We start from the raw sequence: 57,671 nt of genomic DNA, 5'->3' as shown, positions 1-57,671 counted from the left end.
ATGGAGCGGGCCCTCGGTGTAGTGGGGATGAAGCACATAGCAGGACTTCATGTCGCGCCCTCCGAAAACCGGGATATTGTGACCGAAGGCCTGGGTGTCGAAGTAGCGAAACCGGTCTTTCGTGAAGAAGCCGGCAGGGTAGGTCGTGGTGGGCGTTCCCCAATCGACAATCAGGGGCAGCCCCTCGCCGTCGATCACCACCTGGCCCGGATCGTTGTGCTCGTGGTTGTCCTCCCGCCGCGCCTTGCTTCCGACGACCGAGGCGGTCCGCCTCCAATCCCAGGAGCTCCGACTGGAAATACAGGCGCCCTGGCCGTGATAGGCCCGGCCCAGCGGCAGCCGGCCGGCGGGAGATACCGGCTGGAGACCGGGATCGAGGAAGAGCAGCTGCAGGGGATCGGCCTGGACGGATCGGTGGGCCAGGTGGTAGTCCTGGATGACCGGGTCCTGCGTGGCGGCGGCGAGGGCTGCCATCCAGTCTGCCTTGAGCGGGGCGCGGGCGTGTCCGTCGCCGAAGGCGAAGAGGTGACCCGGCGGCACGGTCATGTAGATGAAGAAGCGGGCGATCGCCGGAAAGGGAGGCTGGGCGAGACGGTTGGGACGCGAGGTCGACCAGCCAAGCCGGGCGGCAAAGTAATCGATGACGAGCCCGATGGCGCCGGCGTAACCGAGTCCCTCGTTGAACTCTCCTTCGGGACCGAAGTCTTCGAGATGGCGTTCCATCAACGGGTCGGCGAGGTCGACCAGGTTGCGTGCTTCCGGATGGATCCCCTCCAGGGCCATCCCGCAGATGCCGAGGCCACCCACAATGCAGGTCAGCCAGTTGTTGTTCACTTCGATCCACCAGGGATCGCCCGCGACCGCTTCGAGGAACGGGTTGATCGCCCGCTTTTCGAGTCCGGCCACAAGGCTCCGGGTTTGAGTGGGATCCAGATGCGGTCGCAGCCAGTTGAGCATCAGGCCGACGTCCTTGGCCAGCATGCCGGTCCTCAGATGCACATCGAACCGGGGTTCGGCCATCCGGGCAAAATGGTTCCAGGCCGGATACTCGCGATCGTCGAAAAGGACGTCGCTTTGACGGAGGGCGGCCTCGATCCAGCGCGAGTCTTCCTCAATCAGGAAGAGAAGGGCGTGCCGGAGGATGCGGCGACCGATGGCCCGGCAGAGCGTGTAGTCCATCCCTCTGAGTTCCGCGCTGTAGGCGTCGCGATCTGGAAAGACGGAGTCGACGAGGTAGGGAGGCTTGTCGCGTTCGTCTTCGGCCGCCGCCCGGATCTCTGCCCAGATCCCGGCCCCGGTCGGTGACGCGATGATCCGATGGATCTCGGCGAGGCGCTGCCTGCGTTGCCCTGGATCAAGCGGGAACAGGATGGAAGGATTCATCAAAGAAAGGGTTGTTCAGGGGGAATCAAGAGATGTAGCCGCGGCAGTCTCGTGCCGCGAGTCCACGTTGGTGCGCCCCAAGAGACTGGGGCGGCTACACTTGACAAATGAACGGGCAGGAAACGGACGGTCGTAGCCGGGTTAGTGCCATCCGCAGCATCAACCGGCCCCCAGGATGATCGGCTCCTTGCGCGGGGTGTAGACGGTCAGTCCGAGGAGTGATTGCTGGGGGGCGGGGAAGAACAGACTGGCAAGATATCCGATGACAATCGTGGTCAGGTTGGCGATGAGAATGTAGAAGACCGGATGGACGGCGTTGTAGGACCACGCGGTGAGGGTGATCACGATGCTTGCAGCCACGCCGATCATGGCCCCCTGCCAGTTGGCCCTCTTGGTGAACATGCCGAGCGCATAACATCCCGCGAACCCGCCACCAAGCAGGCCGCCCAGAGCAAAGGATGTTTCGAGGGCCGACTGAATGTTGGCGGTGGCGAGAAGCAGGGCGGTGCCGATGCCGATGCAGCCGCCGACCACCGTGGTCACCTCGGCCAGGGCGAGGCTTTTGATGGCGGTCGCGTGTTTCGCGTAGCGTTCGTAGAAATCAACCGAAACGAGGGTGGCCACGCTGTTGATGCAACTGGAGAGGGTGGACATGGATGCGGCGAATATGCCGGCGATGATGAGCCCGGTCACCCCCGCGGGCAGCTCGGCCGCAATGAACTGCGGGAAGGTCGAATCCACGCTGAGCATCGGGTTCAGATGGGAGGGATGTTGCTTGTAGAACACGTAGAGCGCGGTGCCGATGCTGAAGAAGGCCAGGTTACCCGGCACCACGATGGCGGCGAGAGTCCAGACCGACCGACCCGCCGCCTTGTCCGACTTGGTCGAAAGCACCCGCTGCATCATCACCTGATCCTGCGGATATACGAGGACCCCGAGGATATTCAGCATGAGGAAGCCCCAGACGGTGGCCTGGGTCAGGTTGAAGTCCCAATTGAAGGTCCGCATCTTGCCATCCTCAATGGCGATGTGAAACATCTGGCCTATCCCGCCGTCGACGTGGGTGGCGATGTAGCCGAAGGCGACAAAGGCGCCGCCCAACATCACCACCACCTGGATGAAATCGGTCCAGATGACGGCCTTCATGCCGCCCAGTGCCGTGTAGAGAATGGTCACGACGCCCATGATGAGAATGGCCTGCGTAACGTTGATGCCGGTCACGGCCGACATGGCGAGCGAGGGAAGGTAGAGCACGATGCTCATGCGGCCGCCGAGCTGCAGCACGATGGCGAGGGCCGAGGCCAGCACGCGGATATGGGGATGGAACCGCATCTCGAGGTAGTGATACACCGACATGAGACTGAGCCGACGGATGAGCGGAACGATCCAGATGGCGACAAAGATGGTGCCGACCATGCCGACCACATTGTTGGCAAGGAGAAGCCAGTCTTTACCGAACGAATACGCGGGAGTCGCGATGTAGCTGATTGCACTCGTGCCGGTGGCATAAAGACTGACACCGGCGGCCCACCAGGGGATGTTGCGGCCACCGAGAAAGAAGTCGGCGTTGTCTTTGCTTTTCTTGTCCTTGCGGTAGTAGTAAAAGCCGATGACGGCGGTGAAACACAGATAGAAGGTGATCAACGCCCAATCAATGGGCTTCAGCAGACGCTTGTTCAGGGCTACCGCGCAATGGGTGTGGAATTCCGTTCCGGCATCATCGCGGGAGGTGATGAGGAAGCCGTCCCTGGCATTGCGCACGTCCTGCAAGGTCCCCTTGAAATCCACACGTCCGATATTCGCCCAGGTATTCGTGACGGTATGATAGGTGTAGAACGAGGCGTTGCCGCTTTCATCGACGGCAAGCGCGAGCACGTGGGCCTGCCCTCCCGGTTGCAGATGGCTCAGTCGGGCGGGCGGGCTCGATCTGCGCTGCCAGCCGTCCTCGTTGTGCCGCAGCCAGAGCTGGTCGCCTCCGGGGGTTTCGGCGAGCAACCAGAGGGAACCAAAGTGTTCAAGCTGGCTGAACGGTTTCAATCCGGCTGCATCACCGGTGAGTTCCGGCAGAAGCGCCTTGGGAGGAGCCACGGCGAGTTCCTGCGCTTCTCCGGCGGTCACCGGTAGGCTGCTCAGGGCGACCTGGCCGTTGGCATGGGTGAGAAAGCCAAGAACAATGAATAACAGCGGCAGGGCGCAGGCTCGGGATAGGGGTGTGGCCATGAGTTGGGAATTGAGGGTCGAACGGCCCGGAATTTCAAGGCACATTGATGGGATCGCACGTTTTCGGCGAATCCCGAATTCTTGGGGATTGTCAGATCGGGGGCTGCGCTCATCCAATTCGAGGATCTCCGGGGTCGGTTCCCCCCTCTTTCATCATGTCAAAATTGAAGTGTGTTCTGGTCGGTACCGGCTCGATCGCGAATTCCCATGTGAATGCGGCGCGGAGCGAGGCGGATCGGCTGGATCTGGTGGCGGCGATGGACGTTGATCGGGAGAAGGGAAAGGCCTTTTGTGAACGCTTCGACATCGGGCGCTGCCACGACGATTTCGACGCGATGCTGGCGGCGGAAAAGCCCGACCTCGTGCAGATCGCCGTTCCACCGAAATTCCATTGCGAGCTGGCCATCCGCAGCCTTGAAGCCGGCGCCTGGGTCCTGTGCGAGAAGCCGCTCTGCGCCTCGCTCGCAGAGCTGGACCGGATCGAGGACGCCGAGCGACGGACCGGGCGTTATTGCGCGTCGGTTTTTCAGATGCGTTACGCACCCTCGAACCGCCACATCAAGGCGGTCATCGACTCCGGTCTTCTCGGGCGCCCCCTGGTCGGCATCTGCAATACCGTCTGGTATCGGGATCACGGCTACTACGAAGTGCCCTGGCGTGGAACCTGGAAGTCGGAATTGGGTGGTCCGACCATGGGTCACGGTATCCACGCAATGGATCAGTTTCTCGAACTGATGGGTGAGTGGACCGAGGTTCACGCCATGGCCGGCACGCTTGACCGGAGGATCGAGGTCGAGGACACCTCGATGGCGATCGTCCGTTTTTCCAACGGCGCGATGGGTTCGATCATCAACAGCATCCTCTGCCCGCGGGAGGAATCCTACCTGCGTCTTGATCTGCAGAAGGCGACGATCGAATTGAGTCATCTTTATGCTTTCTCCAAGTCGAACTGGCGGATTACTCCGGCACCGGGGCAGGCCGAGTCCGAGGGGATGACCGCATTGAACCGGTGGCCGGAGGATGCGCCGGTCAGTCATGGCATCCAGTTGGGGGCCATCCTTGATGACCGGGAAGCGGGAAGGCGTCCCTTGACGAGCGGACCGGGTGCGCGCGAGTTGATCGACTTCATCAGTTCTCTCTACAAATCCGTCTTTACCGGCGGGTCGGTCGGGCGACGGTCGATCGTTCCGGGCGATCCGTTTTACGATGGCATGAACGGTGGCCGGACCCGGTTGCCGGGCGCAACGGCCTGAAGAGGGTGATTCGTGGACCCGGCGCAGCAGGGTGAGGTCGGTCGGGAGGTGGGCCTCGCTCATCCGGAGATACCCTATCATCCGGTCTGCTTCGCTCAGATCCGGGTAGGGGAGACATGGAAGGCTTATCAGGGTAGGTTGACCTGGGGAAAGGGCCAATGCCTGGCGATTCTCGATGACGGATGTGACCTGGGGGATCCAGCCTGGTGTGTCCGTTTCCCCTGGGGTCCCAAGGTCGTCGCCGGCTACGACAGCATTGAGGGCAGCGATGATCCTTCTCCGGTTCCGCCGGGTTATCACGGCACCTCGGTCGGTTATCCGTCGTCGTTGAACCTCGACGGAGTCTGCGGGATCGCCTGCAACAATCATGTTGCCCAGGTGAGATGCGTTTCGGTCGTTCACCTGCAGGGGCGGAGTGAATCCCCCTCGATTGGCGCGGCGTTGCGCTGGGTGCTCGATCACCGGGAGCGGCTCAGGATCACAGCGGTGAATCTGTCGGTGCTCGACGATGAGGCCCATGATCGGCTGGTGCCCACGGAAATTGACGAGGTGCTGGCATCATTGCGGACGGCCGGTGTCTGGGTCGGCGCCCCGTGCGGCAATCATGATTTCGCCCGGGGGGTTTCCTGGCCGGCCTGCCAGCCGGACTGCTTCGGGATCGGCGCGACGGTTCCCGGCCAGCCGGGCACCGTCCACCTCGATCGTGGCCCGGGGACCGATCTCCTGGTCGCCGCCGAGGCGACCTCATCCGCCAACGCATTCGCGGCCGCGAGTTCGATGGTCCTTCGGGAGGCGATCGAAACGGTGAATTTCGATTGGCGAAGTCTTGGCCCGACCCTTCCGGAAGCCATCCTCGAGGTCTTCTGCCGGACCGGAAGGAATGTCTCCGACCCGGTGACCGGACGGAGCTATCGTGAGCTGGACCTGAAGGCCGCAGTCGATCACATTCTCGACGAGCCCCGTTGATGGAGTCGGCATCTCAACCTCATCGTCTCTAAAAACCGTATCCATCACTCGATGATAGATTACCTGAGATGCGACAAATCAGAAATTCGTAGACCATAAGTAGAGGAAAGATTCCAGATTAGAGCTCCCCCTGGAAGATGAAGGTAACAAGCGATTGTTTTTTCTGCCCACGAATCTGCACGAATCGACGCGAATCGACGATTGCATCCGCATTCATTCGTGATGATTGGTGCAGATTCGTGGGCAAATTCCCAAGATTTATGAAACGTCAAGGTCAAGGATGGGCACCCGATCGACCCGCAAACCTCCATAACTACGAAAATGAAAGCTCTCCTTTATCCCGATTTTGAGTCACTCGTACTGGCGGATCTGCCAAGACCGGCTCCCGGGGCCGGAGAGGTCCTTGTCCGGGTGGCGGCCTGCGGTCTCTGCGGAAGCGAGCTCGAGTCCTACAAGACCCGCAGCACCCGAAGGAAGCCGCCGTTGGTTTTTGGCCACGAATTCTGCGGAACGGTAGATTCCTGCGGCGATGGAGTCGACGCATCGTGGACCGGACGTCGGGTGGTGGTGAACGCCCTTGTTCCCTGTGGCGCGTGTGTGCGCTGCCGCCGGGGCGACGACCATCTCTGTGCCGGTCGGCAGATCTTCGGGATGCACCGGCCCGGGGCCTTTGCGGAATTCGTGGCGGCTCCGGTCGGAGTGCTCCTTGATTGGCCCGAGGAGCTGCCCGCGGAAGCGGCCTGCCTGGCGGAACCCCTTGGAAACGGAGTCCATATGGTGAAGCTGACCCGGGGACGACCCCGCGAGAATGTCCTGGTGATCGGGGCCGGGCCGATCGGCCTGATGGCGCAGCAGGCTTTCCGCGCCCTGGCCGGTTCCCGGGTGTGGGTGGCTGATCTCGATCCGGGCCGTCTCGAGGTGGCCCGAAGACTCGGCGCGGCCGGCGTCATTCGAAGCCGGGACGAGGATCCCGTGGAGGCCATCCGCCGGGCGACCTCGGGAGAAGGTGCGGACATTGTCATCGATGCGGTCGGGGCGGGCGTGACCAAGCGTCAGTCGGTCGAGGCCTGCCGGCCGGGAGGGGCCACCGTCTGGATCGGCCTTCATGAAGACAGTCTCCAGCTCGACAGTTACCGGGTGACCCTGCCGGAAGTATCCGTTCTGGGCACTTACGGCGCCCAGATGGAGGATCTGGCGGGGGCCATCGCCCTGATGAAGGACAGCCGGGTCGATGTGACCTCGTGGACGAGCCGCTACCCGCTGGACAACTCCGTGAATGCCTTTCACACCATGCTCAGGCCGGGACCCGGCGATACCAAGGCCGTCATCGTGCCGTGATCCGTTCCGCAGCCAGGTCGTTCCGGTTCCCGGGAGACAACACACTCTGACAAGACAACCCCCATAAACCCATGCCCATCATCGACCTCACCCACCCGCTCGCCCACGGGCAGCTCAACTTCCCCTTCGATCCGAAGATCAGCATCCTCGTGCACAACACGGTCGCTTCGATCGGGTACAACATGACCGAGATGAGCATGGCCACCCACCAGGGGACCCATCTCGATGCGCCCTTTCACTTCTATGACGACGGCAAGACAATCGAGCAGATGGACCTCGAACACTTTGTGGGCGAGGCGCACCTGGTCGACCTGGCTCCAGGGGGCTACCTCGAGGCCTCGACGCCCCTGACGGTCGAGATGTTCGAGGCACATGCCGATGTTTTCCGACCGGGGGCCCGCATCATCTACCGGACGGGTTGGGACCGGGCCTTTGGGACGCCGGAGTTTTTCAGCGGCTTTCCCACCCTCACCCTGGAGGCGGCCCGCTGGATTGCCGGACGCGGGATTCGTATGCTAGGAATGGATACGCCGACCCCGAGTGTCGACTGGAAGGAGTGCCACCTGATTCTCCTGAAAGAGGGCGTCGAGATTGTCATTGTCGAGTCGCTGACCCATCTGGAGAAACTGCCTCCCGTCTTCACCTTCATCGGACTGCCGCTCAAGATTGTCGGCCGGGATGGATCCCCGATAAGGGCGGTCGCGTTGACCGGAGACGTGAAGAAAGGGGAGGCCTGAGCGATGCGTGGACTGAAGGATCGGGTGGCGATTGTCACGGGCGGGTTGGGCGACCTGGGTTTTGCCAGCGCCCGGCGCCTCGCCGAAGAAGGTGCCCGGGTGATGATCTTTGATTGTCTGCCGGACGAGGAGGGTCGGGCCGGGGCCGTCGGATGCACTTTCCACCAGGTCGATGTGACCGATGACGGATCCATCGCCGCCGGGTGTGCCGCGGTCCGGGCTTCACTTGGCCCGGCGACCATCCTGGTCAATGCGGCCACCCGGTTCATCTTCAAGGGCGTGGACGCCACACGGGACGACTGGCGCTCGATCTGCGAGGTGAATCTTGTCGGGACTTCGAAGATGACAGAGGCGGTGGTCGCGCAGATGCGCGAAGCCGGCGGCGGCAGTGTCATCACCTTCTCGTCGGTCAGCGGCTTTGTCGGCCAGGCGGCGTTTTCCACCTACAACGCGACCAAGTTTGCCCTCCGCGGAATGGCCAAGTGCTGGGCCCAGGACCTGGCGGCGGACGGGATCCGGGTCAATACGATCTGTCCGGGCTATATCTACACCTCGGCCTTTGTGAATTCCTGCAAGGCCCTGGGCCTCGATATCGACGAGGAGAACAAGCGGGCTTCGGCCATGCATCTGCTCAATCGGCAGGGTCGGCCGGAGGAAGTGGCGGCGGCGGTGGCCTTTCTGGCCAGCGATGATGCCTCCTTCATCACCGGAAGCGATCTGGTCGTCGACGGCGGTTACCTCGCCAAGTGACCGCCTCCTTTTCACCCACCTTCATGAAACTTCAGCTTTCCCATACGCACGGTGAATCCGTGACCGTCTCCTTTCGGGACGGGCCGCTCTTCCGCTACGTCTACCAGTCCGAAGTCGGGATTGAAGAGTCGCCCAAGCCCTACTTTCATCCGGTGCGGACGCTTTCGGGCAATTGCCTGACCAACTACCGGCCGAACGACCACCCGTGGCACCATGCCCTTTGCCACACCATCACCCGGGTCGGCGAGGCCAATTTCTGGGGCGGCCCATCCTACCGCGAGGAAGGCGGGTATCAGTTTCGTGGAGACAACGGCCGGCAGGTGCACCGGGAGTGGGCCGGCCTGGAATTGACCGGGGATGGGCGGGCGGTCCTCGATGAACGGCTCGATTGGGTGAGCGGGGACGGCCGGGTGCTCCTTGGGGAAAGGCGGGAACTGACAGCGTCGGTGGCGCCCGATGAATCGGCCTGGACGCTGGTTTTTTCCTCGACCCTGGTGAATGCCTCGGGCGGTGCCCTCGACCTGGGCAACTACCATTCGTCCTTTGGCCTGAAGGGGTCCCACTACACCGGACTGCTCATGCGCCTTTCCCGGGATTACCTCTTCTGCGATTTCGACTCCGAGGTCGGCATCATGGGCGCGGGCGGCCTGAGCGGGGTCGACCAGGTCCACGGCGCGCAGGCCCGGTGGGTGGCCCTGGCCGGACGGCACGATACAACCCTGGACCGGACCACCACGATCTTTGTCGACGATTCGCCGGCCGGCCCGGTGCATTGGTTCGTGCGGGACAAACTGCCCGCGGTCGGATTTTCCTTCCAGCACGACCGGGATCTGCGCCTGGAAGCGGGAGCCAGACTGGAACTCCGCCACCGCCTGATCTTCGCCGAAGGGGCTTTGAAGGCGGACGGCATTGAGACTCTGGTGAGCGGAACCTCCGGGCTCCGGTAGGAGAGGCTTTACGCCTCGATCAACCGTTGGATCGAGGGATAAGGAGAGGCTTTACGTCTCGATCAACCTTTGGATCGAGGGATAAACCCTCTCCTACACTACATTTGGCTCCGGATGGCGACGGTCCGAACCAGGCATTTGGTTCTCGGCTCATGATCCCTCGACCCGGTAACGGTCCTGTGGGGTCCAGCCGGTGTCGCGGGTAATGGCGCTTGTGTCGACCAGGCTGTCTTCATCGAAGAGGGGCCTTCGACAGGGGATGCCGGGATAGAATTCTCTCAGCAGGACCGAGGTGGGCCGGGCATTGCGGTTTTGGGCGGCGTTGGGGAAATAGACTCGAAATCCGGGCAGAGGGGTCCGGATGACCGCGGCCACGAGGCGGGCCGCATCCTCGTAGGTCAGGTTCGAGAAGGCCTGGCGGATCGTTCCGGCACCTTCCTTCCAGTTCGCCTGGATGACCTGGTGCTGAGGCCGATGCATTCCGGGAAACCGGATGGCGATCCCCTCGATCCCGTAGCAGGTGGCAAAGTAGCGGAGTTGGGTTTCACCCACCTGCTTGGAAAGGGCGTAGGTATTGGTCGGGAAGGGCGCGGTTTCCCCGTCGAGGGGGAAGGAGGTGAATCGCGGCGAACGGTCGACCGGCACCTCGCCACCCTCGCTTCCGATGACCTGGACGGAACTGGCAAAGAGGATTTTCTTCGCTCCCGCGTCCGCGGCCGCCTGAAAGACGTTCATGTTCATGGCCACATTCTCGTTGAAGGTCACCTCGTTTCCCCGCTGGTAGGCGTGATTGGCGAGATGGACGACCACATCGATCCCCGGCATAAGCTTGCGGACTTCGGTCAGGTCGAGAAGATGGGCCACGTGAATGGGAAAGAGACTATCGGGCTTGTCGGTCTGGTCGGTCGCGAGAACGACCGATTTCTGCCGGTGGAGTTCCGACAGGATGAATTGCCCAAGGGTGCCGGCGGCTCCGGTCACCAGTATCCGGGGAGTGGGTTCGGACATAAGGCTGGAGATTCCGCGCGCCCTTTGATCCGGTGTCAAGGCGCCGCGCAGGCAATCGGAGTCCTCTCATGAAGGTGTTCTTCCTGCTGATCCTGGCCGGCCTGATTGCGGCCGGCGTGGCCACCTTCAAGGCGCTGCCCGGGCACGGGGAACGCCCGGTTCTTTATTGGGTGGTCGACACCGGGGAATTCCGAGAGCGGCAGAAGGCGCTCTTTGAAAAGTGGATGGTGGACAACGGTTACCCGGCGGTTGAACTGCGGATCGACGCGACCAACCGGGATCCGACGAAGAAGATCGTGCAGGCGGTGTCGGGGGTTGGCGGCGACATCATCGATTGTTCGACCGGTGAAGTCCACCTGCTGGAGTCTCTCGGCGTGGCTGAGGACCTTACGGAGATGGCCCGGGAGATGGGGTTTGAGGCGTCCTCCTCCTATCCGGCGATCGAACCCGAACTGGTCATCGACGGCCGGCAGTACGCCTTCCCCCGCAACGTGGGAACAGCCATGCTCTGGTCCAACCTCGAGGCGTTTGAGCGGGCGGGTCTGGATCCGCCTCCGAGTCGCTGGACGCTGGACGAATTCGAGGCGATCGGACGGAAGTACGTCAAGGCCCTCAATCCGGCCGTCGGTCCACGGACGACCTTCTTCATGCCTCCCCTGGGGACCGCCGATCGACTCATCCTGCTGCGAAGCATGGGAGGGGATATCTACAACGAGACGATGACGGCCTCCATCTTTGACAGCCCTGAATCGGCCGAGATCTACCGGCGGTTCTATCAGTGGACCAACGTGGATCGGCTGATTCCGACCAAGGCGGAGTCCCAGTCACTGGCCTCAGACTCGGGCATTGTCCCGGCCCGGATGCACCTCTTCGCGACGGGCCAGTACGGGCTGATGTTGGCCGGCCGATGGGGTCTGATCTATTACCGGCCGGTCGGGATCACCCGCCTGGGGGTGAGCGAGATGCCCTATGTCTCATTCCGCAACACCCGGATTGGTGTCGGCTCCGAGGTCATGTATGCCGGCTCAAAGAATAAGGAACTGGCCGCCTATTTCTTCAAGTTTCTGGCCAGCCGGGAGTTCAATGATCTCATCGTGGAAGGTGCGGACGCCCTTCCCCCGGTGCCTGCCTTTGCTTCGGGCGATACGTTTTCCCGCCCGGCGGAGTTTCCCAATGAATGGGGGTTGCACGACGCTTTTCTGGATTCGGCGTTGACCAATGCCATCCCGGTCGGAATGAGTCCGTTCATCCTCGTCCGAGTGATGTCCCGGCTTGAGCTGGATGCCTTTGAAAGGTTTATGGCGGATCGATTGACGGCCGAAGAAGCGGTGCGGAAGGCGGCGGAAGCGATCAATCGCGAAATCGCCCGGACCGTGTCGGAATCGGTCGCCAAGCAGCAGAAATACGCCGCCCTGGTCGAGGATCAGAAGACAATCGATCGGTTGAAGGCGGAAGGGAAACCCATCCCGGTGAAATTGATCCGGAATCCGTTCCACCTCCGCTATTATGCGGAGAAGGGTTGGCTGGAGTAGGCCGCGATGAAGGCGGCGGCGCGGTGCAGGCACCGGCTCCACCAATGTCAGAAGGTAGGGACGGACTGCTGGGCCGTCCGCCCCGGAGCATCCGTCCTGGGTTCTGGGACTTGGGTCATGGGCAGGATGATCGGCGCGCCCGGCGGTCGCGCCCTACCGGGAATCTGAATTGTCGGGCTGGACCCTGGTCCATCCCTTCGTGGCGCCCGCTTCTGCTCAGCCGAGATCCACCGACCGCAGGGTGGGACCGCAGGCAAAGTACGCCTTCCCGTCGACCACCGCGCCGCAGGCGGTGATCGTCTCGGTTTCCGAATGCCAGACGGGACGGACCTCGGCGGTTCCCGCCGCGATGGAAAAGATGCAACGCGCCGTCATCCCCCAGAGGCCACCGTCCCGGTCGCGGAAAAGGCAATTGGCCAGGTCCTTCCCGAAATCTGCCGGAAGGGACCGCCTGGCGACGATGCGCTTTTCCTGCGGATCGATGACAACGAGGTCGGGATGGATGGCGGTTTCGGGAGGCTGTCCGTCGAATTGCTTCCGTGAGAGGATGCCGTAGACGAGACCGTCGGCACCGCCGATCAGCGAATTGACATCGGGAAGCGGCCCATGTCCGAAATCGGTTGTTTCGATCAGGCCGCCGTCTCCGGGATCGAAAAAGGAAAAGGCCCCGTCTTTGGCCACCGGTCTTGCCCCCGTTCCGGGCTCGATCGACCAGCCGACGAGAAACATCCCCATCGACTCGATCCAGAAGAGGGAAACCGGGCTGCAGCCTTCGACAAGATTGCCGTGACTCCTGAAGGTCCCGGATTGCGGATGGTAGCTGACGAGGGTTCCGCCGGTTTTCCCGTAGTCCGGTGCGGAACCCATCCAGATGGTGTTGTCCGGTCCGGAGGCGAGGGCATACGGCCGCAGGGAGTTGTCGTCGGGGCGACCGAGGTCCCGGGGATTGCACCCGGCCTCGGTCCCGAATTGGACGGGTTTGGCGGGGTCGAAGACCGAGAGCCGTGCCGCGGGATAGGAGGCAAGGTAGATTGCCTTGCCGTGGTTGATGAAGGAATAGGCTTCGCCGAGGGAGACACTGCATTGGCCGAGGTTTCTGAGATCGCCGGTTCGCGGATCATGGCGGAAAAGGTGCTCCGGCAGGAGGCTCGAACCGTAGACGCAGCCGTCGGGTCCGGCATGCAGGCGATAGAGCTCGGTTCCCCCGCCCACCCAGTCGAGTTCGAGCTCGCGGACCGGTCCCTTGCCTTCAGGAGGGCGAATGACGAGCCGGCGGTTGGTCGCAGTGGGACGGTTATGCAGTTCGGCCACGGTGCCGTCGGCGAACCGGACGATGTTCCCGCCACCGCGAACCGCGACTGGATCACGGGGGGGAGTGGAGGGGACGGGAATGAGACGGGTGCCCTCGATCCGGAAGCAGGTGTCGCCGTCCTGGAGATAGACCAGGCCGTCGACTCCCCGAAAGAGAGGCTGGGGGTTGGGTCCCGGGCCGGTCGGCGGGGTGATTTCCCCGGGGCCGATCCCGGTCGCCCGGCCGGTCGCAAGGTCGAAGGCGACGAGGTGAAGCCGGCAGACTGCGACGAGGGCCACGGCCGTGCCGTCGTCTCCGATACATGGATACAGATAGTGGTCGACCGGATCGAGGCTGCCGAAACGGGTGAAGTGGCCGGTGGCCGGCTCGAACCGGGTCAGACAGGCCTTCTGCCAGGCGCCGATGTAGATGGAGCCATCGGGGGCCTCGGCGATGCCGGTGGGGAAACGGGCAAACTCCGGATCAATCGGGCCGAGGTCCTCGAGCACGGCGGCGCCGTTCCGATCGTAACGGTGGAGGTGCCCGGGGTAGGCCGATCCGACGTAGAGGATGCCGTTCTTCGGGCTCCGCCAGGCGGCGGTCGGGTAATCGGCTCCGGGAAGTCCGGTGCCGAACTGGCGGCAATGCCCGGTTTCCAGGTCGATATCGATGACGAAGAGCCCACCGTTGTTCTGGCCGAGGGTGGCGAGGAGGGACGGGGTTCCGTCCGGCGCCGTCCAGGCGTGAAGGCGGGGCCAGTTTGTCTCCCGGATCGGGGTGCCGATGGTATGCGCAGCAGTGGTTTGGGCCATGGGTTGGGGGGCGAAACACCCGAGTCGATCGGGTTCGACTCCGGTGAGCGGACGAAGCCGAGGTTTTCCTTTGCAGAAGTAACCAATCGGTTATGTTCGTCAAGTGGCCGCCCCTTCACCTCAGTCGGACGCGTTCGTTCGCTCGTTGACCGCCTCGCTTCCTCCCGTCCCGGAATCGGCGCGGCATCCGGTCCTGGGTGCCTCCTGGGAGTTGATGGTTGACCGGCGGTGGATCGGGCGAACCCGGGGGGCCGGCTTGAAACTGAGCCAGCCCGAGCGGCGCGAGATCGCCATGACCTTTGATGCCGCCTGGGAGAGTCCGACCGCCTTCCCCCAGTCGGTGATCCAGGACGGATCGGTCGTTCGGCTTTACTATCGAGCCTGTTCGCCGGATCCCAAGGACAGCAGTATCCAGGGGATGGCCATGGCCGAGAGCCACGATGGGGGATACAGTTTCACCCGGCCGACGCTGAAGCGTGTCGCCTGGGACGGGTCCGATCGGAACAACCTTTTGTCGATGGGACCGACGCCCCAGGTGCCGCCGGTTTTTCGCGATACCAATCCGGACTGTCCGCCGCAGGAGCGCTTCAAAGGAATCTCCGCCCATTGGAAAAAAGCCTATGCCATGGCATCGCCGGACGGCATCGATTGGCGGATGATGGGCAACGGTCCGTTGGAAATGTCCGGTACCTTCGACACGGTGAACACGGCCTTCTGGGACCCTTTCAGTCGCTGCTACCGTTCCTACACCCGTTTCTTCTACCACCTGCACGAGAACTCCACCGAGGCCAATGTCCTCGGGCAGGATGCCACTGTCGTGCGCAGCATCCAATCCTCGAGATCCTCCGATTTCCTGCGATGGACCCGCCCCGTCCCGAATCGCTACCGGGATCGATTGGGCGAGACCCAGCTCTATACCAACGCGACCCTGCTCTGCCCCAATGCTTCCCGGCTCTACCTGGCATTCCCCAATCGCTACGTCCAGCACCGGATGCTCGATCCGGACCACGGCCATCCGGGGGTCAATGACGCCCTCTTCATGTGCAGTCATGACGGCGTTTCCTGGACGCGCTTTTCCGAGGCCTGGGTCCGGCCGGGACTGGATCCCCTCAACTGGACCGACCGGAACAATTACCCGGTCTGGGGCATCGTTCAGACTTCCGTGACGGAATGGTCGATCTACATCACCGAACACTACCGCCATCACGGACAGCCTGGCCGGATTCGCCGCCTCTCCATCCGGCCGCATGGCTTTGTATCGGTGCATGCCGGTGGGGCGCCGGGAGGCTTCCTCACTTGCCCCCTGGTGCCCGGGTCGGGCGACCTGCGGCTGAATTACTCGACCTCGGCCGCCGGAGGGGTGCGGGTCGGGGTGGTGGACGCGGATGGAACGGATGTTCCCGGCCTCGGTCTGAACGACATGGAGGAAATCTACGGAGACGAACTCGACCGGGTGGTTCGCTGGAGGGAAGGGCGTTCCCTCGGCACTCTGGCCGAAGGACGGCCGGTCCGGCTCATATTCTCCCTGAGGGAAGCGGACCTGTTTGCACTCCGGGTGGCCTGATGGAAAGGCGACAACCTCAACTCTGATTCAAAGACAATGAAACGAAGAAAATTCCTGGGTGTTCTGGCGACTGGTGGCGTGGGCATGGCGATGGCGTCGGAAGTCCGGCTGGGCGCTCCTTCCCTGCCTGCCGGGGCTCCGATGGGGGACGGGTTGAGCTGGTCGGAAATACGCAGCCTTTTCCCGTTGAGGGAAGACCGCGTCTACCTCAACACGGGGGGGCTGGGCCCTGCGCCACAGGCGGTTCTCGACGCCTTGAAGGAACAGTCATGGAAGCAGGCCTGGGAGGGCGAACACGGCCACGGGCTCATGCACGAATGCCGCGAGGAAACCGCCCGCTTCTTCGGGGTCGACCCCGAGGAGGTTTGCTTCACGCGCAACGCCACCGAAAGCAATTCGATCATTGCGGCCGGGCTCAAGCTGGAGGCCGGCGACGAGGTCATCTTTGAATCCCATGCCCATCCCGGTGGTTCCTTCCCCTGGATGAACCGGCAGATGCTCGACGGGGTCAGGGTGCGCATCTTCGATCCGGATCCGGAGAGCCCGGAGGGCAATCTCGAACGCATCCTTGCCCTGGTCAATGAGAAGACGCGCGTCATCCAGGTCAGTCACCTGACGGCCCCGACCGGTCTGCTCTTCGATGTGCCCGCCATCGCCCGGGAGGCCCGGAAGCGCGGTATCTGGTTCCACGTGGATGGGGCGCAGTCGGCCGGGATGATCCCGGTTGACCTGCGTGCCCTGGAGTGCGACTCCTATGCCACGAGCGGACACAAATGGCTGAATGGACCGCAGGGAACCGGCATCCTCTATATCGCGCGGCCGGTCATCGACCGGGTCAGGTGCAGTCACATCGGGGCGTATTCAAGTGACAAATACGAGCTGCCCGACACCTTTTCCTACAATCCGACGGTCGCCCGGCACGAATACGGGACGCGGGACGCGGCGTCCGTCCTTGGCCTCGTCACCGCCCTGAGGATGCAGGATGCGATCGGTCGGGATCGCATTGCCTCGCACGGACGGCAGTTGGCCGGAATGGCCCGGACGGGTCTTTCCGGGGTCGGCGGACTGGAAATCCTGACCCCGGAGCGGGCGGACATGCATGCATCGATCATGACGTTCCGCGTGCCGGACCTTGATTGCCAGTCCATCGCAAGCCACCTGACCGCCGATCACGGTTTTCGGTGCCGGGTGGTGACCGAACGCAACCTCAACGCGGTCCGCACCTCCTGGCACCTCTACAACAGCGAGGATCAGATTGGCGGGCTGGTCGCGGCAGTTTCGGCCACGGTGGCGGATCTGCGGAAAGGGTGAAGGTGAGGGAGAGGCGCGTCCGCAGGGCGTGTCTTTGCCCGATTGGTCCAGGGTGGGGCGTGACCGCCGGGCGCGCCGCGGCCTATTCGACCTCGACGATCATCTCGATTTCAACGCAGGCGCCGACCGGAAGTGAGCTGAACCCGCTGGCGGCACGGGCGTGGCGCCCCTTCTCGCCGAAGACCTCGACCATCAGGTCGGAGCACCCGTTGATGACCTGGGAGTGAGAGGTGAACTCCGGTGTGGCGTTGACCATGCCGAAGACCTTGACCACCCGCTTCACCCTCCCCAGGTCGCCCAGATGATCTTTCAGGGTGGCGAGGAGGGCGATTCCGGCCTGCCGGGCGGCCTGGTAACCGGCCTCCACGTCGACGTCGGCTCCGAGCTTGCCGGTGATAAAGGCACCCTCGGCATCCCGGGGGATATGTCCGGAGAGGAAGAGGAGGTTGCCCGTCCGGACGACGCCGACGTAGTTGGCGATCGACGGACTGACCGGGGGCAGGGTGATTCCGAGTTCGGTCAGTCGTGCTTCGGGGGATTGGTCGGCCCGGATGATGGGGGCAGATGCCAGGCCGGCGAGAATGAGAAGGATGGCGGTGATTCGGGTGGAGCGGATCATGATCTGGATGGAGACGGGTTGCGCTCGAAGGAACGAAGGTGACGAAGGTTGTTGTTGTTGTTGTTGAATGTGCCGCGAGGGAAAGGGAGCGGAGACCGCCTTACCAGTCCTGATCTTTGCCAAACGGCCACTTGCCGGCCTTGGTCAGCTTCTCCTCCAGGCCCGCCTTGCGGAAGAGTTCGGCGGTCTCGGATTCGTTGTAGCGGCGGAGAGCGGCTCCGGTATCGTTGGCGAGGTCGTAGGAGAGGAGGGCGACCAGGGCGGTGGCTCGGCCGAGCATTTCCGGATCCACCTTGTCGAAAGTGTCGCCGAAGTCATGGTAGTAGCGCACATCTTCCGGCGCGATGGGTGCATTGAAGGTGATGGCGGGAATGCCCTTCAGGATGAACGGATGGTGGTCACTGCCCAGCCAGGTTTTGTTGGCGACTTTCTGTTCAAACTGCCAGGAGCCGAGGCTCCCGGAAAAGGCCTCAAGAACGGGCACGAGTTCGTCGAAGCCCATGGCATTGATGGCAATCGGCTCGCCCACCATGTCGAGATTGAGCATGACCCGGATCGAGTCGGGGTCGTGGCGATTCGTGTAATCGAGCGATCCCCAGAGCCCCCATTCCTCGGCGTTGAACCAGACAATCTCCACGGTGAAGGCGTTGGTCGGGCCATGGGTCTGGAGGAGGCGGGCCGTATCAAAGAGCTGGGCCACGCCGAGACCATTGTCCATGGCTCCCTGACCCAGGTCCCAGGAGTCGAAATGACCGCCGATTACCACCTTCTGCTCCGAAGCGCCGGGAAAAACCGCCACCAGGTTGTCCACGGAGATCGGCGTCGAGCCCGACCGGGTTTCGATGCGGACACGGACATCCATGCCGTCGTCGAGTTGCCGTTGCATCCAGAGTCCCTCCTCCACCGTGATCGAGTAAATGGGAACGGGCGGGGTCAGTCCGTCGTGGTTGGCCACCCGGGCCAGGAGCTGCCCGCCATTGACGCGATTGATCAGGAGAACGCCCCGGATCCCGAATTCTTCGGCCAGGCGCTGGTATTCCTCGACATTGTAGCTGATATTGGGGGCGACCAGGGCGATCTTTCCTCCCAGGACAGCGGCATCGAGCGTTTCCAGATCGCCTGAGGCGACGTAGGCGACGGCGGCCTCGATCGGGTCGTGTTGATCGACGTAGCCCAGGGCGGCGCTCCGCAGGGTCTTCTCAAGCGGCTGGATCAGGGTGACCCTGTCGTCGAGGCGCGACCACCCGGGAATCGTATAGGTCTCGCGCCGGGTCTCGATCCCGAAGCGGTGGAGCTCCTGCTCAAGGAAATCCATCGATCGGGTGTTGCCCTCGGTTCCGGCCAGGCGAGGTCCGAAACGCGTGGTCAGAGTCCGGAGCAGCTCATAGCCGTGATTATTGAGGAGAGCGTCTCCGACCAGGGCGTTGCGCACGGGATCCGGAGTTCCTTCTTCGGTGGCCAGACCGACCGATGCAGCAACGGCCAGCGAGAGGATCAGGAGGAGTGGTGAAACGTGCTTCATGAGTAGCGGCCCATTTTCAGGGCGGTCTCGTAAACCGCGAGGACGTTTTCCGTGGGTGAGTTGTCCTGGAGCATATGGGTGGGTGAAAGGGCGTAGCCGCCTCCCGGCATCATGATCCGAAGGACCTCTTCAACCGAGGCGATGGTTTCCTCACGACTGCCCGATGCGACCGGACCGGCGGTGGAAATGCAACCGTGAAAGGAGAGGTCGGCTCCGTAGGCCGACTTGAGCCAGGCCGGGGCCATCCGGACCGCTTCAGGCTGGAGGGTATCGACAACCTGCACACCCATTTCGATGAAATCGGGGTAGGCCCAGCTGCTGGAACCGCAGGAATGAACCATGGTGGGCAGCCCGTGCTCATGCGCGAGCCGGACGAACTTCTCGAGCTGCGGCCGGATATGGGCACGGAAGAGGGCAGGGCTGACCAGGGGGCCGATCTGCGTTCCGAGATCCTCGCCTATCCAGATCAGATCAATCGATCCCCGGGCGGCCTGGAGCGCCCGGCGCATCATCTCGAGCTGGATGTCGATCCGGCGTTCGATCAGGCGGAGCGTCTCCGGTTCTCCCCCCGCCAGATCCATCAGGACGGTCTCCATCCCCCGCAACATGCTCGTCATATTGATGATGTCGCCGAAACCGGGGTGGCCGAGCATGACATAACGATCGGACTCGGCCGCACAGCGTGTGGCCATGGCGTCGTAGTCGAAATCATCGGGGGAGGGGAAGGGCCAGGCCTCGATCTCCTCCATGCCGGCATTCTGAAGAGGGAAATCGCAGTAGTCCCAGTAGCCGCCGCTGTCGTGTTCGATCCACATCCGGTGGATGCCCCAGATATCGATGGTTCTGCCTGGAACAGGAGCGTGAAGCTCCGGTCCGGCATAGTCTGGATCCACCCCCAGAAAGTCCACCTGAAGGGCGTCCCGCAGCCCGGCGTCATCGTCGGGTTGCAGGCCGAAATGGTCCTTGAGGCGTCGATCGATCCCCGGGTTGCCGAGGTAGTCGATCGGGACGCGGTCCGGTTCCCGGTGGGCGAAGGCCCGTTTGACCCGTTCTTTGGAAGTCATGACTGATCGGATTGGACTTGGCCCTTTGGGCAAAGTGATCAGATTGGATCAAAGTAACCTTTCAGTTACCTGCAAGGGGGAAACCTGCACGCGGGTGGAATGAAACGGATTCGAACAGTTTCAGATTTGCGGTCTCAGGCGTCCCGGGAATGCTTTGTCCGGATAGTCCTTTCGGTTTGGTCGATTCTCCGGATCAGAATGGACATTTCCCGTTCGTTCATTTGTCAAGTGTAGCCGCCCCAGTCTCTTGGGGCGTTTCAACGTGGATTGGCGGCAAGAGACTGCCGCCGCTACAACTCGTGATGCTTCCAGAATATTTTCGATCTTTGCCCCAGATTCCCACCATGAAGGATAGGTTCCCCTCTTCAAATACATGAAAACCAAAAGCCTCGCCAAACTGACACCCGGACCCTTGTCCGGATTTCGCTGGGAGCCGGGATTCTGGAAGGAGAGGACCGAGACCAACCGCAGGGTGACGATCCCGGCCTGTTACCGCAAGCTGGAGGAGACCGGCCGGATCGAGAACTGGCGGCTGTCCTGGAAGGAAGGGGAGGAGAAACCGCATTTCTTCTGGGATTCTGACACGGCCAAATGGATTGAAGCCGCCGCCTGCAGCCTCGAGACCAGAAAGGATGCGCGACTTGAGAAACGCGTCGACGACCTCATCGATCTGATCGCCGCCGCGCAACAGCCGGACGGCTACCTGAACACCTATTTCACCGCGGTCGAGCCGGACCGCCGTTGGTCCAACCTCATGTACCTGCATGAGCTCTACTGTGCCGGGCACCTGATGGAGGCCGCGGTGGCCTGGCACCAGGCGACCGGGAAGCGGAAATTCCTCGAGGTCATGTGCCGCTATGCGGACCACATTGACACCGTCTTCGGTCCGAATCCCGGCCAGTTGCGTGGCTACGACGGGCACCCGGAAGTGGAATTGGCCCTGGTCCGGCTGGCCGAGGCAACCGGAGAGATCCGTTACCTGAGACTGGCGAAATTCTTCGTGGATGAGCGGGGACGGCAGCCGCATTTCTTTGATCTGGAAGGAGAGAAGCGGGCGCGGTCGATTGCCTGGGACAAGCGACCGGCGATGGAGATCTATCGGACTTTTCAGGCCCACAAGCCGGTGCGGGAGCAGAAGAATGCAGTCGGCCATTCCGTGAGAGCCTGTTATCTGTATGCGGGCATGGCCGATGTGGCGGCAAAGACCGGCGACCGTGAGTTGCTGGCCGCCTGCCGGCGCCTCTGGAAGAGCATGACCGGACGCCGGATGTATGTCACCGGCGGGATTGGCTCCACCCGGTTCGACGAGGAGTTCACCTTCGATTATGACCTGCCCAACGAGGATGCCTACGCCGAGACCTGCGCGGCCATCGCACTGGTGTTCTTCTCTCACCGCATGCTCCAGATCGAAGTCGACGGCGGCTATGCCGACGTCATGGAAAGGGCGCTCCACAATGGGATTCTCAGCGGCGTTTCCCTCGATGGCCGGCGCTTCTTTTACGACAACCTTCTGGCGGTTCATCCGCAGCGCTATGTCTATTCGCGCCAGAAACCGCCCTACCGGTTGGAGTGGTACGGCTGTGCCTGTTGCCCGCCCAACCTGGCGCGCCTGCTGGCGTCGTTGGGGACCTATGCCTACTCGACGGGTCGGGATGCGGTCTATGCCCATCTCTTTGGCGCCAGCCGGACCGAATTGGAAGTGGCGGGGGTGAAAGTCGGCCTCAGTCAGGAGACGGAATACCCCTGGGATGGCCGTATTCAATGGACGCTCGCTCCGGTGCAGCCCGTCTCGTTCCGGATGTGTCTTCGGATCCCGGGCTGGTGCCGGAGCTTCAGGGTCTCCGTCAATGGCCGCCGCGTCCGTGAGCCGGACCTGAAGAAGGGCTATCTCAGCTTGGAGCGCCTGTGGAAATCCGGTGACCGGATCGAGTTGAATCTGGAAATGCCGGTCGAGCGGATCGAGTCGCACCCGTCGGTCCGCGAGAATTGCGGGATGGTCGCGTTGCAGCGCGGACCGGTTGTCTATTGCCTGGAGTCGCGTGACAATGGGCCGGACCTGGCCGACCTCAGCCTGCCGGAAAACGGGAAGCTCAAAGTGACCGAGCAGGTTGTGGCCGGCCTCAAGGTTCCCGTCATCGAAGGCGAGGGAAGGCGCCGGGATCGCCGATCCTGGAAGGGCGAACTCTATCGCGCAGATCCCACCGGCCTGAAGTCCGCCCGTATCCGGGCCGTCCCCTATTTCATGTGGGACAACCGGGGTGATGGTGGTGAAATGAGAGTTTGGATACGACGGGGATAGGGCCCGCCTCCCTATTTCTGAAACCGGGTCCGGCTCAGGTTGCCCCAGAGGTAATCGCCTTCCTGCCAGGTCTGACCTTCGATCAGGCTGCCGACCTCGGTCCGGATCTTCACGTCGGTCCGGTCCGGGTCCCGCTGCAGTCGCGCGATGAGCATCGCGTCCTGCAGAAAAACCGATTCGCGGCTGTTCTTCTGGATCTTCTCGAACTCCGCCCTGACCGCGCCGGTATAGTCCGATTCGGCGGAGCGGACAAAATCGTCGACTGAACCGGAAGCACGGAGCAACTGGTGGAGGTGCTGCAGGAGCACCCGCATGGTTTCCGCGCCGAGTTGCTCGAGGGTGAAACCTCCGGGGTAGCCTTCAGTCACCGGGAGAAAATCCCGGACGGTTTCTCCGGGGTCCACGTCTATCGTGGCCGGCAGCCAGCCGCTGATCCGGCAGAAGAGGGCGTTGCCCTCCTTGGAAGTCACATAGCGCATGAAATCCATGGCGATTTCGGGGTGCTTCGACGCCTTGGTCAGGCCGAGTGACGAACCGGGTGCGGTGTGGATCTCGGTCAGGTTTCCCTTGAGAAACCGCCCGTATAGCGGGTGGGAAGGTTCCGGAAGCGGAATCGGAAACGCGCCCACGCCGAAAGTGGACCGATCGACCACGCTCTGGTAATCCCAGCTTCCGGTGAGAAGGAAAAGGCTGCGGCCCTGGATGAACTCGAACATGGCATCGGCCCGGTCGAGCCGCAGAAAGCCTGGCTTGGCGTAGCGCCCGATCTCCCGGAAGGCCCCGAGGGCCGAAGGAATGGCTGGCGATTCGAGGGACCAGGCTCCGGTCAGGTAGGTGATGGCAATCGAGTTCTTGTCCATCACGTAGTCCTGCATCGGGTTGATCCGGTCCGAGAGCAACTGGGTCTGGGCGGCCACGATACGTGAAAGGAGGAAGCGGGCGTTGTTGTCTCCCATCACGATCGGGTAGATCGGTTTGGCCGCGGACCGGTTGTAGACCTCGACCTGACGGCAGATGTCGACCCATTGCTGGAAACTCGTGGGGACGTCGTCCGATCCGGTGATGGTTGCGAGCAACTCGCGGTTGAAGAAGACCCGGAAGGTATGTGAACTGGTCGGGATGCCATAGACATCGAGCAGCTCGGGGTAGTAATTGGGCAGCCGTTGCAGGCCGTCGATGAAGGTCTGCCTCCAGGGGACCCCCTCCAGATCGGTTCCTTTGTTGTAGGGATTGGGCTCGGTCAGGTAGTCCCCGAGCGGTTCGTAGAACCGGGCCAGATCGGTGATGTCGAGCCCGGCGTTGCCGAGTTGGAGAAGGTCGGGCGGGTCGCCTCCGATCAGCTGGGTCTTTCGCCAGGCGACAAAGATCCGGCCGGGAATGGGGATCTGCACGATGTCCACATCGGGGTGCATTTTCTCGTATTCCTCCTCGAGGCGGTCGAAGGCCTCCCGGACGCCAGACTCGATTTGCCAATGGGTGAAACGGATGACGGTCCTCTCGTCTCCCGCCAACTCCGATCGGCTGAAAACACGGAAGAGAGCGACGGTGAAAAGACCGGCGATGAAGAACAGCCCGATGAAATTGAGGGTTTTTTCCGCGCCGGGTTTCATCTCTTGAGGCTGTCCGGATCACCGATTATCTCTCCGATCTGGGTGATGCGGATGTCGCGCGGGTAGGCGGCGATGAACAATTCGGCATGGGCACGGGCCTGGTCGGTGCGCCCCGTTTTCTGTTCGAGAACGATGATTCGTGTGAGCACATTGGCCTGAAGATCCGGCTTGGCCAGGCCGGCTTCATAGGCGGACAGGTAGTGGCGCAGGACAAAGTCGTCGTCGTGATGACGCCGCTGTCCGGCTTCGGCCAGAAGCAGGTGAAAGCTGCGCCGGCAGTCCGGGTCGGAGAGGAATTCGCCATCCGCTTCGATCGCGGCGAAAGGGACGTCCCGATCGTCGACATCGCCCGAATAGAGCTCAATTCCGGCCCATTTGAGGAAGGCCAGCTGTCCGATCAGGGTCCGGGGGGCTTCCGTGACCAGCGCATGGTAGAGCGGAAGTGATGCCCGCGGGTCAGGCTCGAAGGGATGCAGCTGGATGACGCGGGCGCGCAGGTAGGCGGCCTGCAGGGCTTCCTCGGATCCGGATTCGTCCCGTGCCAGGCTTTCGAGAATGGAGAGCGCCTCCTCAATATGGCCCCTTGTCGTCGGCTGTTTGTGCAGGAGGGCGACCGCCTGACCAAGCCGGGCGGATGGGGTATTCGCCGTGGGTTCGGATTGAAATGCGGAAAGCGCCTGGGAGAACATCAAACCCTGGATGGCGATCCAGCCCTGCTCCGTCGTCGGCTGAGGGTCTGCGTGGGCGGTGCCGGCAAATCCGAGCAGCATGGAGAGAGCGATGCGGAAAGGTTGGATCGGGTTCATGGCTCCATCGGCCGCCTGGCCCTGTCCGCGGTTCTCATGATCATCACTTTGTCCCGGCGTCGGCAGGATCGGGATAAACGCGCGCTTCCGGCTTCGGGTGCCCTCCGGGTCCGCGCGCATCGCGACGCCGCGAAACTGACGTCAGGGGCACAAAAGCGGGGGTCACGGAGTCATGGGAAACAGTGAAGAGCTGAAAGCCGAGAGTGTCGTCCCCGTCCGGGAAGTGATCACCGAATTGGGGAAAGGCGGTCGAGGGACCCTTGCAGTAAACGATCCCATCCACTTCGACCGGCGGTCTCCTGCAGTGGATATGGCCGCTGAGGACATGGGTGACCCCGGCCCGCTTGTAGGCGTCCATCAGAAATCGCCGTGGTTCCGGATCCACGCCGAAATACCAGTCATGGTAGTGGTTCGGGTCGGTCAGTTCGTAGAGGGGCTCATCGGGCCGGTGGACAAAGAGGGGGTAGTGATTGAGCATCACGTGGGCCCGGGCGGGGGGCAGTTCCGCCAGTCCGTCCAGCCAGTGGCGCGCTTCGATGTCGCAGGGCAGGCCGGATCCGGTGATGATCTCGTAAAAGCCGCTGAACCGAACCCCGCGATGATCGAAGGACCAGGGCGAGGGCCGGACCAGGCGGGCGAAACGCTCGATCAGTTCCTGGGTGATATTGAGGGACGGGTCATCGCGGTCGGGAAACGGGCCGTTCCGGTCGGCCACCTTGTTCCCGGTGTCCATATTGCCCGGAATGACGTGCCAGGGAATGCCGAGTTCATCGATCGAGGCACAGCTTTCGGCAAACTCGAAATCGTGGATATTGCCGTCCCGTGCGATGTCGCCTCCCACCAGCAGCAGATCGGGAGCGAGAGCCCGAATCTGGCGGCGGGCGGTCTCCCAGTTTTCGTTGATGGCCGGGTTGTAGCGGTAGGACCGCTCCGAGCCGATGTGGATATCAGTGACATGGACGAACGTCCACGGACGATTGCGGACGGTTGAGGCGGTTTCCGTTTCCGATGCCATGGTACCAGAGTAACCGGTTGGTTCATCCGGTCAAAGAGGAAAGCGCCGCGGGATATCAACCTCTCCGAGCGCCGGTCTCAGCGTCTATCCCGCCTTTTGAAATGGACCTTGCCCGGATCCGGAGTAACTCTTTGGTTACCTCATCTGGCACCATGGATCGGAGAACCTTCATCAATCACGTCACGCTTCTGGGGACGGCGGCCCTGGTCTCCCGACCGATGGACTCTTTCGCGGCTGAGAACGCAGGCAGGGAGCGTTTGAACGGTCTCCTGATCAGCGCGACGACCAACCCGGGGCAGGGTTTTCTGGAGCATGCCGCGGCAATCCTCCGCGAGACCTACGCGGGATGCGCGACCGTGACCTTGCTCCCGTATGCCTCCGCACCGGGTGGGCGGGATTTTTATGAGAAGCGGATGAACGATGCGTTTGTCCGACTGGAGATCGCTCCCCGGGTCGTATCCCTCCATCATCATGAAGGCGCGGATGCCGGACGGGCCCTGAAGGATGCCGAGGCGGTCTTCGTCAGCGGCGGCCAGACCTTTCTGCTCCTGAGGTCCCTCTACGATCTGGAGCTGGTCGACCTTCTGAGGGAACGGGCTTTTGCCGGCATGCCCTACGCAGGCGCCAGTGCCGGCTCCAACGTTGCGGGGGCCCTGATCGGAACGACCAACGATTTCCCGGTCACGGATATCCCGACCCGACGGTCCCTGGGTCTTCTTCCCCACCTGATCAACCCGCATCATCCGGTGGAGGGGGAGCCGGAGTTCGAGGGCCGACGCGGCAAGATCCTCTGGTACCAGGAGACGAACCCGAGCGAGATCGTGATCGGCCTGCCCAATCCGTCGATGCTTCGACTGAAAGGATCCGCCATCACCCTGATGGGGGGCCCGGCCTTTCGCTACGAAAGGCCCGATGTGACGCGACTGGAGGCCGGAGCGGAGATATCATGATGGTCCAGACATGTGATTCCTGCCCGGGTGTCGCAACGGCGCTGCGTCGCCGCTTCCATGGCGGTCTGACCCGAATGGCACTAAGATAAGCAGATTCTTTGGCTCAGAACTGGCATTTCTTGTTGGTGTATTTGTCTGGTGCAGTCGCCCCAGTCTCTTGGGGCGTGTCAACGTGGATACGCGGCAAGAGACTGCCGCGGCTACATCTCGTGATCCCTCCTGAATACCCCTTAACCTGGTGCCATTCCGGCCTGACCCCATCGAATTGAAGATGAAATCCAAAGCTGTTGTTTTTACCGAGCCGGGCAAGGTGGCCTTCCTCGATGTCGAATGTCCGGAACCCGGTCCGGGAGATGTCGTCATTGAGCTGACCCATTCCTGGATCAGCAACGGGACTGAAGGCTCTTTCCTCCGCGGTGAGCGGATTGAAGGCGATGTGGCCTACCGGCCGGGGGATCCCTGGCCGTTCCCCATTGTGGCGGGCTACCAGAAAGTGGGGCGGATCACCTGGCTGGGTTCGGAGGTGCAGGGCTTTTCGATCGGCCAGACCGTCTTTGCGGTCATGAGCCGGATCAAGGGGATGTTCGATCGCAATGGCGGCCATATCTCCCCTTCGGTCTGCGCGGCCAGCCAGGTCTTTGCGCTGCCCGAGGGGATCGACCCGGTCGCGTTTTCCGGTTTGGTGCTGACCCAGGTGGGCTACAATTGTGCAATGCGACCCCGGCTCGAGGCGGGGCAGACGGCGGTGGTGGTCGGTGACGGGTTGGTCGGACTCTGGGCCGCGCAAGCCCTGATCGCGCGGGGGGCCTTTGTCGTCCTGGTGGGCCGTCACGATGACCGGCTGGCGCGACTCCGGACGGAGGAGCGCCACCTCAAGATCAAGTCACGTTCGGGAACCGGAGCAATGCAGGTCCGGGAGGCGGTGGAGGGGCCGGTCGAAGTCCTTGTCGACACGGTGGGGTCCATCGGGATTCTCAACGATTATCTGCCGATGATGCGCCGCGGCGGGACGATTGTCTCGGCCGGCTTCTACGGGACGTCCGATCGCATTCCGTTGCAGCACTTCCGCAACCAGGAGATCAGCTTCGATCTCGTCTCCGGGATGACCCGGGAGCGGTTGGAAGCGACCCTGGATTTCCTTGCGGCCGGAAAGATGGAGACCCTCCCGCTGATCACCCATCGGTTCCCGGTGGCCCGGGCGGCCGATGCCTGGGCCCTGATCCGGAGCCGGAGAGACAACGTCCTCGGGGTCGTCCTCGAATGGTAAAGGGAACTCTTTCTCGCGCAGAGACGCGGAGGCGCGGAGAATCATGGTCATGACTATTTCGAAATTTCGCAGGGTCGGGTATTGTGTGCGAATCTGGCGTGCGCGTGGCACGAGCCAAATCAGTTCCTCAAATCTCCGCTCCTCTGCGTCTCTGCGCGAGTATTCCTCAAGTGAGGCCAGAATCCTATGATGAAGACACTCCAGATTGAATCTCCCGGAAATGCGGTGTGGAAAGAGGTTCCCATGCCGGACCCCGGTCCGGGCGAAGTGTTGATCAAGGTGCACGGGGTCACGACCTGTCCGCATTGGGACATGCACATCATGGACGGTGAACCCATGTTCCCGGGACACAAACTCGAGTACCCCTACCTTCCGGGGCAGCCGGGTCATGAGGCCACCGGCGAGGTGGTGGGACTGGGAGCCGGGGTGGAGGATCTCGAGGTGGGCGACCGGGTCGTCGCCTGGCAGGACACCGGCCAGCCCCGGGCAGGGTTCTATGCCCAATTCAATGTTTTCCCCGCAAGGAGTCTGCTGGTGATTCCGGACAGCCTGAAGGTGGCGCAGATCGCCTCGCTTGAACTGGCTATGTGTGTGCAGGTGACCTTTGACCAGGTCCTTGGCTTCACCTCGCTTGAGGGCAAGCGGGTGGCCTTGAGCGGTCTGGGGCCGGCCGGGCTGGTCGCGGTGCAGATGGCCCGGGCCCATGGAGCCGCCGAGGTCATCTGTCTGGATCCGATGGATACACGGCACGAACTGGCCCGCTCGCTGGGCGCGACCCGGGTCGAGAAACCGGAGCTCCCGCTCTTCCCGGCGGGCCGCAGTGGAAAAGCGGCCTTCGATGTGGCCATCGACCTGACGGGCGTGCCTCCGTCGATCGAGTTCCTGATGGACCGGACGAAGGAACTGGTGGCGATCTTCGGTGTCCTGCGCCAGGAAGTCCGTTTCGGATTCCGTCATCTCTTTGGCCCCGGCCTGACCCTGATGGGCTACGGCAATCACAACCGCAAGGCGGCCGAGCGGGCGCTGAAGCTTGTCATGGACGGCAAGCTCAACCTGGCGGCCCTCGTCAGCGAGACCATGGGCTTCGACCGGTATGCCGAGGGTGTGGAGATGCTCCGCCGGAAGGAAGCGATCAAGATCCTCTTTCAACCATGGGACTGAACAGCCTCGACCCCGGGCCCCATGGTCGGGGTGTGCCGAAGGTCGGAGCAGGTTTCATCCACGAAGGCTATGAACGAGCGGAAATCGATGGTGCCGCACGATCGGGCGTTCGTATCTGTGCTTACCTTCGGGAGACTTCTTGGTCCTCGCAGCCAACATTTCTCCCGTTCCCTCCCTCATCGATCCAACATCTCCTCTTGGATCTGCTTTCGGGATGTCCTTCTGAACTCTCCCTACGGTATCTCCCTTCGGAAGTCGTAGGTCAGTGACCATCCGGTTGCTTCGCCGGGTTCGAGGGAGCGGTGGATATAGGGCTCGATCGAGAAGGTGTTGCCATTGGCCCAGACGGGGACCCGGGCGAGGGTGAAATCGCCGGTCATGCGGATGCCGTCGAGCGTCGGATGCGAGAGGGTCGCATCGAATGGCGTGTCCGGCCCGATCTCCAGCATGACGAATTGGTTCTCCTCGAAGGTCCGGAAGGGACGCCTGAAGCGGATCAGTCCATCCTCAAGAAAGAAGCCGGGGTTCTCCGGCATGGTGGCGGGGAAATTCAGTTGGCAGATGAGGGTTCCGTCGACCAGGGGAAAAAAGGGGTGGGCAAACCAATGGACGGGCAGGGTTCTTCCGCCCGTATTTGCGAGGGTGGTCCGGGACGTCAGGCGGCGGGCCTCGAGGGTCAGTTGACGCGTCAGTTCATAACCCCACCCGAGGGCCTGGTCTCGGGTGGAGCAGGCGAGTGACGCAGGAGATTGATTGATACTCCAGGCGCACGGATTGGTGATCTTCATGAGACCATCGACCTGTCCGACACCCATGATAAGGCCGCCCGTCCCTTTCTCAACGGTGAGGGGTTCGCCCGACAGAAGGACCGAATGCCGGAGGATCTCGGGGATGCCCTGTCCGTTGAATACGTCCGCCGGCTCGGCCGGGTATTCCGGACCGGCCAGCAGGGGGCCATGAAGCGAATCATGGATCTGCCAGACATAACCGCCCCAACAGAAACGGGTCCCCAGTCGGTGGCGGTCGGCCACCGGATCGAGGATCTCGATGCGCAGGGAATCGTTCTTCAGTTCAAGCATGGGCGCAGTAAAAAATGGTAGGAGGGAAAAGTGAATGCCAGCAAGTTGCCGAGCGTCAGGCAGAATTCTGAAATGTAGCCGCGGCAGTCTCTTGCCGCGCGTCAACGTCGCTACGCCCCAAGAGACCGGGCCGACTACACCAGATGAACCGATACATGGATGATCCCTGATCCGAGATGAAATATGGGCTTATCTTGGCCTCATTCGAGTTGGATCACTTTCACATCAACCCCAGGTTGAGGCGGCGGATCGGAGCGGGCGTGGACCCGCGGTTGGTGAAGGTGAGGGCGTTGTCGCCGGCCCGGAGCGTTCCCGGGACGATGCGGAAAACCCGGCAATTCGCGGCTTTGAAACTGAACTCGGCGAACCATCCGGTATCGCCCGTCGGCCAGGGGAAGATCTCCCGCTGGCGCCGATCGGGCAATTCCGTCGCCGTCGTCCCGTTGACCTCAAGGGTAAAGTCTCCGGGTCCCACGAGGTGGAGGAGCGCCCTCGCGGCGGGGAGAGCCTTGGGCGGCAGCCAGAGATTCAGTCCGGTCTCTTTTCCCGCCCCGATCTCGACGGGAAGAACGCCGGGGCCGTCGATGATGTCCTTGCGGATATGGTGGGTGATCGGGAGGGAGAAGAGCAGGGGCTTGCGGCAGGCGGTTTCCGGGTTCTCGATGCCCTCCACCAGGGTCTCGTTCCTGGAAACCGTGTATTGAGCCCAGCAGGGGAAGTTGAACAGGTAGATCCCATCGGCACCACAGGCGTAGAGTGAGCTTGAGGCTGCACGGAGTGATTCCGGACTGTGGATCTGCCAGCCGTGGGCGAAATCGAATCCGGCATAGACGGGAACCGCGGCCGGCTTCATGGCCTCACGCAGGGCGTCGATGGGCATGGTGAAGTCGGTGGTCAGAAAAGGACAGGCCGTGATCATGTCGATCAGGCCCTCGCGGGCCCATTCGCCGATATCGAGGCCGAGATGGCGGCAACCTTCCAAACTGGTGGGGACCCGGACCGCCACCCTGGCTCCCCGGGCGGAAAAAATCCGGTGAGCGTCACGGACCACCGAGGTGAGGTGGTGGCGAAGGCTCCAGACCGTCTCCGGATTGCCGGGCAGGTGCCGGGGAAAGCGAAGCCAGTCGAGCTGGAATCCGTCGATCGGGTAGCGATCCGCCATCTCCTCGAAGATGGAGATGATGTAGTCGCGGATCTCCGGGCGGGAATAATCGAGGCACCAGCACATCCAGTCAGCCTTGGGGTCCTTCGCGCCTTCAGGATCAACGATCATCTCCGGGTACTTGCGCCGGATGATCGGGGTGTTCCAGTTGTCGGTATCGGTCGGATTGTGGACATCGTTCATCCGGAAAGTCAGGAAGACCTCCTTCCCGGCCGCACGGAGCGCCTCGAGGGCGAGTCCCATCGGGTCAATTCCTTTCCGGTGGTATTCGAGCAGCTTGATCCTCCGGGTATCCACCGCTCCGATGGCGGTCGGGTAATAGTAGGTGCCGGCGCCGGGGCAGAACAGGTAGGTGGTCACGGCGGGCGGGCATTCCGAGATCAACTCCTGAATATCCCCTTCGAGATCGGAGGTCAGGGTCGCGACGAAATTATGTCCGTCATTATCGAAGAGAAAGCGGTGAGGGGAGGAATGGGGCATGGGACGATGAAACGGTTGACCTGCAAATTCGACAGGATTGATGTCGCCGTCCGATCCTGATAACTGTTTAGTTACCCGCAAGACGGATCGCAATATGCAGGAGGATCATCATCGTGTGCACAGGGCTGTCGGAGAACGCAATGCAGAGATCTCCGTGCGGCGGCCCGGCCTCCGGCTCAAGAGAGCCCGCGGACCGGAGCGGAGGACCACCCTCCACGCATTTCCCGAATGGAGGGTCGTGCTCCCCGAGCGTACCATGCACCTCTGGACACGCCTGCGCGATCCAATCAACCCGCTGGCATTTTCCGACCCCCGCATCCGTTCCTGAGAGAAATCGTCATGTCAAAGAAAGAAATCCATCTGGTCTGCAACGCGCATCTCGACCCGGTCTGGCTCTGGGAGTGGGAGGAGGGGGCGGCGGAGGCCCTTTCCACCTTTCGCTCGGCAGCCGATCTCTGCGAGGAATTCCCCGGCTTCGTTTTCAACCACAATGAGGCGGTTCTTTACCGATGGATCGAGGAGTACGAGCCGAAGCTCTTTGAGCGGATCCGGCGGTTGATCAAGGCCGGTCGCTGGCGGATCATGGGCGGCTGGTACCTCCAGCCGGACTGCAATCTTCCGGCCGGCGAATCCTTTGTCCGGCAGATCCTGGCCGGCCGGGTCTATTTCCGGGAGGCGTTCAAAGTCTGGCCGACCACGGCCATGAATTTCGATTCGTTCGGCCACACCCGGGGTCTCGTTCAGATTCTCGCGCGCTCGGGTTACGATTCCTACCTCTTCTGCCGTCCCGACAAGACGTGGCTGGATCTGCCGGCGGAGAATTTCCAATGGGTTGGATTTGACGGGTCGACGGTCACGGGACTGCGCACCCTCACCCACTATCTGACGCCTCTGGGGAAGGCGGCCGAGCACCTGCGCGAGTTCATCAAAGAGTTCGGTGACCGCGATCCGACCCTGTTTCTCTGGGGAGTCGGAAACCATGGTGGCGGACCTTCACGCAAGGACATCCGCGAGGTGGACCAGGTCCGCGCAGTGGCGGACCACCGCATTGAGCATGCGTGGCCCGAGCGCTACTTCGAGGCACTGCGGCGCAAAGGAGCAACGCCGCCCAGGGTCGAGACGAGCATTCGCCCGTGGGCGGTCGGCTGCTACACCTCGATGTCGCGGGTCAAACGCCTGCATCGCCAGCTGGAAAACGAACTCTACAAGGCGGAGAAGATGGCGGTGCGTGCCTGGATGTCGGGTCGCATGACGTATCCGTCGGAGGAGTTGATGGAAGCAACCCGGGACCTGCTCTTCTCCGAGTTCCATGACATCCTGCCGGGCAGCTGCGTGGAGCCTTCGGAGGCGGCCGCCATCCGGCAGATCAACCATGGCCTCGAGATCCTCTCGAGGGTCCAGGCCCGGGCCTTTTTTGCCCTCACTCATGGTCAACCCAGGGCGAAGCCGGGCGAGATGATCCTCTTTGCCTGCAATCCTCATCCCTATCCGGTCGATGCGGTCATGGAGTGCGAATTCAATCTCCCGGATTTCAACCGGACCGGGACGATCAGCCTGCCCACCTTGCGCATGGGAGGCCGGAAAGTCCCCTGCCAATTGGAGAAGGAGCTGAGCAGCCTGCCGATCGACTGGCGCAAGCGGGTCGTCTTTCGGGCGCGTCTGGCCCCATCATCGGTCGCGCGCTTCGAATGCACGGTGGAACGTGTCGCACCGGAGACATTCACGCTGCCGGTCATGACCGGTGGTGGATACACCTTCAAGACGGATGAAATTGAAGTCCGGATCAACGGGCGGACCGGCCTGATCGACCGCTACCGGATCGGCGGCATCGACCACCTGAAGGCCGGGTCCTTTGCACCTGAAATCCTGGCGGATACCATCGATCCCTGGGAAATGTCGCGGAAGCGACTTGGAAAGGTGGTGGGGCGGTTCCGCGCTGCGGACCGGAAGACAGCGGCCCGTTTTGCCGGGCTGGAGCAACTGGGTGAACTCGCTCCCGTGCGGGTCATCGAGGACGGTGCGGTCCGATGTGTGGTCGAGGCGATTCTGGTCTGCGGCTCATCAACCATTGTCGTCCAGTACAAACTCCCGAAGTCCGGATATGAAATCGAAGTGGATTACCGCGTCTTCTGGGCGGAAAAAACCCGCGCCCTGAAGATCGCGTTGAAGACGCCGGATGGGAAGTCGCGCTGTCTCGGCCAGACCGCTTACGGACGGGAGGACCTGCCGACCAACGGAGACGAAGCGGTGGCCCAGCGGTGGGTGGCCATCGATTCGCCCGGGATTGGTCGGACGCTGACCTGCATCAATGACGGCACTTACGGGTGCGATTTCCGGGGCGGGGTTCTTCGGATCAATCTTCTGCGATCGCCGGCCTATTCCGCGCATCCGGTACCGGGGACAAAACCTCTGCGCGAAGATCGATTCGCCCCGCGTCTGGACCAGGGCGAGCACCGTTTCCGCTTCTGGATCCAGGGCGGTCCGACCGTCGATCGCTTGAGGCGGATTGAACGGGAGGCGCAAGTCCGCAACGAAAGCCCGGTGGTGCGGTCATTCCAGCCGGATGGGCTGGGGAAGCCACTCACGACAGGACTGACGGTGAGTGACTCATCCATCGTGGTCTCAGCGGTCAAGCGGGCGGAATTGAAGGACCGGGTGGTCATCCGGCTGTTTGAGTCGACCGGACGGCGCCGAGAGATTCGGATTCGTGAAGCTTCCTGGGGATTGGATGCGAGGGTCTCGATCGAACCGTTCGAGATTCGGACGTTTGTCTGGGATCCGCGGAAACGAAGACTCCGGGAGACGGATCTGATGGAAGGAATGGGTCCGGGAAGGAGCACGGGCAAATGAGAGATCAACCGACAGCGGCAATCCAAGTGGCACACACACGTGCGATCATGACCAGTCGGGAGCAGGCATGGCGGCGAATCAGAAGATCCGCCTTCGCCGGGATCCTGGCTGTCTTCGGCAGTGCCAACGTTTCGATCGGCACGGTGGAACCGGGTTTTATCGAGGTGGCGGACGAGGTCGGGCTGGGGGTCATCTCGGGAGGCCGGACGAGGACGGCGGATCTGGATGGTGACGGCCGTTCCGACCTCATCCTCTTTCCGACCGGCAAGGAGGCGATGGAGCCGATGGTCTTCATGAACCGGGCCGACCCGGAGGCGGCCTGGGGTTTCCGGTTCGTCCTGCTTGAGGAGACCGGGCTGCCCCATCTCGTTTTCGGCGACCTGCTCAATTTCGCCGACCTCGATAACGACGGACACAAGGATGCGGTCATCACCCGTTACCTGGATTACCTGCAGGACACCTTTGCCGAGCCGCTCGATCCGCCCCGGCGGAGCGGGTGGATGCGGGGGGACGGCTCCGGGCATTTCGAGGAACCCCAGGAGTTCGAAGGGGCCCTCCCGGCCACGACCTCGGCACTGGCGGTCGGCGACGTCAACCGCGACGGACTGTCCGATCTCTGGATCGGCAACTGGTATGAGAAGTACTTCACCGGCTACGAGGCGTTTTCCAACGACCTTCTCCTTCAGTATCCGCATGATGGTGACAGACTGGGCTTCATCCGGTGGCCGATCCCGGACGAGACCTTGCCGACGGATTATCGGGAGGACCGGAGGGGCCGCCCGACCTACGGGGCGATGATCGCCCGACTGGACGATGGACCCCTGCCCATGCTCCTGGAGATGAATTACGGCCGAAGATGGAACCGGCTCTACCGGATGGCCTTCCAGACCGACATCCTGGCCGGCCGGGAGCAAGGGCGCGACCTGGTGGCGGAGCGGTCACGCCGCAGCGACCGCCCGGGATTCGAGGCGGCCCAGGTGGTCCGGGGCCTCACCGGCATCGACATTGCCCCGGCGGTGACCTTCGACGGGGATCCCATTCGGCACGGCCTCCATCCGGCTTGGCTGAAGGAGTGGGCCAAAGAAAATCCGCGCTATGAGCGGATTGATGAGTTTCCCTTCCGGTCCAACGGCAATACCTTCGATGCGGCGGTGGGCGACATCGACAACGACGGCGATTTCGACGTTTTTGTCTCCACGATCAAGCACGCCTGGGCGGGCGATTCTTCCGATGTTTCCCGGTTCTTTGTGAATCTGCTGAAGGAAACCGGGACCTTCATGCTGGAGAACCGGCCGGAACTGAGCGTGGATCGGTGGCCGCCGGCTCCGGCAGAGGGCGAGGAAGAGCCCGAAGTGCGCAAGAAGCAGAACCAGGGTGACATCTTCTGCGAATTGGCGGACCTCGATCAGGATGGGCGCCTCGACCTGATCCTCTGTTCCTCGGATTACCCGGACCCTCCCCCGTATGAGGAACGCCTCAGGATCTTCATGCAGGAGGAAGACGGCACCTTCGCCGATCGGACGGAGGCCATCGACATCCGTCTCTACGGAGCGGGGCAGCCGGCGCTGGCGGACTATGACGGGGATGGGGATCTGGATATCGCGGCCAGCCAATCCTTCAACAAGATCGACGAAGCCCGCAAGCGGGCGGCCGGACTGGCCAACGGCACCCTGACCGACCCGGAGGGACCGATCGCGGAAGCAAAACCCCGCTATCATGTCTTCCTGAACAACCTGACGGACGGGCGGCGTTCGATCATCCTTCGGCTGGTCGGGGATCCGGCGCAGGGCGTGGCGCGTGATGCGCTCGGGGCGATCGTCCGCCTGACGGCGGATCTTGACGGCGATCCGGCGACCCCGCCGATCACCCAGATGCGCCAGTTGATCGGCATCGGCGGTCACGGCGGCAAGCAGCACGATTTCATCGTCCATTTCGGACTGGGTCGGGCCGAGCAGGCCGAACGCATCGAAATCGAGTGGCCGGGTATCGGCGTGGAGGATACGGTGCTGGACCATGTGCCGGCGGGGAACATGACGGTGCGGTTGGGGGACTGAGGGGACGGAGGGGCCTGCCTGTGCGACCCTGCAGGATCGAGGTCAAGGGTCTGCACGGGCCTGATGGCGGTTTCGTCGTGGAAGTCCTCCCTCCGAGAGATAGATGAAGATTCACAGGGCCAACTTCGCTATCGATCGTACCTGCTTGTCTGACCGGGGTGGGATGCGTCAGCGTTTCTTGTCCGACCGCTGATGACTTCGACCAACCCTCCACCCAGGCGCGATGGCCACCTCGATTCCCTTCGGGGTGCAGCCGCTTTGCTGGTGCTCTGGATGCATGGCGGAGTGGTCCTGGCGGAAGGCGGAGCGGACGGGCTGGCCACCTCGCTCTGCTTCGAACTGCCGGATTACCTCCATTTCGGGCGGATCGGGGTGGTCATCTTCTTTGCGCTGAGCGGCTATCTGATCGCCGGAAGTCTCGAAGGTGCGGACTGGCGGACCACCTTTCCCATCAAGAGGGCATTCCGCCTCTACCCCATCTATCTGTTTTCGATGGGCGTTGTTCTGCTCCTGGTGGATACGCGTTGGGATATCCCGACCCTGCTGGCCAACCTGACCATGGTGCCCACCCTGCTGGGTCGCGACGAGATGATGGGGTTGTACTGGACGTTGCAGACCGAGGTGGTCTTCTACGGCGTCATTTACCTCGCCACCTGGGTCGGGTGGGGGCGGTCGCGCCGGGGTCTCTTCAGCCTCCTCGGTATTCTTCAGCCTCGCGTACTTTGCGAGCCTGCTACTGCTGGATGACACCACGTTGGAGACATACCCACTCATGATCGAGAAGCTCCCCCAGCATCTCAGCATCATGTTCTGGGGCCTACCTCTACAAGCTGGAGGGGCGGAGCTCTGGAGTCCGAAGGCGCTGGGTCTGACCGGGTTCATCCTGATTCCCCCTCTGGTTGCCGCGGTGGAATACCTGGCTTCCGGCCTTCAGGGCACTCCGCCGGTCATCATCAGCTATATCGCGGCCGTGATGTCCGCCTACCTCGTATTCATCTTCAGGGGTTCGGACCGGATCCTGTCCTGGGTGGGCCGGATCAGTTACTCGGCCTACCTCAACCATGCCTTTGTCCTCATCCTCTACGTTAAGTTCGGTCTGACTTTCGGTGTGGTTCAGGGAATGTTGCTCTATCTTTCCGTCACTCTGCTGGTGAGTTGGGTCACCTATCGTCTGATCGAAGTGCCCGGTATGCGTCTTTCAAACAGGTTGGTCAGGACGAGGTAAGGGGGTGGGGGCGTGGCTTGGTTGCGTCGGCCTGGCCCTTTGAAGACGGGTCCGCGCAGTAGTTCGAAAGCGCACGCGAGGTGCGCCAACGCGGGATGCGGTCCGGGAGAACCACCCTCCTGACGGGTACAAAAAAAGGCGGCGACCCGGAGGTCGCCGCCTTGATGGTTATGAGACTGTATTCTTGACCGCCCTTAGAACTTGAGGGTGGTGTAGAATCTCCAGGTCCGCCGGTCCGACGCGAAGTAGCTGCCTTCGTAGTAGGTCTCGTCGGTCAGGTTGGTGACCTGCAGGGTGTTGACGAAGTCATACCCGCCAAACGACCAGGGGTAGCTGATGTTGCCATCAAATACCAGGTAGTCGCCGGAGGTGAATCCGCCCTTGTCGGCGTTCCAGTCATAGGAGCGCGAGAGGATCTGCTCGGAGGAATAGCGCATACCCAGACCGACGGAAAGACCACGCAGGGCCGTCTCGGTGAAGGTGTACTTGTTCCAGAGGTTGAACCGGTACTCCGGCACGTTCTCGATGCGCTGCCCCAGGAAGATATCACCGATGGCGCCGTCGCCCAACTTATAGGACGGGTGGTCGGTGGTCTCGGCCTGCCAGAGCCAGGCACCGTTGATGACGGCCTGGTAGTTGGGGATCGGCGTATAGATGAACTCAAACTCCGCGCCGGTGACGGTATTCTCGATACCGGTGGTGCGCCAGCGGAAGACCCGAGTATTATAGAACGCGCTCCGTTGCGGTGCACCCGGCAGGGACTCGCTCGGACCGGGCGAGAAGAGCGTCTGCGAGGAGTTGTAGGGCTCGTTCTCGTTGGACTGCCTCTGGCCGTCGTCGAGCTTCTCGTTGCGGCGAACGCCCTGGAAGACGGACAAGGTACCGACAAGCTTGTTGTCGTTCAACGAAGTCTTCCAGCCGATCTCGTAGTTGAAGCCCTCTTCATTCTGGATGTAGTCAAACGCGCCGCGGCTGTTCATGACGTCCAGACCCTGTTCCACGGAGGTGATCCGCGTGCCCAGGTAGTCGTAGCCGCTCTGACCATTGTAGGCCGCCCAGGCAAGGGCGTCCGATATGACATCGCCGGCATTCTCGGGCAATCCGAGGAAGCCGCCGCTGAAGCCGAGGTTCAACTTGAAGGTCTTCGAGACCGTGACGAAGATATTGTTCTCGTCATTGATCTTGAAGGACGCGCCGACGTTCCAGGAATTACCCGAGCGCTCGACGAGCGGACCGAAGTTGGTCGGCGCGTAGCTCAACGAGTAATTCCAGACATCCGGCGGGTAAAGATCCGGGCTTGCGCCGGCCGGCTCACCCAATGCATTGAAGTCGAACCAGGGGGCGTTGACCTGCAGCCACTGTCCGCTCTCGGTCCGGTCCTCCTTGCGGTAACCGGCCATGAGAGTCAGGCGATCGTCAAGAAGCTGCGACTGCACATTGATGTAGTAGGCCTCGAGTTCCGGCTTGTAACCGTCGAGCAGGTTGCGGTCGAGCGGGTAGACCTTGCGGTTGTCCGGCTTAACCTCAACACCCGGGTCGAACTTCGTGTAGAGTTCGGCCGGGGTGCGCGGATTGCCGTTGCGGTCGTAGAGGACCTGGTTCTGCGGGACGTTCCAGCCCTGCGCATAGGCGGGGTCGATCAGCTGATACGGGTTGCCGTTGGCGTCCTTGGGGCTCTGCGCGCCGGGATACGGGTAGTTGTAACCCGGGACCTGCCAGTAGATGGGCGCCGCCTGGAAGTTGGCGTTGTACTGCTGGAAGTAGTTGTTCTTCAAACCGCCGACCAGGATCTTGTTCTTCGTGCCGAGGAGATCGGCCTTGAAGATCAGGTCCAACTGATGGTTCTGGGTGTCGCGGTAGTAACCGGTCGAACCGCCACCGTTGGTCGAGTCGAAGAGGAAGTCCGCCGCCTGCAGAGTGCGGCCCTCGACGGCATCGTAACGGTCCCTGTCCTGGGTGTAGACGTAACGGGCATCCAACCACTCGGTCGGTGAATACTCGATCGAACCCTGCAGGGTGACCACGCTGTTGGCGGAGAAGGATCCGCCGGCGGCATAGTGGTAGTCGCGGTCGTAGATGAGCGTGCCGCTGGCGTCGTAGTAGCGGGCGCCCGGTTTCACACCGTCAGCGGTGTAGAGGGGCAACTCACCCTGGCCGAGAACCTTCTCGCGGTCGGTGTTCCAGGCACCCGGGTTGGTGCGGATACGAGCGCGGTAGGCCGTGATGTTCTTCTGCATGTCGTTGGGATCATAGTTGGCTCCCAGGCCGGCCTGCATCTTGTCGACCGGAGGATTGCCATAGTCCTGGAACCACTGGTCGGGATAGATCCATCCCCAGGAGGAATGGGAGGTGGAGTTGTACTTCTGCTCGAGAACCTCCAGTGACAGGTCGATCTTCATCTTGCCATCCTCGAAAGGAATGAAGGTGAGGGACGGGGTCACGTTCCAGTTGTCGGAGTATTCCCGGTGCGCGGGCCCTTGTCCGCATGCCAGGCCCCGACGATGCGGAAGGCCGCCTTCTCGGAGAGCTGGGCATTGTGGTCGAGGCTGACACCCTGGCTGTTGTCGTTGCCGATGTAGTAGGATATCGAGGTGGGGATCTCACCGAAGACGGGCTTCTTGGTGATGTAGTTGACGACACCACCGGGATAGCCCTGGCCGAAGAAGACGGCGGCGGGCCCCTTGACCACCTCGACGCGGTCGATGTTGTCGAGGTTGTAGGAGGTGTAGCGGAAGACGCCGTTGCGCAGCAGCGAGTTGACCTTGAAACCACGCATGGTGAAGTTGCCCTGCGGGGTGGCTTCGTTGGCCGGGCGCCGGCCCTTGAAGCTGTTGTCCGGCGAACCCGATGCGGTATAGCGGAAGATGTCCGTGATCGTCTTCAAGCCGGTGTCGGCAATGAAGTCTTCACTCATGACCGCGATGCTCATCGGGGTGTTCTGGATGTCCATCCCGATACGCGAGGCGGTCGCCGCGTTGGTCTTCAGATAGCCGAAGTCCTTCTCCGAGGAAACCTCGAAGGGTGAGAGAACGACGATTTCCTGACCGCCTTGCGTGGTCTGGGTCGCGGTCGTCTCAGCCGGCATCTCGGAAATGGATGTCGTCTGGGCCGGCGCGGTGGTCGTGGCTGCAGGCTGGGCCTGCGGTGCAGGCATGGCCTCCGTTGCGGCGATCTGTTCGCGCAGACGTGCATTCTCAGCACGCAGGCGAGCCAGCTCACTGGCCAGGTCTTCCTGAGCGGAAAGACCGGCCGGCAGTGCAAGAAGAGCGCCGGTCATCAGGATGACCACCCTCTTCGTCCACTGTTGGTGTCTTGATCTTGGGTTCATATTTGTTTGTTTGGTTTTTTGCGTTGTGCGGATCGATTGACTTTGTGGTCATTCGAAGGACACGAAATCCAGATGGCCTGACGGGGTTTGATCATGGCTCATAGTGAGACGGCCGAGGGGAATTCCGCCGGATCGGCCATATCCAGGTGTTGGGCCAGGCTGATGCCCGGTGCGGGACGGAGGGTCGGGGTGACGGAGAGCCCGACGCGTCCGGGGGAGTTGAAATTGTCGATCCGCCAGAGCAGGTGATCGACGACCATCTTGACCAGGGTGGGCAGGTTGATGTCGATGGCGGTCGGCTGGTAGCTCAGGTTCGGATAGATCATGGGCGACCGGTTGCCGAGAATGAGTTCGAAGTCGCGCTCCGGCTTGAGGTCCAGGTGACGGGCCGCCCGGAGAAAGGACCCGCAGAAATGGTCCGCCGGCAGGTAGACTCCGGTGGGGCGCGGGGACATGGCGGCCCATCGTCTGACGAGGGTATTGACCTCGCCGTCCCTGGGATGGGTGTCGAGATAGGCCGGGTGATCCTTTGGGGTGCCGTTAATGGCGGAAGCGGAGATGCGCCGGCTACCGCAATGCTGGAGGAAAGCGTCGGTCCGGATGGCGATCGCACTGTAATCGGGATCGGTATTGAGGGCGACCAGGCGGCTGTGCCCCCGGGAGATCAGGTAATCGGCGGCCATCAAGCCATTGGCCAGATTGTCCGGCTCGACGTAGTCGCCCGGGTAATCGGTCGAGCGCCGTGTCATGAACCAGACGTTGGGCATCTCACGCAGCACCGGCCAGCAGCTGGAAGCCGGCTCCATCCCCTGGATGATGACCCCATCGACCTCCCGCTGCCGGATGGGCGAGGGGATCTCCGCATTGGTCTCCGAGTAATACATGCTGACGTGGACACGACAGCGGGTCATCGACGGGCGCATCTGGATGACCTGATCCTGAAACCAGTTCAGGCTTGGGGTTTGCTGGGCGCCCACAAACCAGACGCCGACGGACTTGGCGGCGATCTGACGCGACTTGGGCCCCCTCCGGTTGCTCAACGGGGCCGGGCTGTAGTCAAGGGCTTTCATGGCCCGTCGGACCGCGCGCACGCGCTCCTGAGAGACTTTCTCAGGCTGATTGATGACACGCGAGACGGTCGCAGGGGAGACCTGAGCGTGTTTCGCTATTTCGACGACAGTGATGGCTGAATCGTGGGGGGTTGCGGACGGTGATCGGAAGAAAGAGAAGCCTCGGTGAAATTTCAGGTTCGAAGTCTATCAGGGAGTTCCAGTTGTGAGGTGGGCTTCGCTGAAAGTGCCGAATTTCCAGAGCGAGGGTGCGCGTTTGATGTCGGGTTTGTCGGCCACCGGGGAGTCGACCGCGGTGGCAGAAGGGGTGTCGTTTCGTGAAATTTCTGCAAATGTGACTTATGCCGTCAACCCTGAAATGTCACGGCAGTGTCAAATCGGGGTGCTCCCGGATGTGTTTGTGTCCGTAAATCCGGCGAGGCGAAACAGCCGTTTCAGATGATTTCTTGCGGAGATCTTCCGTCAGAAGATGTTTCCAAACAACGATTTGGACAGAAGCCTCCCAAGTGAAGGCAGGCCGCGGGGAGGGGGTGCCGATTGGGCCGAAGACGGTCGAACGACTTCGAATGGTTTTGGGCCGCCGGCGGATGAAACGATGAAAAACCGAATGGATGATGCCGATCGCCCCTGCAATCCGCAGGAGAACGGCGTCGGGAAGGGTGTCGTTTCCGGGATAGACGCCCGGTGCGCCCCCACGGGATGCGGTCCGGGAGAACCACCCTCCTGACGGGTACAAAAAAAGGCGGCGACCCGGAGGTCGCCGCCTTGATGGTTATGAGACTGTATTCTTGACCGCCCTTAGAACTTGAGGGTGGTGTAGAATCTCCAGGTCCGCCGGTCCGACGCGAAGTAGCTGCCTTCGTAGTAGGTCTCGTCGGTCAGGTTGGTGACCTGCAGGGTGTTGACGAAGTCATACCCGCCAAACGACCAGGGGTAGCTGATGTTGCCATCAAATACCAGGTAGTCGCCGGAGGTGAATCCGCCCATGTCGGCGTTCCAGTCATAGGAACGCGAGATGATCTGCTCGGAGGAATAACGCATACCCAGGCCGACGGAAAGACCACGAAGGGCCGTCTCGGTGAAGGTATACTTGTTCCAGAGGTTGAACCGGAACTCCGGCACGTTCTCGATACGCTGCCCCAGGAAGATATCACCGATGGCGCCGTCGCCCAGCTTATAGGACGGGTGGTCGGTGGTCTCGGCCTGCCAGAGCCAGGCACCGTTGATGACGGCCTGGTAGTTGGGAATCGGCGTATAGATGAACTCGAACTCTGTTCCGGTAACGGTGTTCTCGATACCGGTGGTGCGCCAGCGGAAGACCCGAGTATTATAGAACTGGCTCCGCTGAGGAGCACCCGGGAATTCATCACTGGGACCGGGCGAGAACAGCTCAACCGTCCGATTGTAGGGTTCGTTCTCGGTGGACTGCATCTGTGCGTCATCGAGCTTCTCGTTGCGGCGAATGCCCTGGAAGATGGAAACGGTGCCGACGAGTTTGTTGTCGTTCAGCGAAGTCTTCCAGCCGATCTCGTAGTTGAAGCCCTCTTCATTCTGGATGTAGTCAAACGCGCCGCGGCTGTTCATGATGTCCAGACCTTGCTCCACGGAGGTGATCCGCGTTCCCAGGTAGTCGTAGCCGCTCTCACCCTTGTAGGCCGCCCAGGCAAGGGCGTCCTGAATGACATCGCCGGCATTCTCGGGCAGTCCGAGGAAGCCGCCATTGAAGCCGAGGTTCAGCTTGAAGGTCTTCGAGACCGTGACGAAGATATTGTTCTCGTCATTGATCTTGAAGGACGCGCCGACGTTCCAGGAATTACCGTCACGTTGGACGAGCGGACCGAAGTTGGTCGGCGCATAGCTCAACGAGTAATTCCAGACATCCGGCGGGTAGAGATCCGGGCTTGCGCCGGCCGGCTCACCCACTGCGTTGAAGTCGAACCACGGGGCATTCACCTGCAGCCATTGTCCGCTTTCCGACCTGTCTTCCTGGCGATAACCGGCCATGAGGGTCAGGCGATCGTCGAGAAGCTGCGACTGTACATTGATGTAGTAGGCCTCGAGTTCCGGCTTGTAACCGTCGAGCAGGTTGCGGTCGATCGGGTAGACCTTGCGGTTGTCCGGCTTAACCTCAACACCGGGGTCGAACTTCGTGTAAAGGTCGGCCGGGGTGCGCGGATTGCCGTTGCGGTCGTAGAGGACCTGGTTCTGCGGGACGTTCCAGCCCTGCGCATAGGCGGGGTCGATCAGCTGATACGGGTTGCCGTTGGCATCCTTGGGGCTCTGCGCGCCGGGATACGGATAGTTGTAACCGGGAACCTGCCAGTAGATGGGCGCCGCCTGGAAGTTGGCGTTGTACTGCTGGAAGTAGTTGTTCTTCAGCGCACCGACGAGGATCTTGTTCTTCGTATTGAAGACGTCGGCCTTGAAGATCAGGTCCAACTGATGGTTCTGGGTGTCGCGGTAGTAACCGGTCGAACCACCGCCGTTGGTCGAGTCGAAGAGGAAGTCCGCCCGCTGCAGGGTGCGGCCCTCGACGGCATCGTAACGGTCCCTGTCCTGAGTGTAGACGTAGCGGGCATCCAACCACTCGGTCGGCGAATACTCGATCGAACCCTGCAGGGTGACCACGCTGTTGGCGGAGAAGGATCCCCCGGCAGCGTAGTGGTAGTCGCGGTCGTAGATGAGCGTGCCGCTGGCGTCGTAGTAACGGGCACCCGGCCTCACACCGTCAGCGGTGTAGAGAGGAAGCTGAACGCCGCCGGCCAGAGCCTCACGGTCATTGTTCCAGGCACCGGGATTGGCGCGGATGCGAGCGCGGTAGGCATCAATGTTCTTCTGCATGTCGTCGGGATCATAAGCCGATCCCAGTCCGGCCTGCATCTTGTCGACCGGAGGAGTGCCATAGTCCTGGAACCACTCGTCGGGATAGATCCAGCCCCAGGAGGAATGGGCGGTGGAGTTGTACTTCTGCTCGAGAACCTCCAGTGACAGGTCGATCTTCATCTTGCCATCCTCGAAAGGAATGAAGGTGAGGGACGGGGTCACGTTCCAGTTGTCGGAGTATTCCCCGGTGCGCGGGCCCTTGTCCGCATGCCAGGCCCCGACGATGCGGAAGGCCGCCTTCTCGGAGAGCTGGGCATTGTGGTCGAGGCTGACACCCTGGCTGTTGTCGTTGCCGATGTAGTAGGACATCGAGGTGGGGATCTCACCGAAGACGGGCTTCTTGGTGATGTAGTTGACGACACCACCGGGATAGCCCTGGCCGAAGAAGACGGCGGCGGGTCCCTTGACCACCTCAACGCGCTCGATGTTGTCGAGATTGTAGGAGGTGTAGCGGAAGACGCCGTTGCGCAGCAGCGAGTTGACCTTGAATCCGCGCATGGTGAAGTTGCCCTGCGGGGTGGATTCATTGGCCGGGCGCCGGCCCTTGAAGCTGTTGTCCGGCGAACCCGATGCGGTATAACGGAAGATGTCCGTGATCGTCTGCATACCGGTGTCGGCCACGAACTCCTGGCTCATGACCGAGATGCTCATCGGGGTGTTCTGGATGTCCATCCCGATGCGCGAGGCGGTCGCCGCGTTGGTCTTCAGGTAACCGAAGTCCTTCTCCGAGGAAACCTCGAAGGGAGAGAGAACGACGATTTCCTGACCGGCTTCGGTGGTCCGGGTCGCGGTCGTCTCAGCCAGCATCTCGGAAATGGATGTCGTCTGGGTCGGCGCGGTGGTCGTGGTGGTTGGCTGGGCCTGCGGTGCAGGCATGGCCTCGGTTGCGGCGATCTGTTCGCGCAGACGTGCATTCTCAGCACGCAGGCGAGCCAGCTCACTGGCCAGGTCTTCCTGAGCGGAAAGACCGGCCGGCAGTGCAAGAAGAGCGCCGGTCATCAGGATGACCGCCCTCTTCGTCCACTGTTGGTGTCTTGATCTTGGGTTCATATTTGTTTGTTTGGTTTTTGGTTGCAGGGGCCGACGGCTGGTGCCGCCTCCCTCACAGAGATGGGTGGGTGAGTGAAAGGTTCAGGCTTCGCTCAGGAGGACTCCGGGGTCCGCATGCGCGGCGCGGCCGTTCTTCGGTTGAACGGAATGCACGCGGACGAGGGGTGATGGCTTCAGAGTGGGTGAAATCTGGATACCGATGCGGCCCGGCACATCGAAGTGGTCGATCCGCCAGATGAGGTGATCGATGGCCCGGTTGACGAGGGTGGAGAGGTGGATGTCGATCGCCGCCGGCTGATGGCTCAGTTTTCGGTAGATGGCGGGCGAATAATTGCCGAGGACGAGTTCGAAGTGGCGATCGGGCCGGAGCCCGGCCTTTGCCGCCATCCCGAGAAAGGTTTCGCAGAAATGATCGGCCGGCAGATAGATCCCGGAGGCGCGGTTCGGGCCGGCCACCCAGCGACGGACCAGCTCCTCCAGCATGGCTGCGGGCGGGTTGGCCTCAAGGTAGGCCGGGCGGACAATCGACTCCGGGGTGATCACGGTCACCTCGAGGTTCAGCTCGCGGCAGCGTTCGACAAAGGCGCGGCTCCGCAGTTCAATCGCGCTGTAATGCGGATCGGTGGCCAGGACGGCCACCCGGCGGTGCCCCCGTGAAGCCAGGTACTTCGCCGCCAGCCGGCCATTGGCGCGGTTGTCGGGCTCGATGAAATCGCCCGGATAGTCTTCCGATCGACGGGTCATCAGCCAGACGTTGGGTATCTGCCGGATCTGGTTCCAGACGGCCTCGGTTGGTTCCATCCCCTGGAGGATGATGCCGTCGACTCCCCGCCGCTCCAATTGCGAGGGCAGGCGATCGGGACGTTCCGTGGAGAAAGCATTGATCGAGACGCGTCGCTGGGTGAAGGCAGGCCTCAGTTCGGAAATCTGTTCCTGGAACCAGGAGGTGATCGAGGCATTGGCCGCCCCGATGAACCAGGCGACGATCGAACGGGCCTCGAGCTGACGCGATTTCGGGCCGCGGCGGCTGTGCAGAGGAGGAGGCGTGTAATTCAGGGCCATCATGGCGTTGCGGACGGCGAGAACGCGCTCGGGATTGACCCTGTCGGGTTGATTGATGACCCGCGAGACGGTGGCGGGAGACACCTTGGCGTGGCGTGCGATATCGACCACAGTGGAGTGATTCATCGGGAAGGACGTGCGCGGACCTTCATGCATGCTGCCTGGACCTGCTGGAGATGAAAAAACACTTACCATTTAATGAAATTTCATTTGGACAGCACTGGTCTGTCTATTGGGTCCTCGGGGAGGAAGGAGTGCCATCGCGACCCGCCGAGGGATCCGATGGATTGAGTCCAGAACTTGGATCAGGAGACCCGCGAGGTCTCAGGCTAATGACCTAAGTGGCCCTAAAACAGCAACATACGGAGCTTGCGACGCTCCAGGGAGCTAAGTTTGGTTAAATCCACAAAGGGATGCTGCAGCGGAAAGTGGGTTTTTCGGGTGTAGTTGATCTGGTCGGTGTGACCGCTGCATGAACAAGGCTGAAATGTTTCATAGTCGGACCTTCTTGTCAAATGGCATTTTCAGTTGGGAATCCGATTTTTGACGAATTATTGCGAAATTTTACGGCTCGTGATCCGGCGATCGTTGGTCTGCCACCCGAAAAGCAAAGTGGTTATGGGGTTGCGGTCCGCAGGCGGGGCCGATCCGGCTGTCTGCGCCATCCGGCCAAAGAGGACTTGAGTAACTGTTTGGTTACTTCAGGTTTGGCCGTGCAAAGCATGATCTTCAGAATCCATTCCCATGATTGAGCAACGACCGAAGAAGCCCTTTACGAGCGATCGCTCCCAATGGATCTGGTCGACCGAGGGGTCGCATCAACGGCCGGCCGGGGGCTCGCCCTCTCATTACGAAGTGCGGCGCTTCCGGCGGGTGTTTCGGGTGGAGTCCGGATCGTCTCCGGAACTCACGGTCCACGTGACGGCCGACAGCCGCTATGTCTTTTACTGCAATGGTTCGCGGGTGGGGAGGGGGCCGGCCAAGGGGGACATCACCCACCATTTCTACGAGACCTTCGACCTGTCCCCTCTTTTAAGGGACGGGGAGAATGTCCTCGCCGCGCTGGTCATGGACATGTCGAGGGTGGCCACGCGGCCGGACGCCCTGGGGCCGCCGACCTCGGTCATGACCTACGCCGGAGGTTTCCTCCTCGAAGGGGAACTCCGGATGCCGGATGGGTCGGCCACTTCCCTCTCAACGGACGGGGAGTGGAGGGTTTCCGTTGACCGGGCCTTTCACTTCCAGAACGACCACACGACCTATGAAGGCTTCATCGGCTATTTTGAGAGGGTCGATCTGTCGCTGATCCCGGATGGTTGGCTGGACCCCGGTTACGATGAAACCGGATGGCAGGAGGCCCGACCTCTTTATGCCGGGGAGTTGCTCGAGACACGGCGGGACCCAAAGAGCCCCTACGGTCTGCTTCCCCGGATGATTCCGCTGCTGGAGGAAGGACCGGTCAGCCGTTTTGCCGAGGTCTTTCTTCCCGGCGGAGCGGCTGCATCTCCGGACTGGATGGCGCTGCTTGCCGGAGAGGACGTGGTGGAGATCCCGGCCCGGACCGAAGTTGAGGTGATTCTGGACACCGGTCGTCTGACAACGGCCTTTCCGACCGTCGAGGTGGAAGGAGGGAACGGGGCCGGGATCTCGCTTCAATATGCCGAAGCCCTGCGCCTGCCTTGGGGGACGCCGGGTGCCGAGTTGCTCGGGCAGAAGCAATCGCTGGCCAACCTGGCCTCGGCCTTTGCCGATGAATCGACTTCCTGGACGTTCGATCGACGGGGCTTCATGACGGGATGGCACGATCTTTACACCCTTTCGGGTGGGGTCCGGACCATCGAACCGTTTCACTGGCGGACCTTTCGCTTTGTCGGAGTCAGGATCGTCACCGGAAGCGAGTCACTGCGAATCCGGGGCCTTCACCACCGCTTCACCGCCTATCCCTTCGATACGAAGGGTCACTTTGAGTCTTCGGACCCCGAACATGCGGCTTTCTGGAAGAAGAGCCTCTGGACGATGCGTCTGTGCTCACACGAAACCTACGAAGACGGTCCCTACTACGAGCAGATGCAGTATGCCGGGGATACCCGGATCACCGCAATGATTTCGATCCTGACCACGGGCGATGGCCGACTGGCCCGGCAGGCACTCCACCAGTTTGACTGGTCCCGACTTCCGGATGGATTGACGCACAGCCGTTACCCGTCCCGGTTCATGCAGGTGATTCCCTCATGGAGCCTGCATTGGGCCTCCCTGGCCTGCGATTACCTCCGGTTGACCGGTGATCGGGAGACGGTCGCAGAGCTTGTTACCGGCATCCGGGCGGTGGTTGACTGGTTCCGGCGACGGGTGGGACGCCGGGGCCTTCCGGAGGACCTTCCTTATTGGAATACCGTGGACTGGTGCCCCGACTGGCAGCGCGGGCAACCGCCGGGATGGGACGAGGGTCCCACCTGCGTGATTTCCAGCCAGTATCTTCATGCCCTGAGAGAACTGGCCTGGCTCGAGGAACGGGTGGGGGACAAAGGACGGGTGTCCGGCCTGGAGGCGGAAGCGGCCCAGACGGCGGCGGCGATCCGCTCGGTCTTCTGGAGCGCGGCGGATGAGCTCTTTCGTGACCGGCCGGGTGGACCGGAATTCAGCCAGGCGGGGAACGCCTGGGCCGTCGTGTCCGGCGCGGCGGACAGGGAGCAGTGTCGGGCGTTGGCCGGCCATTTTCCGTTCGACCCCCGCCTGGCCAGGGCCTCTTTCTTCGGGCTGCACTACGTCTTTCAGGCCAATCAGATGCTCGGCGTCTATGAGAAGCATTTTCAGCGGATGTTTGAGCCCTGGAGTTTCATGAACCGGTTCGGTCTTGATACCTGGGCCGAGGAAACCAGCTTCTGGCGATCGCTTTGCCACGCCTGGAGTGCCCATCCGGTGCTGGAATTCATCCGGGTGATCCTGGGAGTCGAATCGACCGAGAGCGGCTTTGCCACGGTGAAGCTCGTTCCCCTGGCCTGCGGGCTCGATCATGCCTCCGGAACAGTCATGACGCCGCAGGGTCCGATTGAAGTGGCTTGGCAGATCGGGAACGGGCAATTCAATTACGAGGCAAGCCTGCCGGATGGGGTGGTGGGCTGGCTCCGGCTCCCGGGCATGGACAAGCCGGAAAAGGTGGCTGGACGGGTTGTGCGCAGCAGCAGGCACTGCGGCTAAAGAATGTTGTGACTGGCATTTTTCCCGTTGTTCTGTAGGGTCGTGCGCTTCACATGGATTTTGTCCGGATCCAAGGAATTCGTTTTCTCACGTGTCTCGCCAGTCTGGCCACGCTGGCTTCATTGGGACACGGTGAGGATTCGCTTGAATCGATCGAGAAAGTCGCCCGGGACTGGGCGCAGACGCGGAAGGAAACGGTCCGTGAGCTGGATGATTGGCGTTGGCAGAAGACCTTTCTCGAGTCGACACGGGAGGCTCTGAATCGGCGGACGCGAACGCTGGAGGACAGGAGGGAGTATCTCCTGGCGACTTCATCGAGGTTGCGGGAAAGCTACGTGGAGATGGGCCGGCGCAACGAGGAAGCGATGCAGGTCCTCGAGGAGGCCGGTGGAACGATTGATGGCGTCATTGCGGAGCTCAAGAGGTTGCGGGCCTTTTTGCCGCCGAGGTTGTCCTCCGCGCTCGAGTATGCCTACCAGAGTCTTGAGGATTCTTCACGGACTCTGGGTGAGCGGATGCAATCGGTGGCTTCCATCTTCAATCGGTGCAGCCAGTTCAACAACGCGATCACCTATGCCGAAGAGGTTCTTGCCATGGCCCCGGGTGAGGAGCCCAGATATGTCAGTGTGCTCTATTGGGGCCTGAGTCATGGCTATGCCATCGACAGTGCCGACGGGGTGAGCTACCTGGGGTCTCCCATCGAGTCGGGATGGACCTGGGAGCGGCGGCCGGACATCGCCGGTGCGGTCTCGCGTCTCATGTCCATCTACCACGACAAAGCGAAACCGGACTTTGTCCCGGTCCCGGTTCAGGTTTCAGATCCGGCCGATCCCGACAGGGAGAACTGAACCAGCCATGATTCGTTCACACTTCGTTCGGGTGTTCTTTCTGGGTCTCTTGCTCACCGTCAGTGCCCGGAGCGAGTCTTCGCTCAATGATCGAATGGCCGCGGCCCTTCTCGACTACACCGCTCGTCTGGAAATGGCCAATGCCGAGCTCGCTGAAACGAGGCACCGGATTGAGGACGAGCGTGTGCCGTTGATGGATTCGATCCGGCAAATAGAAGAGGATCTCGTCACGCTCGAAGCGGAAGTCTCGGCGTTGGAAGCGGAGTCGGCTCGCGCCGAAGAAGGTCGCCAGGAAACGGAGATGAGTTGGGAGTCCATCGTCCGCAACGTGGATTACCTTTCGAGGATCAGTCTGGAGAATCTGGAGGGCATGAAGGCCGCGCTGCTGCCGGGGGAAGCCGACGTCTATGACGAGCGGATCGACGAACTGCTCGAGACCCTGGCCCGGCCCTCTCAGCTGGAACGGGCGGCGGCTATTCTGGCGGCTCCGGAGCTGCAATTGGAGCGACTTCGCCGGCAGATTGGCGGACATCTGCTGGACGGTCTGGCCATCTCCGAAGACGACAATGTCGTCCGAAAGGGAACCTATGCCTTTATCGGCCCGGAGGTCCTCTTTGCGTCGGATGATCTGGAAAGGGCGGGAACCGTAAGGCCTCGCGAAGGAGCACCGATTCCGACCGTCTTCCGCCTGCCCGAATGGAACCGGGAAAACGTCCGGGCCCTTTTCCAGGGCGAACGCGGAACGATGCCGGCCGACGCCTCCGGAGGCAAGGCGCTGCCCTTGAAGGCGTCCGAAGAATCCCTGCTCGGCCACCTGAGGAAAGGTGGGGTTGTCGGCTATGTCATCATGGGACTTGGCCTCTTTGCGCTGGTCACGGCATTCGTCAAACTGACCGATCTCCGGCGGCTTTCAGTCGATGCCCCGAGGGTCGTCAGGGGGGTCCTGGACGCATTGGCGTCCGGGGTGGGCAAGGTGGAGATCGCGAATACGGTCGGATCCCTGCGAGCCACCACGCGCGAGCTTTTTGAGTCGGGTCTGCGCCATGTGGAGAAGCCCAAGGCGCTGCTGGAGGAGCACCTTTCGGCCTTCATCCTGCGGCAACGCATCGACCACGAGCGCCGATTGCCGCTCCTTGCGGTCATCGCGGCAGCGGCGCCCTTGCTCGGACTTCTGGGTACGGTGGTCGGAATGGTGAAGACGTTTACGCTCATCACCATTTATGGAACCGGAGACGCCGGTAAGCTTTCCAGTGGCATCTCCGAGGCCCTGATCACGACCGAGCTTGGTCTGATCGTCGCCATCCCGACCCTCGTGCTCCACGGTTACCTGAGCCATCGCATGCAGAAGAATTTGGCGCTTCTGGAACAGTATGCCGTGGAGTTTGTGACCGCGGCGGAGGAAAACAGAACGAATTCTGAACGAGGGGAGGCGGACGACCGATGAGTGCGATCGTTGAACTCCTCTACCAGGGAGGACCCGTCATGGTGGTTCTGGTCGTCCTGTCGGTTGTCCTTTACGAACGGTGCATCAACCTGCTGATCCTCCTGCGGCGCACGCGGCGCTCGGTCAAGACCGAGTTCCGGGTCGGCGTCGCCGATCTGCCCCGGTTGAGACGTCAGGCCGCCAACTTGCACGAAACCTACTCCAGGCACCGGACGTCGATTGGTGCCTTGATCGCAGTGGCTCCCCTGCTCGGACTCCTCGGGACGGTCATCGGGATGGTCAGCACTTTCAAGAGCCTCGCCGCCACCTCCGCCGGTCAGTCGATCGAAGGTTTGGCCGGAGGGATCTCGATGGCTCTGGTCACGACTGAGACCGGCCTCGGCATCGCCATCCCCGCGCTCATCATCCTCTACTATGCCCAGAGGGAATTTCAGGAAAACACCCTGAACCTGAATCAGCTCGAAAGCGAAATCATGGAAAGGATGTAGAACCCGGTTGCGTCATGCTGAAACTTGCAATGGGACGGCAATCAGAGCGAAGGGTGAGGATCGACCTCTCCCCGATGATCGATTGCATCTTCATCCTGCTGATCTTCTTCATCGTCACCAGCGTCTTCGTCAACGATCCCGGAATTGAAGTGAACAAACCGGATGTCCGGGGCGCCATCGCCATGGACCGCAATGCCCTGCTCATTGCCATCTCGGCGGAAAACCGGGTCTATTTCGAGGGACAGGAAATACCCCTCGGGCAGGTCGCTTCAGTCATCAGGCAGGCGGCTTTCAACCCGGACACGGTCCTGATCATCCGCGCCGATCAGGCTACCAGCCATGGCACGTTTGCCGGGGTTTATTCGGAGGCCAAACGGGCCGGCGTATCCAGAATCCAATTTGCCACGGAATCAACCGATGACAACTGAACCAGTCAGAGTCGGGCGCCGAAGCCGTGACTACCTTCATCTTGAGGAGCATGAACGCGGTAGCCGGCGTCTGTTCAGCTTTCTGTCCGCGATCGCCATCAGCTTCTTCATCCTCATGGGCGTCTCACTCGCCCAGAAGACCAAAATCGAGGAAGTCACTTTGCCCATGGAAGACCTGCGGGCGGTCTACCTGCCGGACCCGCCCCCTCCGCCGCCCCGGGTCGGCAAGGAAGTCGCGCCGCCCGAATGGGTCTTGTCGCTTTCGGAGGCGCCGTCGACTGACGGGTTTCGCATTGCAGCCGCTCCGCCGTCCATCAGGCCCGTGTCCAGTCCGGTGGCGGTGCCGGACCTTTCCTTCGATCTGGAAGCCTTCAGTCCGGATCGCGATTCGGTGCAGTACGATGCCGACCATGTCTTCCGCTTGTCCGAGGTCGACCAGGCTCCCCTCGCCGTTTATCAGAAGGCACCGGTTCTGCCGCCGGGTACTTTGGACGGAGTGGCGGATCCGAGGGTCACCCTCATGTTCATCATCCAGGATGACGGCTCGATCGATTCGATCAAAGTGCTCCAGTCAGCCAGCGAGAAACTGGATGCGATCATTGTCCGGACGGTGAAGGAGTGGAAATTCAAACCGGCCGTCCGGCAGGGAAAGCGGGTCGCCTGCTGGGTCCAGCAGTCGTTCTATTTCAGCCGCAAGGTGGTCAAGCAGGCTGGCTTTAAGGATTTTCGATGAAACGTTTGAAGGGATTTGTCGGTTTTTGGCTGGTCGCGGCCTTCGCCACCAGCTTGTCGGGCGGGGTGTCGGGCGAGCCGCCCGAGGTCGATTTGAATGAGATCATCAATGAATCCTACCAGTTCCTGCGCAATCGGGAGCCGATCATGACGCGCGCCGAGTATTCTCTTTACGAGACCATCATACCGATGGTGTTTGAACAGCCGGACTACGCCCTGAGGCTGCTTGAAACGATGATAGCGGATGACGAGCCGGAGAGTCCCGCCTTTGAGTTCGTGCTGGGAAACATGTACTTCATGCAGGGCCGCCTCGTCAGTTCGGAGGCCCGTTACCTGAGTGCCCTCAAGGCCTATCCGGAATTCCAGCGCGCATGGTTGAACCTGGGGGTTCTGCGTTTCTCCGCGGGTCGGTATGCCGAGGCTGTCCCCTGTTTCACCCGGGTCATCGCGCTCGGAGACCGGGAGGCACGGACTCTCGGTCTTCTCGCCTATTGCCTGCAGGAGACTGGAAACAGTCTGGTCGCGGAAATGGCCTATATGCAGGCGTTGACGGCCGAGCCCGACAATCAGGAGTTGATCGAGGGCCTGCTCAGGCTCTACCTGCGCAACAGCAACTGGCCGCGGGCGGAAATCCTCCTCAAGCAGCTCATCAGGATGAATCCGGAGGACGGGGAGAAACACCTGCTCTATGCGAAGGAACTCGACGACGAGGGTCGATCCCTCGAGGCGATCATCGTGCTGGAGGTGGCCGCCGGCATCGGTGTTCTCAATGCGGATGGGCTCCTCTATCTGAGCAATCTCCAGGTCAAGAACGGTCTGCACGCGGAGGCTCTTGCCGGGTATCGCCGGGTTCTCGAGAGCCAACCGGATATCGGTCTGAGCCACCTGTTGAGTTTTGCCCGGGTCCTGATTGAGGAAGGACAGTTCGACGAAGCCGAGTCGATTCTCGGCGGCCTGAGTGATGACGTGCCTGCGGAGATGAGGGGTGAGCTTCTCCGTGCCCGGGCCGAACTCGCCCAGAGCCGTGGGCATTGGGTGGAAGCCGAGGATTACCTTGAGCGTCTCCTCAACCTCAATCCACTCGACAGCGATGCCCTCATCCGCCTCGGTCAGTCCCACCGCAGATCAGGCGACCTGGCCCGGGCCCAGTTGGTTTTTGAGCGTGCCTATCAGATTGACGAGAGCCGCTACCGGGCCTGTCTGGAACTGGCCAATCTCGCTGTCATGAATCGGAAGATCAACCGGGGTGTCGCCTACCTCGAGCAGGCCATCGAATTGCAGCCGTCCCCGGTCCTGCGGGAGCACCTCGAACGACTGAAGGCGGCGTCGATCTACCGGGGAGGCGGTGACCTGGCGGTCCAGTAGGACCCATCGGACGATCATGGGAACGAACGGTTTCAGGCGGATAAGGGGATGGACCGGGATTCTGGCGGCTGTCTGTGCCCTGCATTCCCTCGGCCGCAGCCAGGAGGCTGCGACGCCCGATGACGAAGTGCGGGAGTTCACCCTCTTCACCGGGGCCAATCTCAAGATCATCGACGGCGAGTTCCTGCGCCCGGTCTTGAACGTGACGGACAAGGGGCTCTTTGTCGACTTCGACGGTCAGGCGAGAAAGCTCGATTTTGATGACGTCAATGAGCTTTGGATCGACCGGGAGATGAAGCTGAACGCGGTCTACGCCAGGATCAATGACATGAAGATGGACATGGCGTTCTCCGAGGGTCTGGTCCGGGTTCCCATCTGGGGGACGGTTGCCGCCGGAACCTATTCCGCCGATCGGGGAAGCCTGGACAGCTCGGAACAGCCCGATATCAAACTGCCTCCGGCCATGAATTCCGGTAACGTGATCTCCGGACCGGACCGATCTTCCGGCTGGAAGGGGCTTTCACCGACTGACCAGAGGGATGCCGGTTTCGACGCCTGGAAGGTCAGCTTCAAACTCAGTTCGGCCCACGCCCTCCCCACTCTCTATGCGGTCCTTATCACCGACTACCGCGACCCGGCCCGGTCAGGCGACGTGCTACGGAAATTCCATCTCCAGACAATTGACGGGATTTCAGCCGAACCCAAGGAGATCACCCTGCTTCAGGAGGGTTTCCCGCCCGGGTTTCAGGTCGAGGACAGCGATATCTACCTCTACTCGATGGGACGTGAGATCCCGACCAACCTGTCCGAGAAACAGGTGGCCCTGACCCGGGATGAGGCCATGCAGTACCTGATTCTCGAGTACATGATCGGACACAAGGACGCGACCCTGCCACCCCGGCCGATGTGGGTCTGGATGCCACCCGAAGTGAAGACGCTTATCCGGGAATCAGAAACCAACCCCGTCGTCCGGCTCGATCTCGACGTAAAGGGTCGCGTGATCAACCTGGTGGTGGACTCGGAGGGAGAGGAGGGCATTGCCCCGGAGATCACCGCGGCCTTCCGGGATTTCCGCTTCTATCCCGCTTTTGAAAACGGTCGGCCCATCGAAGGCAGCTACACCTTGCGGCCGAAGGAACTCCTGCGCTGAGGGAAGGGGTCAGGCCGCTGTTTGTATATGAATCAGTATTGAGGTAAGGGGTCAGGCCGCTTTTTATATATGGATTCGAATTCATATATAAAAAGCGGCCTGACCCCTTACTCGATCGCTACAGAGGCAGGCTGGTTGCCCAGGCGGTGGATTCGTCGGGTTCCGATCGATCCCGATAGGTTGAAATGAGGGACCAGCGGTCTTCGCCGCTGGTGTTGGGATGAGACGCGTGCACCGCAAGATCGTGGAAGAAAACCACATCTCCGGCAGCAGCCGGAACGGTGACCGTTTCCAGACCCTCGAGTTCGTCCGCCGGAATCTGCCGTTCGAATCCAGTCTCGTTCTTTACC

43 protein-coding genes (2 of these 43 only partly in view) are annotated in these 57,671 nt (G+C 61.8%); 25 read left to right on the top strand and 18 right to left on the bottom strand.

Annotated elements, in window-relative coordinates; translation table 11 throughout:
• On the bottom strand, positions 1-1,383 hold the 5' portion of the coding sequence (locus R3F07_11305) for a hypothetical protein (GenBank protein ID MEZ5276957.1). 621 nt of this gene lie to the left of the window's left edge; 1,383 of the gene's 2,004 nt are visible here — the first part of the coding sequence; its start codon is at positions 1,381-1,383; the stop codon falls past the left edge of the window.
• Between the two features lie 159 nt (positions 1,384-1,542).
• Positions 1,543-3,603 carry a sodium:solute symporter gene (locus R3F07_11300; GenBank protein ID MEZ5276956.1) on the bottom strand — a complete coding sequence of 687 codons (2,061 nt, stop codon included), beginning with the start codon at positions 3,601-3,603 and terminating at the stop codon, positions 1,543-1,545.
• Positions 3,604-3,758: 155 nt separating this feature from the next.
• On the opposite strand from R3F07_11300, the gene R3F07_11295 reads away from it, so the two are divergent.
• From R3F07_11295 to R3F07_11270, 6 genes are all read left to right on the top strand, one after another.
• Positions 3,759-4,856 (top strand): Gfo/Idh/MocA family oxidoreductase, encoded by a 1,098-nt coding sequence (locus R3F07_11295; GenBank protein MEZ5276955.1) that lies wholly within the window; start codon positions 3,759-3,761, stop codon positions 4,854-4,856.
• 12 nt (positions 4,857-4,868) lie between these two features.
• Positions 4,869-5,822 (top strand): S8/S53 family peptidase, encoded by a 954-nt coding sequence (locus R3F07_11290; GenBank protein MEZ5276954.1) that lies wholly within the window; start codon positions 4,869-4,871, stop codon positions 5,820-5,822.
• 321 nt (positions 5,823-6,143) lie between these two features.
• Complete coding sequence (locus R3F07_11285) at positions 6,144-7,160, top strand: alcohol dehydrogenase catalytic domain-containing protein (GenBank protein MEZ5276953.1); 1,017 nt, start codon at positions 6,144-6,146, stop codon at positions 7,158-7,160.
• Between the two features lie 71 nt (positions 7,161-7,231).
• Positions 7,232-7,897 (top strand): cyclase family protein, encoded by a 666-nt coding sequence (locus R3F07_11280; protein MEZ5276952.1) that lies wholly within the window; start codon positions 7,232-7,234, stop codon positions 7,895-7,897.
• Between the two features lie 3 nt (positions 7,898-7,900).
• Entirely contained in the window at positions 7,901-8,647 is a 747-nt protein-coding gene (locus R3F07_11275; GenBank protein ID MEZ5276951.1) for an SDR family oxidoreductase, read from the top strand.
• A 23-nt stretch (positions 8,648-8,670) separates the two neighbouring features.
• Positions 8,671-9,594 (top strand): PmoA family protein, encoded by a 924-nt coding sequence (locus tag R3F07_11270; protein MEZ5276950.1) that lies wholly within the window; start codon positions 8,671-8,673, stop codon positions 9,592-9,594.
• Positions 9,595-9,744: 150 nt separating this feature from the next.
• Here R3F07_11270 and R3F07_11265 read toward each other — a convergent pair whose 3' ends face one another.
• Positions 9,745-10,602, bottom strand: a complete 858-nt coding sequence (locus R3F07_11265; protein ID MEZ5276949.1) for an NAD(P)-dependent oxidoreductase — start codon at positions 10,600-10,602, stop codon at positions 9,745-9,747.
• A gap of 68 nt (positions 10,603-10,670) precedes the next feature.
• Here R3F07_11265 and R3F07_11260 point away from each other — a divergent pair, with 68 nt between their 5' ends.
• A complete protein-coding gene (locus R3F07_11260) occupies positions 10,671-12,134 on the top strand; it encodes an extracellular solute-binding protein (GenBank protein MEZ5276948.1) in 1,464 nt (487 codons plus the stop codon).
• Between the two features lie 216 nt (positions 12,135-12,350).
• On the opposite strand, the gene R3F07_11255 is transcribed toward R3F07_11260, so the two are convergent.
• Positions 12,351-14,237 (bottom strand): hypothetical protein, encoded by a 1,887-nt coding sequence (locus R3F07_11255; GenBank protein ID MEZ5276947.1) that lies wholly within the window; start codon positions 14,235-14,237, stop codon positions 12,351-12,353.
• Between the two features lie 145 nt (positions 14,238-14,382).
• Between R3F07_11255 and R3F07_11250 the strand changes: the two genes are divergently transcribed.
• Together R3F07_11250 and R3F07_11245 are read left to right on the top strand one after the other, a co-directional pair.
• Positions 14,383-15,801: a hypothetical protein gene (locus tag R3F07_11250; protein MEZ5276946.1), complete on the top strand. Its 1,419-nt coding sequence runs from the start codon at positions 14,383-14,385 to the stop codon at positions 15,799-15,801.
• A gap of 36 nt (positions 15,802-15,837) precedes the next feature.
• Positions 15,838-17,112 carry an aminotransferase class V-fold PLP-dependent enzyme gene (locus R3F07_11245; protein ID MEZ5276945.1) on the top strand — a complete coding sequence of 425 codons (1,275 nt, stop codon included), beginning with the start codon at positions 15,838-15,840 and terminating at the stop codon, positions 17,110-17,112.
• A gap of 82 nt (positions 17,113-17,194) precedes the next feature.
• On the opposite strand, the gene R3F07_11240 is transcribed toward R3F07_11245, so the two are convergent.
• The 3 genes from R3F07_11240 to R3F07_11230 all read right to left on the bottom strand — a co-directional run bounded on the left by R3F07_11240 (position 17,195) and on the right by R3F07_11230 (position 20,317).
• Entirely contained in the window at positions 17,195-17,731 is a 537-nt protein-coding gene (locus tag R3F07_11240; protein ID MEZ5276944.1) for a RidA family protein, read from the bottom strand.
• 100 nt (positions 17,732-17,831) lie between these two features.
• A complete protein-coding gene (locus tag R3F07_11235; GenBank protein ID MEZ5276943.1) occupies positions 17,832-19,253 on the bottom strand; it encodes a M28 family peptidase in 1,422 nt (473 codons plus the stop codon).
• Positions 19,250-20,317: a uroporphyrinogen decarboxylase family protein gene (locus tag R3F07_11230; GenBank protein ID MEZ5276942.1), complete on the bottom strand. Its 1,068-nt coding sequence runs from the start codon at positions 20,315-20,317 to the stop codon at positions 19,250-19,252. The genes R3F07_11235 and R3F07_11230 overlap by 4 nt, the downstream gene beginning before the upstream one ends.
• A gap of 373 nt (positions 20,318-20,690) precedes the next feature.
• On the opposite strand from R3F07_11230, the gene R3F07_11225 reads away from it, so the two are divergent.
• Positions 20,691-22,616: a glycoside hydrolase family 127 protein gene (locus R3F07_11225; protein ID MEZ5276941.1), complete on the top strand. Its 1,926-nt coding sequence runs from the start codon at positions 20,691-20,693 to the stop codon at positions 22,614-22,616.
• Positions 22,617-22,627: 11 nt separating this feature from the next.
• On the opposite strand, the gene R3F07_11220 is transcribed toward R3F07_11225, so the two are convergent.
• Genes R3F07_11220 through R3F07_11210 form a run of 3 tightly spaced genes read right to left on the bottom strand, consistent with a single transcriptional unit; the run spans position 22,628 to position 26,047 of the window.
• Complete coding sequence (locus R3F07_11220; GenBank protein MEZ5276940.1) at positions 22,628-24,226, bottom strand: extracellular solute-binding protein; 1,599 nt, start codon at positions 24,224-24,226, stop codon at positions 22,628-22,630.
• Positions 24,223-25,032 carry a hypothetical protein gene (locus tag R3F07_11215; protein ID MEZ5276939.1) on the bottom strand — a complete coding sequence of 270 codons (810 nt, stop codon included), beginning with the start codon at positions 25,030-25,032 and terminating at the stop codon, positions 24,223-24,225. The genes R3F07_11220 and R3F07_11215 overlap by 4 nt, the downstream gene beginning before the upstream one ends.
• Positions 25,033-25,075: 43 nt before the next feature.
• Complete coding sequence (locus R3F07_11210; GenBank protein ID MEZ5276938.1) at positions 25,076-26,047, bottom strand: metallophosphoesterase; 972 nt, start codon at positions 26,045-26,047, stop codon at positions 25,076-25,078.
• A 152-nt stretch (positions 26,048-26,199) separates the two neighbouring features.
• Here R3F07_11210 and pepE point away from each other — a divergent pair, with 152 nt between their 5' ends.
• The 3 genes from pepE (at position 26,200) to R3F07_11195 (ending at position 29,425) form a co-directional block, all read left to right on the top strand.
• Positions 26,200-26,997 (top strand): dipeptidase PepE, encoded by a 798-nt coding sequence (gene pepE, locus R3F07_11205; GenBank protein MEZ5276937.1) that lies wholly within the window; start codon positions 26,200-26,202, stop codon positions 26,995-26,997.
• 271 nt (positions 26,998-27,268) lie between these two features.
• Positions 27,269-28,264 (top strand): zinc-binding alcohol dehydrogenase, encoded by a 996-nt coding sequence (locus R3F07_11200; protein MEZ5276936.1) that lies wholly within the window; start codon positions 27,269-27,271, stop codon positions 28,262-28,264.
• 186 nt (positions 28,265-28,450) lie between these two features.
• Positions 28,451-29,425: a zinc-binding dehydrogenase gene (locus tag R3F07_11195; protein ID MEZ5276935.1), complete on the top strand. Its 975-nt coding sequence runs from the start codon at positions 28,451-28,453 to the stop codon at positions 29,423-29,425.
• A gap of 233 nt (positions 29,426-29,658) precedes the next feature.
• On the opposite strand, the gene R3F07_11190 is transcribed toward R3F07_11195, so the two are convergent.
• Positions 29,659-30,504 (bottom strand): hypothetical protein, encoded by an 846-nt coding sequence (locus tag R3F07_11190; protein ID MEZ5276934.1) that lies wholly within the window; start codon positions 30,502-30,504, stop codon positions 29,659-29,661.
• 220 nt (positions 30,505-30,724) lie between these two features.
• A complete protein-coding gene (locus R3F07_11185) occupies positions 30,725-32,146 on the bottom strand; it encodes a hypothetical protein (protein ID MEZ5276933.1) in 1,422 nt (473 codons plus the stop codon).
• 339 nt (positions 32,147-32,485) lie between these two features.
• On the opposite strand from R3F07_11185, the gene R3F07_11180 reads away from it, so the two are divergent.
• The 4 genes from R3F07_11180 to R3F07_11165 all read left to right on the top strand — a co-directional run bounded on the left by R3F07_11180 (position 32,486) and on the right by R3F07_11165 (position 38,275).
• Positions 32,486-34,996 (top strand): glycoside hydrolase family 38 C-terminal domain-containing protein, encoded by a 2,511-nt coding sequence (locus tag R3F07_11180; GenBank protein MEZ5276932.1) that lies wholly within the window; start codon positions 32,486-32,488, stop codon positions 34,994-34,996.
• A 26-nt stretch (positions 34,997-35,022) separates the two neighbouring features.
• Positions 35,023-37,050, top strand: coding sequence for a CRTAC1 family protein (locus R3F07_11175; GenBank protein MEZ5276931.1), 2,028 nt, complete (start codon positions 35,023-35,025; stop codon positions 37,048-37,050).
• Positions 37,051-37,242: 192 nt separating this feature from the next.
• On the top strand, positions 37,243-37,797 hold the full coding sequence (locus R3F07_11170) for an acyltransferase (protein MEZ5276930.1): 555 nt from the start codon (positions 37,243-37,245) through the stop codon (positions 37,795-37,797).
• A gap of 25 nt (positions 37,798-37,822) precedes the next feature.
• The gene (locus R3F07_11165; GenBank protein ID MEZ5276929.1) at positions 37,823-38,275 is read left to right on the top strand and encodes a hypothetical protein; all 453 of its coding nucleotides are present in this window, start codon (positions 37,823-37,825) and stop codon (positions 38,273-38,275) included.
• Positions 38,276-38,469: 194 nt separating this feature from the next.
• Here the strand turns inward: R3F07_11165 and R3F07_11160 are convergent, their stop codons facing one another.
• The 5 genes from R3F07_11160 to R3F07_11140 form a co-directional block, all read right to left on the bottom strand.
• On the bottom strand, positions 38,470-40,716 hold the full coding sequence (locus tag R3F07_11160) for a TonB-dependent receptor (protein ID MEZ5276928.1): 2,247 nt from the start codon (positions 40,714-40,716) through the stop codon (positions 38,470-38,472).
• The gene (locus tag R3F07_11155) at positions 40,713-41,603 is read right to left on the bottom strand and encodes a TonB-dependent receptor plug domain-containing protein (protein ID MEZ5276927.1); all 891 of its coding nucleotides are present in this window, start codon (positions 41,601-41,603) and stop codon (positions 40,713-40,715) included. The genes R3F07_11160 and R3F07_11155 overlap by 4 nt, the downstream gene beginning before the upstream one ends.
• Positions 41,604-41,701: 98 nt before the next feature.
• Complete coding sequence (locus tag R3F07_11150) at positions 41,702-42,772, bottom strand: LacI family DNA-binding transcriptional regulator (GenBank protein ID MEZ5276926.1); 1,071 nt, start codon at positions 42,770-42,772, stop codon at positions 41,702-41,704.
• 699 nt (positions 42,773-43,471) lie between these two features.
• Entirely contained in the window at positions 43,472-46,606 is a 3,135-nt protein-coding gene (locus R3F07_11145; protein ID MEZ5276925.1) for a TonB-dependent receptor, read from the bottom strand.
• An 81-nt stretch (positions 46,607-46,687) separates the two neighbouring features.
• The gene (locus R3F07_11140) at positions 46,688-47,794 is read right to left on the bottom strand and encodes a LacI family DNA-binding transcriptional regulator (GenBank protein MEZ5276924.1); all 1,107 of its coding nucleotides are present in this window, start codon (positions 47,792-47,794) and stop codon (positions 46,688-46,690) included.
• A 618-nt stretch (positions 47,795-48,412) separates the two neighbouring features.
• Here R3F07_11140 and R3F07_11135 point away from each other — a divergent pair.
• The 8 genes from R3F07_11135 to R3F07_11100 are packed head-to-tail and all read left to right on the top strand — an operon-like array spanning position 48,413 to position 57,321.
• A complete protein-coding gene (locus R3F07_11135) occupies positions 48,413-50,866 on the top strand; it encodes an alpha-L-rhamnosidase N-terminal domain-containing protein (GenBank protein MEZ5276923.1) in 2,454 nt (817 codons plus the stop codon).
• A gap of 53 nt (positions 50,867-50,919) precedes the next feature.
• Positions 50,920-51,714: a DUF3450 family protein gene (locus R3F07_11130; protein ID MEZ5276922.1), complete on the top strand. Its 795-nt coding sequence runs from the start codon at positions 50,920-50,922 to the stop codon at positions 51,712-51,714.
• A gap of 7 nt (positions 51,715-51,721) precedes the next feature.
• Complete coding sequence (locus R3F07_11125; GenBank protein ID MEZ5276921.1) at positions 51,722-53,158, top strand: MotA/TolQ/ExbB proton channel family protein; 1,437 nt, start codon at positions 51,722-51,724, stop codon at positions 53,156-53,158.
• The gene (locus R3F07_11120; GenBank protein ID MEZ5276920.1) at positions 53,155-53,646 is read left to right on the top strand and encodes a MotA/TolQ/ExbB proton channel family protein; all 492 of its coding nucleotides are present in this window, start codon (positions 53,155-53,157) and stop codon (positions 53,644-53,646) included. Before R3F07_11125 ends, R3F07_11120 begins: the two co-directional genes overlap by 4 nt.
• Positions 53,647-53,660: 14 nt before the next feature.
• On the top strand, positions 53,661-54,074 hold the full coding sequence (locus R3F07_11115) for a biopolymer transporter ExbD (protein ID MEZ5276919.1): 414 nt from the start codon (positions 53,661-53,663) through the stop codon (positions 54,072-54,074).
• Positions 54,064-54,807, top strand: a complete 744-nt coding sequence (locus tag R3F07_11110) for a TonB family protein (protein ID MEZ5276918.1) — start codon at positions 54,064-54,066, stop codon at positions 54,805-54,807. Before R3F07_11115 ends, R3F07_11110 begins: the two co-directional genes overlap by 11 nt.
• A complete protein-coding gene (locus R3F07_11105) occupies positions 54,804-56,171 on the top strand; it encodes a tetratricopeptide repeat protein (protein ID MEZ5276917.1) in 1,368 nt (455 codons plus the stop codon). Before R3F07_11110 ends, R3F07_11105 begins: the two co-directional genes overlap by 4 nt.
• 16 nt (positions 56,172-56,187) lie before the next feature.
• Positions 56,188-57,321: a hypothetical protein gene (locus tag R3F07_11100; protein ID MEZ5276916.1), complete on the top strand. Its 1,134-nt coding sequence runs from the start codon at positions 56,188-56,190 to the stop codon at positions 57,319-57,321.
• A 118-nt stretch (positions 57,322-57,439) separates the two neighbouring features.
• Here the strand turns inward: R3F07_11100 and R3F07_11095 are convergent, their stop codons facing one another.
• Positions 57,440-57,671, bottom strand: partial view of a phytanoyl-CoA dioxygenase family protein gene (locus R3F07_11095; protein MEZ5276915.1) — the end only. The gene runs 431 nt beyond the window's last position; the window shows 232 of its 663 coding nt (coding positions 432-663); its start codon lies off the right edge, out of view; the stop codon is at positions 57,440-57,442.

This window comes from Opitutaceae bacterium (assembly GCA_041395105.1).
In the GTDB taxonomy this organism is placed as follows: domain Bacteria; phylum Verrucomicrobiota; class Verrucomicrobiia; order Opitutales; family Opitutaceae; genus B12-G4.
This window is presented reverse-complemented; position numbering and strand designations above follow the sequence as displayed.

Excerpts from the sequence above, each read along its gene's own strand:
- R3F07_11300 (MEZ5276956.1), bottom strand. The coding sequence starts at position 3,603 with ATGGCCACACCCCTATCCCGAGCCTGCGCCCTGCCGCTGTTATTCATT.
- R3F07_11295 (MEZ5276955.1), top strand. The coding sequence starts at position 3,759 with ATGTCAAAATTGAAGTGTGTTCTGGTCGGTACCGGCTCGATCGCGAAT.
- R3F07_11285 (MEZ5276953.1), top strand. The coding sequence starts at position 6,144 with ATGAAAGCTCTCCTTTATCCCGATTTTGAGTCACTCGTACTGGCGGAT.
- R3F07_11280 (MEZ5276952.1), top strand. The coding sequence starts at position 7,232 with ATGCCCATCATCGACCTCACCCACCCGCTCGCCCACGGGCAGCTCAAC.
- R3F07_11275 (MEZ5276951.1), top strand. The coding sequence starts at position 7,901 with ATGCGTGGACTGAAGGATCGGGTGGCGATTGTCACGGGCGGGTTGGGC.
- R3F07_11270 (MEZ5276950.1), top strand. The coding sequence starts at position 8,671 with ATGAAACTTCAGCTTTCCCATACGCACGGTGAATCCGTGACCGTCTCC.
- R3F07_11265 (MEZ5276949.1), bottom strand. The coding sequence starts at position 10,602 with ATGTCCGAACCCACTCCCCGGATACTGGTGACCGGAGCCGCCGGCACC.
- R3F07_11260 (MEZ5276948.1), top strand. The coding sequence starts at position 10,671 with ATGAAGGTGTTCTTCCTGCTGATCCTGGCCGGCCTGATTGCGGCCGGC.
- R3F07_11255 (MEZ5276947.1), bottom strand. The coding sequence starts at position 14,237 with ATGGCCCAAACCACTGCTGCGCATACCATCGGCACCCCGATCCGGGAG.
- R3F07_11245 (MEZ5276945.1), top strand. The coding sequence starts at position 15,838 with ATGAAACGAAGAAAATTCCTGGGTGTTCTGGCGACTGGTGGCGTGGGC.
- R3F07_11240 (MEZ5276944.1), bottom strand. The coding sequence starts at position 17,731 with ATGATCCGCTCCACCCGAATCACCGCCATCCTTCTCATTCTCGCCGGC.
- R3F07_11235 (MEZ5276943.1), bottom strand. The coding sequence starts at position 19,253 with ATGAAGCACGTTTCACCACTCCTCCTGATCCTCTCGCTGGCCGTTGCT.
- R3F07_11230 (MEZ5276942.1), bottom strand. The coding sequence starts at position 20,317 with ATGACTTCCAAAGAACGGGTCAAACGGGCCTTCGCCCACCGGGAACCG.
- R3F07_11225 (MEZ5276941.1), top strand. The coding sequence starts at position 20,691 with ATGAAAACCAAAAGCCTCGCCAAACTGACACCCGGACCCTTGTCCGGA.
- R3F07_11220 (MEZ5276940.1), bottom strand. The coding sequence starts at position 24,226 with ATGAAACCCGGCGCGGAAAAAACCCTCAATTTCATCGGGCTGTTCTTC.
- R3F07_11215 (MEZ5276939.1), bottom strand. The coding sequence starts at position 25,032 with ATGAACCCGATCCAACCTTTCCGCATCGCTCTCTCCATGCTGCTCGGA.
- R3F07_11210 (MEZ5276938.1), bottom strand. The coding sequence starts at position 26,047 with ATGGCATCGGAAACGGAAACCGCCTCAACCGTCCGCAATCGTCCGTGG.
- pepE (MEZ5276937.1), top strand. The coding sequence starts at position 26,200 with ATGGATCGGAGAACCTTCATCAATCACGTCACGCTTCTGGGGACGGCG.
- R3F07_11200 (MEZ5276936.1), top strand. The coding sequence starts at position 27,269 with ATGAAATCCAAAGCTGTTGTTTTTACCGAGCCGGGCAAGGTGGCCTTC.
- R3F07_11195 (MEZ5276935.1), top strand. The coding sequence starts at position 28,451 with ATGATGAAGACACTCCAGATTGAATCTCCCGGAAATGCGGTGTGGAAA.
- R3F07_11190 (MEZ5276934.1), bottom strand. The coding sequence starts at position 30,504 with ATGCTTGAACTGAAGAACGATTCCCTGCGCATCGAGATCCTCGATCCG.
- R3F07_11185 (MEZ5276933.1), bottom strand. The coding sequence starts at position 32,146 with ATGCCCCATTCCTCCCCTCACCGCTTTCTCTTCGATAATGACGGACAT.
- R3F07_11180 (MEZ5276932.1), top strand. The coding sequence starts at position 32,486 with ATGTCAAAGAAAGAAATCCATCTGGTCTGCAACGCGCATCTCGACCCG.
- R3F07_11170 (MEZ5276930.1), top strand. The coding sequence starts at position 37,243 with ATGACTTCGACCAACCCTCCACCCAGGCGCGATGGCCACCTCGATTCC.
- R3F07_11165 (MEZ5276929.1), top strand. The coding sequence starts at position 37,823 with ATGATCGAGAAGCTCCCCCAGCATCTCAGCATCATGTTCTGGGGCCTA.
- R3F07_11155 (MEZ5276927.1), bottom strand. The coding sequence starts at position 41,603 with ATGAACCCAAGATCAAGACACCAACAGTGGACGAAGAGGGTGGTCATC.
- R3F07_11145 (MEZ5276925.1), bottom strand. The coding sequence starts at position 46,606 with ATGAACCCAAGATCAAGACACCAACAGTGGACGAAGAGGGCGGTCATC.
- R3F07_11140 (MEZ5276924.1), bottom strand. The coding sequence starts at position 47,794 with ATGAATCACTCCACTGTGGTCGATATCGCACGCCACGCCAAGGTGTCT.
- R3F07_11135 (MEZ5276923.1), top strand. The coding sequence starts at position 48,413 with ATGATTGAGCAACGACCGAAGAAGCCCTTTACGAGCGATCGCTCCCAA.
- R3F07_11130 (MEZ5276922.1), top strand. The coding sequence starts at position 50,920 with ATGGATTTTGTCCGGATCCAAGGAATTCGTTTTCTCACGTGTCTCGCC.
- R3F07_11125 (MEZ5276921.1), top strand. The coding sequence starts at position 51,722 with ATGATTCGTTCACACTTCGTTCGGGTGTTCTTTCTGGGTCTCTTGCTC.
- R3F07_11120 (MEZ5276920.1), top strand. The coding sequence starts at position 53,155 with ATGAGTGCGATCGTTGAACTCCTCTACCAGGGAGGACCCGTCATGGTG.
- R3F07_11115 (MEZ5276919.1), top strand. The coding sequence starts at position 53,661 with ATGCTGAAACTTGCAATGGGACGGCAATCAGAGCGAAGGGTGAGGATC.
- R3F07_11110 (MEZ5276918.1), top strand. The coding sequence starts at position 54,064 with ATGACAACTGAACCAGTCAGAGTCGGGCGCCGAAGCCGTGACTACCTT.
- R3F07_11105 (MEZ5276917.1), top strand. The coding sequence starts at position 54,804 with ATGAAACGTTTGAAGGGATTTGTCGGTTTTTGGCTGGTCGCGGCCTTC.
- R3F07_11100 (MEZ5276916.1), top strand. The coding sequence starts at position 56,188 with ATGGGAACGAACGGTTTCAGGCGGATAAGGGGATGGACCGGGATTCTG.